This window comes from Eggerthella lenta DSM 2243 (assembly GCF_000024265.1).
GTDB lineage: Bacteria > Actinomycetota > Coriobacteriia > Coriobacteriales > Eggerthellaceae > Eggerthella > Eggerthella lenta.
The window spans coordinates 2,998,666-3,053,090 of the sequence record NC_013204.1; the positions used below are offsets into that span (position 1 = coordinate 2,998,666).

Annotated in this window: 62 protein-coding genes and 1 pseudogene (1 of these 63 running past the window's edge); 36 read left to right on the forward strand and 27 right to left on the reverse strand. The window is 62.2% G+C overall.

The genetic code is table 11. The features are described from left to right. Positions 1-26: 26 nt before the first annotated feature. The 10 genes from pstB to ELEN_RS12905 all read right to left on the reverse strand — a co-directional run bounded on the left by pstB (position 27) and on the right by ELEN_RS12905 (position 11,052). Positions 27-896 (reverse strand): phosphate ABC transporter ATP-binding protein PstB, encoded by an 870-nt coding sequence (gene pstB, locus ELEN_RS12860; RefSeq protein WP_009306685.1) that lies wholly within the window; start codon positions 894-896, stop codon positions 27-29. Continuing rightward, entirely contained in the window at positions 889-1,857 is a 969-nt protein-coding gene (gene pstA / locus ELEN_RS12865; protein ID WP_009306686.1) for a phosphate ABC transporter permease PstA, read from the reverse strand. Before pstA ends, pstB begins: the two co-directional genes overlap by 8 nt. Continuing rightward, complete coding sequence (gene pstC / locus ELEN_RS12870; protein ID WP_009306687.1) at positions 1,857-2,717, reverse strand: phosphate ABC transporter permease subunit PstC; 861 nt, start codon at positions 2,715-2,717, stop codon at positions 1,857-1,859. The genes pstA and pstC overlap by 1 nt, the downstream gene beginning before the upstream one ends. 87 nt (positions 2,718-2,804) lie before the next feature. Further along, positions 2,805-3,728 carry a substrate-binding domain-containing protein gene (locus tag ELEN_RS12875; RefSeq protein ID WP_009306688.1) on the reverse strand — a complete coding sequence of 308 codons (924 nt, stop codon included), beginning with the start codon at positions 3,726-3,728 and terminating at the stop codon, positions 2,805-2,807. Positions 3,729-4,524: 796 nt separating this feature from the next. After that, entirely contained in the window at positions 4,525-5,607 is a 1,083-nt protein-coding gene (locus ELEN_RS12880; RefSeq protein ID WP_009609412.1) for a DUF2804 domain-containing protein, read from the reverse strand. Next, positions 5,604-6,569: a mechanosensitive ion channel family protein gene (locus ELEN_RS12885; protein ID WP_009306690.1), complete on the reverse strand. Its 966-nt coding sequence runs from the start codon at positions 6,567-6,569 to the stop codon at positions 5,604-5,606. Before ELEN_RS12885 ends, ELEN_RS12880 begins: the two co-directional genes overlap by 4 nt. Before the next feature lie 53 nt (positions 6,570-6,622). Continuing rightward, the gene (nrdG, locus tag ELEN_RS12890) at positions 6,623-7,168 is read right to left on the reverse strand and encodes an anaerobic ribonucleoside-triphosphate reductase activating protein (protein WP_009609308.1); all 546 of its coding nucleotides are present in this window, start codon (positions 7,166-7,168) and stop codon (positions 6,623-6,625) included. A gap of 10 nt (positions 7,169-7,178) precedes the next feature. Next, positions 7,179-9,506 (reverse strand): anaerobic ribonucleoside triphosphate reductase, encoded by a 2,328-nt coding sequence (locus ELEN_RS12895; protein WP_015761255.1) that lies wholly within the window; start codon positions 9,504-9,506, stop codon positions 7,179-7,181. Between the two features lie 375 nt (positions 9,507-9,881). Continuing rightward, positions 9,882-10,148: a hypothetical protein gene (locus ELEN_RS12900; RefSeq protein WP_009306693.1), complete on the reverse strand. Its 267-nt coding sequence runs from the start codon at positions 10,146-10,148 to the stop codon at positions 9,882-9,884. A 1-nt stretch (position 10,149) separates the two neighbouring features. Then, positions 10,150-11,052 carry a homocysteine S-methyltransferase family protein gene (locus ELEN_RS12905; protein ID WP_009609446.1) on the reverse strand — a complete coding sequence of 301 codons (903 nt, stop codon included), beginning with the start codon at positions 11,050-11,052 and terminating at the stop codon, positions 10,150-10,152. 2,350 nt (positions 11,053-13,402) lie between these two features. Here ELEN_RS12905 and ELEN_RS12910 point away from each other — a divergent pair. After that, positions 13,403-14,365: a D-2-hydroxyacid dehydrogenase gene (locus ELEN_RS12910; protein WP_015761257.1), complete on the forward strand. Its 963-nt coding sequence runs from the start codon at positions 13,403-13,405 to the stop codon at positions 14,363-14,365. Between the two features lie 96 nt (positions 14,366-14,461). Here ELEN_RS12910 and ELEN_RS12915 read toward each other — a convergent pair whose 3' ends face one another. The 14 genes from ELEN_RS12915 to ELEN_RS12980 form a co-directional block, all read right to left on the reverse strand. Next, positions 14,462-16,306, reverse strand: coding sequence for an extracellular solute-binding protein (locus ELEN_RS12915; protein WP_009609468.1), 1,845 nt, complete (start codon positions 16,304-16,306; stop codon positions 14,462-14,464). Then, the gene (locus ELEN_RS12920; RefSeq protein ID WP_009306697.1) at positions 16,281-18,557 is read right to left on the reverse strand and encodes a bifunctional diguanylate cyclase/phosphodiesterase; all 2,277 of its coding nucleotides are present in this window, start codon (positions 18,555-18,557) and stop codon (positions 16,281-16,283) included. Before ELEN_RS12920 ends, ELEN_RS12915 begins: the two co-directional genes overlap by 26 nt. 110 nt (positions 18,558-18,667) lie before the next feature. Further along, entirely contained in the window at positions 18,668-19,480 is an 813-nt protein-coding gene (locus tag ELEN_RS12925; RefSeq protein WP_035585712.1) for a UTP--glucose-1-phosphate uridylyltransferase, read from the reverse strand. 103 nt (positions 19,481-19,583) lie between these two features. Then, positions 19,584-19,769, reverse strand: a complete 186-nt coding sequence (locus tag ELEN_RS12930) for a hypothetical protein (protein WP_009306699.1) — start codon at positions 19,767-19,769, stop codon at positions 19,584-19,586. A gap of 110 nt (positions 19,770-19,879) precedes the next feature. Further along, entirely contained in the window at positions 19,880-20,650 is a 771-nt protein-coding gene (locus tag ELEN_RS12935; protein WP_009306700.1) for a cytochrome c biogenesis protein, read from the reverse strand. Positions 20,651-20,831: 181 nt separating this feature from the next. Further along, complete coding sequence (locus ELEN_RS12940) at positions 20,832-21,548, reverse strand: heme exporter protein CcmB (RefSeq protein WP_015761259.1); 717 nt, start codon at positions 21,546-21,548, stop codon at positions 20,832-20,834. After that, entirely contained in the window at positions 21,549-22,274 is a 726-nt protein-coding gene (locus ELEN_RS12945; RefSeq protein WP_009609322.1) for an ABC transporter ATP-binding protein, read from the reverse strand. A 6-nt stretch (positions 22,275-22,280) separates the two neighbouring features. Then, the gene (locus tag ELEN_RS12950; protein ID WP_015761261.1) at positions 22,281-24,512 is read right to left on the reverse strand and encodes a heme lyase CcmF/NrfE family subunit; all 2,232 of its coding nucleotides are present in this window, start codon (positions 24,510-24,512) and stop codon (positions 22,281-22,283) included. 53 nt (positions 24,513-24,565) lie between these two features. After that, positions 24,566-25,231 (reverse strand): cytochrome c maturation protein CcmE domain-containing protein, encoded by a 666-nt coding sequence (locus tag ELEN_RS12955; protein WP_009609369.1) that lies wholly within the window; start codon positions 25,229-25,231, stop codon positions 24,566-24,568. A 267-nt stretch (positions 25,232-25,498) separates the two neighbouring features. After that, positions 25,499-26,197 carry a cytochrome c-type protein Cgr1 gene (cgr1, locus tag ELEN_RS12960; RefSeq protein ID WP_009609359.1) on the reverse strand — a complete coding sequence of 233 codons (699 nt, stop codon included), beginning with the start codon at positions 26,195-26,197 and terminating at the stop codon, positions 25,499-25,501. 307 nt (positions 26,198-26,504) lie between these two features. Beyond that, positions 26,505-27,842 carry an ammonia-forming cytochrome c nitrite reductase subunit c552 gene (locus ELEN_RS12965; RefSeq protein ID WP_009306706.1) on the reverse strand — a complete coding sequence of 446 codons (1,338 nt, stop codon included), beginning with the start codon at positions 27,840-27,842 and terminating at the stop codon, positions 26,505-26,507. 485 nt (positions 27,843-28,327) lie between these two features. Next, complete coding sequence (locus ELEN_RS12970; protein WP_015761262.1) at positions 28,328-29,665, reverse strand: FtsX-like permease family protein; 1,338 nt, start codon at positions 29,663-29,665, stop codon at positions 28,328-28,330. Continuing rightward, complete coding sequence (locus ELEN_RS12975) at positions 29,662-30,405, reverse strand: ABC transporter ATP-binding protein (RefSeq protein WP_015761263.1); 744 nt, start codon at positions 30,403-30,405, stop codon at positions 29,662-29,664. Before ELEN_RS12975 ends, ELEN_RS12970 begins: the two co-directional genes overlap by 4 nt. Positions 30,406-30,613: 208 nt before the next feature. After that, positions 30,614-31,576 (reverse strand): helix-turn-helix transcriptional regulator, encoded by a 963-nt coding sequence (locus ELEN_RS12980; RefSeq protein WP_015761264.1) that lies wholly within the window; start codon positions 31,574-31,576, stop codon positions 30,614-30,616. A 649-nt stretch (positions 31,577-32,225) separates the two neighbouring features. Between ELEN_RS12980 and ELEN_RS12985 the strand changes: the two are divergent. Continuing rightward, positions 32,226-32,978, forward strand: a pseudogene (locus ELEN_RS12985) (ORF6N domain-containing protein); the annotation flags it as partial. A gap of 67 nt (positions 32,979-33,045) precedes the next feature. Here the strand turns inward: ELEN_RS12985 and ELEN_RS12990 are convergent. Genes ELEN_RS12990 through ELEN_RS13000 form a run of 3 tightly spaced genes read right to left on the reverse strand, consistent with a single transcriptional unit; the run spans position 33,046 to position 35,299 of the window. Next, the gene (locus ELEN_RS12990) at positions 33,046-34,518 is read right to left on the reverse strand and encodes a recombinase family protein (protein ID WP_015761265.1); all 1,473 of its coding nucleotides are present in this window, start codon (positions 34,516-34,518) and stop codon (positions 33,046-33,048) included. A 1-nt stretch (position 34,519) separates the two neighbouring features. Further along, complete coding sequence (locus tag ELEN_RS12995) at positions 34,520-34,912, reverse strand: hypothetical protein (protein ID WP_015761266.1); 393 nt, start codon at positions 34,910-34,912, stop codon at positions 34,520-34,522. Between the two features lie 12 nt (positions 34,913-34,924). Continuing rightward, positions 34,925-35,299, reverse strand: a complete 375-nt coding sequence (locus ELEN_RS13000; protein ID WP_015761267.1) for a helix-turn-helix domain-containing protein — start codon at positions 35,297-35,299, stop codon at positions 34,925-34,927. Between the two features lie 201 nt (positions 35,300-35,500). On the opposite strand from ELEN_RS13000, the gene ELEN_RS13005 reads away from it, so the two are divergent. From ELEN_RS13005 to ELEN_RS16340, 34 genes are all read left to right on the forward strand, one after another. After that, the gene (locus ELEN_RS13005) at positions 35,501-35,725 is read left to right on the forward strand and encodes a helix-turn-helix domain-containing protein (RefSeq protein WP_015761268.1); all 225 of its coding nucleotides are present in this window, start codon (positions 35,501-35,503) and stop codon (positions 35,723-35,725) included. Positions 35,726-35,737: 12 nt separating this feature from the next. After that, positions 35,738-35,986, forward strand: coding sequence for a hypothetical protein (locus tag ELEN_RS13010; RefSeq protein ID WP_015761269.1), 249 nt, complete (start codon positions 35,738-35,740; stop codon positions 35,984-35,986). Positions 35,987-36,080: 94 nt separating this feature from the next. Continuing rightward, the gene (locus ELEN_RS13015; protein ID WP_015761270.1) at positions 36,081-36,323 is read left to right on the forward strand and encodes a hypothetical protein; all 243 of its coding nucleotides are present in this window, start codon (positions 36,081-36,083) and stop codon (positions 36,321-36,323) included. After that, complete coding sequence (locus ELEN_RS13020; RefSeq protein ID WP_015761271.1) at positions 36,320-36,724, forward strand: hypothetical protein; 405 nt, start codon at positions 36,320-36,322, stop codon at positions 36,722-36,724. The genes ELEN_RS13015 and ELEN_RS13020 overlap by 4 nt, the downstream gene beginning before the upstream one ends. After that, positions 36,721-37,146: a RusA family crossover junction endodeoxyribonuclease gene (locus ELEN_RS13025; RefSeq protein ID WP_015761272.1), complete on the forward strand. Its 426-nt coding sequence runs from the start codon at positions 36,721-36,723 to the stop codon at positions 37,144-37,146. Before ELEN_RS13020 ends, ELEN_RS13025 begins: the two co-directional genes overlap by 4 nt. Continuing rightward, a complete protein-coding gene (locus tag ELEN_RS13030) occupies positions 37,139-37,654 on the forward strand; it encodes an Atg14 domain-containing protein (RefSeq protein ID WP_015761273.1) in 516 nt (171 codons plus the stop codon). Before ELEN_RS13025 ends, ELEN_RS13030 begins: the two co-directional genes overlap by 8 nt. 47 nt (positions 37,655-37,701) lie before the next feature. Beyond that, positions 37,702-38,022, forward strand: a complete 321-nt coding sequence (locus ELEN_RS13035) for a hypothetical protein (protein ID WP_015761274.1) — start codon at positions 37,702-37,704, stop codon at positions 38,020-38,022. Next, positions 38,015-39,070, forward strand: coding sequence for a DUF1351 domain-containing protein (locus tag ELEN_RS13040; protein ID WP_015761275.1), 1,056 nt, complete (start codon positions 38,015-38,017; stop codon positions 39,068-39,070). The genes ELEN_RS13035 and ELEN_RS13040 overlap by 8 nt, the downstream gene beginning before the upstream one ends. Further along, complete coding sequence (locus tag ELEN_RS13045) at positions 39,060-39,593, forward strand: ERF family protein (RefSeq protein ID WP_015761276.1); 534 nt, start codon at positions 39,060-39,062, stop codon at positions 39,591-39,593. Before ELEN_RS13040 ends, ELEN_RS13045 begins: the two co-directional genes overlap by 11 nt. Next, entirely contained in the window at positions 39,593-39,940 is a 348-nt protein-coding gene (locus ELEN_RS13050; RefSeq protein WP_015761277.1) for a hypothetical protein, read from the forward strand. The genes ELEN_RS13045 and ELEN_RS13050 overlap by 1 nt, the downstream gene beginning before the upstream one ends. Then, a complete protein-coding gene (ssb, locus tag ELEN_RS13055) occupies positions 39,937-40,443 on the forward strand; it encodes a single-stranded DNA-binding protein (protein ID WP_015761278.1) in 507 nt (168 codons plus the stop codon). Before ELEN_RS13050 ends, ssb begins: the two co-directional genes overlap by 4 nt. A 10-nt stretch (positions 40,444-40,453) precedes the next feature. Beyond that, positions 40,454-41,149: a conserved phage C-terminal domain-containing protein gene (locus ELEN_RS15980; RefSeq protein ID WP_015761279.1), complete on the forward strand. Its 696-nt coding sequence runs from the start codon at positions 40,454-40,456 to the stop codon at positions 41,147-41,149. A gap of 28 nt (positions 41,150-41,177) precedes the next feature. Further along, positions 41,178-41,813, forward strand: a complete 636-nt coding sequence (locus ELEN_RS15795; protein WP_015761280.1) for an ATP-binding protein — start codon at positions 41,178-41,180, stop codon at positions 41,811-41,813. Further along, complete coding sequence (locus ELEN_RS15800) at positions 41,806-42,519, forward strand: DNA-methyltransferase (RefSeq protein ID WP_015761281.1); 714 nt, start codon at positions 41,806-41,808, stop codon at positions 42,517-42,519. The genes ELEN_RS15795 and ELEN_RS15800 overlap by 8 nt, the downstream gene beginning before the upstream one ends. Continuing rightward, positions 42,500-43,297, forward strand: a complete 798-nt coding sequence (locus tag ELEN_RS13075) for a DNA-methyltransferase (RefSeq protein ID WP_015761282.1) — start codon at positions 42,500-42,502, stop codon at positions 43,295-43,297. The genes ELEN_RS15800 and ELEN_RS13075 overlap by 20 nt, the downstream gene beginning before the upstream one ends. Continuing rightward, positions 43,258-43,692, forward strand: coding sequence for a hypothetical protein (locus ELEN_RS13080; RefSeq protein WP_143924748.1), 435 nt, complete (start codon positions 43,258-43,260; stop codon positions 43,690-43,692). Before ELEN_RS13075 ends, ELEN_RS13080 begins: the two co-directional genes overlap by 40 nt. After that, positions 43,680-43,901, forward strand: coding sequence for a hypothetical protein (locus tag ELEN_RS13085; protein ID WP_041691666.1), 222 nt, complete (start codon positions 43,680-43,682; stop codon positions 43,899-43,901). The genes ELEN_RS13080 and ELEN_RS13085 overlap by 13 nt, the downstream gene beginning before the upstream one ends. Beyond that, a complete protein-coding gene (locus ELEN_RS13090) occupies positions 43,898-44,359 on the forward strand; it encodes a DNA N-6-adenine-methyltransferase (RefSeq protein WP_015761285.1) in 462 nt (153 codons plus the stop codon). Before ELEN_RS13085 ends, ELEN_RS13090 begins: the two co-directional genes overlap by 4 nt. Beyond that, positions 44,356-44,700: a DUF4406 domain-containing protein gene (locus tag ELEN_RS13095; RefSeq protein ID WP_015761286.1), complete on the forward strand. Its 345-nt coding sequence runs from the start codon at positions 44,356-44,358 to the stop codon at positions 44,698-44,700. Before ELEN_RS13090 ends, ELEN_RS13095 begins: the two co-directional genes overlap by 4 nt. Continuing rightward, complete coding sequence (locus ELEN_RS13100) at positions 44,691-44,966, forward strand: hypothetical protein (RefSeq protein ID WP_015761287.1); 276 nt, start codon at positions 44,691-44,693, stop codon at positions 44,964-44,966. The genes ELEN_RS13095 and ELEN_RS13100 overlap by 10 nt, the downstream gene beginning before the upstream one ends. A 196-nt stretch (positions 44,967-45,162) precedes the next feature. Further along, the gene (locus ELEN_RS13110; RefSeq protein ID WP_015761289.1) at positions 45,163-46,272 is read left to right on the forward strand and encodes an RtcB family protein; all 1,110 of its coding nucleotides are present in this window, start codon (positions 45,163-45,165) and stop codon (positions 46,270-46,272) included. Next, complete coding sequence (locus ELEN_RS13115; protein ID WP_015761290.1) at positions 46,262-46,456, forward strand: hypothetical protein; 195 nt, start codon at positions 46,262-46,264, stop codon at positions 46,454-46,456. The genes ELEN_RS13110 and ELEN_RS13115 overlap by 11 nt, the downstream gene beginning before the upstream one ends. Then, positions 46,453-46,698 (forward strand): hypothetical protein, encoded by a 246-nt coding sequence (locus tag ELEN_RS13120; RefSeq protein ID WP_041691668.1) that lies wholly within the window; start codon positions 46,453-46,455, stop codon positions 46,696-46,698. The genes ELEN_RS13115 and ELEN_RS13120 overlap by 4 nt, the downstream gene beginning before the upstream one ends. Then, entirely contained in the window at positions 46,695-46,901 is a 207-nt protein-coding gene (locus tag ELEN_RS13125; RefSeq protein ID WP_015761291.1) for a hypothetical protein, read from the forward strand. Before ELEN_RS13120 ends, ELEN_RS13125 begins: the two co-directional genes overlap by 4 nt. Before the next feature lie 198 nt (positions 46,902-47,099). Next, on the forward strand, positions 47,100-47,288 hold the full coding sequence (locus ELEN_RS13130) for a hypothetical protein (protein ID WP_015761293.1): 189 nt from the start codon (positions 47,100-47,102) through the stop codon (positions 47,286-47,288). Further along, the gene (locus tag ELEN_RS13135; protein WP_015761294.1) at positions 47,261-47,542 is read left to right on the forward strand and encodes a hypothetical protein; all 282 of its coding nucleotides are present in this window, start codon (positions 47,261-47,263) and stop codon (positions 47,540-47,542) included. The genes ELEN_RS13130 and ELEN_RS13135 overlap by 28 nt, the downstream gene beginning before the upstream one ends. Before the next feature lie 138 nt (positions 47,543-47,680). Beyond that, on the forward strand, positions 47,681-49,360 hold the full coding sequence (locus ELEN_RS13140) for a PBSX family phage terminase large subunit (RefSeq protein ID WP_015761295.1): 1,680 nt from the start codon (positions 47,681-47,683) through the stop codon (positions 49,358-49,360). A 30-nt stretch (positions 49,361-49,390) separates the two neighbouring features. Continuing rightward, a complete protein-coding gene (locus tag ELEN_RS13145; protein ID WP_015761296.1) occupies positions 49,391-50,794 on the forward strand; it encodes a phage portal protein in 1,404 nt (467 codons plus the stop codon). After that, complete coding sequence (locus ELEN_RS13150) at positions 50,794-52,215, forward strand: phage minor capsid protein (protein ID WP_015761297.1); 1,422 nt, start codon at positions 50,794-50,796, stop codon at positions 52,213-52,215. Before ELEN_RS13145 ends, ELEN_RS13150 begins: the two co-directional genes overlap by 1 nt. Continuing rightward, positions 52,205-52,405: a hypothetical protein gene (locus tag ELEN_RS13155; RefSeq protein ID WP_015761298.1), complete on the forward strand. Its 201-nt coding sequence runs from the start codon at positions 52,205-52,207 to the stop codon at positions 52,403-52,405. Before ELEN_RS13150 ends, ELEN_RS13155 begins: the two co-directional genes overlap by 11 nt. 183 nt (positions 52,406-52,588) lie before the next feature. Then, entirely contained in the window at positions 52,589-53,131 is a 543-nt protein-coding gene (locus ELEN_RS13160; RefSeq protein WP_015761299.1) for a hypothetical protein, read from the forward strand. A 26-nt stretch (positions 53,132-53,157) separates the two neighbouring features. Next, positions 53,158-54,051 (forward strand): hypothetical protein, encoded by an 894-nt coding sequence (locus tag ELEN_RS13165; protein WP_015761300.1) that lies wholly within the window; start codon positions 53,158-53,160, stop codon positions 54,049-54,051. A 12-nt stretch (positions 54,052-54,063) separates the two neighbouring features. Then, the gene (locus ELEN_RS16335; RefSeq protein ID WP_015761301.1) at positions 54,064-54,210 is read left to right on the forward strand and encodes a hypothetical protein; all 147 of its coding nucleotides are present in this window, start codon (positions 54,064-54,066) and stop codon (positions 54,208-54,210) included. Continuing rightward, positions 54,200-54,425: the 5' portion of a head-tail connector protein gene (locus tag ELEN_RS16340; protein ID WP_015761302.1), read on the forward strand. Its footprint extends 134 nt past the window's final position; 226 of the gene's 360 nt are visible here — the first part of the coding sequence; its start codon is at positions 54,200-54,202; its stop codon lies beyond the right edge, outside the window. The genes ELEN_RS16335 and ELEN_RS16340 overlap by 11 nt, the downstream gene beginning before the upstream one ends.

The following is a 54,425-nucleotide window of genomic DNA, read 5'->3' on the forward strand; positions in this document are numbered from 1 at the left end:
TGCGCTCAGGATGACAACGCTCCGACCTAGCCGAACCTTCCCGCCACGTAGTCGGCGGTGCGGGGGTCGGCCGGGTTCGTGAAGATGTCGTCGGTGGAGCCGGCCTCCACCATCTCGCCCAGCAGGAAGAACGCGGTCTTGTCGGACACGCGCAGCGCCTGCAGCATGTTGTGCGTCACCATGATCACCGTGTACTTGCTCTTGAGCTCGCCCACAAGGTCTTCGATCTTAGCGGTGGAGATGGGGTCGAGCGCGCTGGTGGCCTCGTCCATCAGCAGCACTTCGGGGCGCACCGCCAACGCGCGCGCGATGCACAGGCGCTGCTGCTGGCCGCCGGAGAACCCGAGCGCGTTCTTCTTCAGGCGGTCCTTCATCTCGTCCCAGATGGCGGCGTCGCGCAGGCTCTGCTCCACGATGGCGTCCAGATCCTCGCGCTTCTTGATGCCGTGGGTGCGCGGGCCGAAGGCCACGTTGTCGTACACGCTCATGGGGAACGGATTGGGCTGCTGGAACACCATGCCCACCCGACGGCGCAGATTGTTCACGTCGATGGAGCGGTAGGCGTCCTCGCCGTCCAACGTGATCTCGCCTTCGATACGGCAGCCTTCCACCAGGTCGTTCATGCGGTTGAGGCTTTTCAGCAGCGTGGACTTGCCGCAGCCCGACGGGCCGATGAGCGCCGTCACCTGGTTCTTGGGGAACTGCAGGTCGATGCCCTTCAGCGCGTGGAAATCCTTGTAGTACAGATCGAGGTTGCGCACGCCCATCTTGGCGGGCGCGTCGACGGGCGCCTTCTCCTTGATGCGGCGGTCGGCCGCCTGACCCTGCGCCTGGGGCATGTAGGTAGCCGGGGCGTTCTGGGTCGGAGCGGTTCTCTCAAGCGTGACGTTAGTCATAGGTGCCTCCCTTGTTCATCTTCTTGGCGGCGAACGTGGCCAGGAGGTTCAGAAGCACCACCATGACCAGCAGCACCACCGCCGTGGCATAGGTCTCGTTCACGTGCAGGCCTTCGCTGGCCAGCGCGTACATGTGCACGGCCAGCGTGCGGGCGGAATCGAACACCGCCATGGCGCCCTCGCCGGCGAAGTTCGGGATCTGGGCGATGGAGCCGGCCGTGAAAATGAGCGCAGCCACCTCGCCCACGCACCGGCCGAGCGCCAGTATCACGCCGCCCAGGATACCGGGCACGGCCGAAGGCAGCACGCAGCGAAACACCGTGCGCAAACGGCCGGCGCCCAAACCGAACCCGCCTTCGCGGTACGCGTCGGGAACGGCCAGCAGCGCTTCCTCGGTGGTGCGCATGACCACGGGCAGCACCATGATGGCCAGCGTGCAGGCACCCGCCAAAAGCGACAGGTTCCAATGCAGCGCCGTCACGAAGAACAACATGCCGAACAGGCCGTAGATGATGGACGGGATGCCCTGCAGCGTCTCGGCGGTGGTACGCACGACAGCTACGAAACGACTGCCGCGCGGCGCGTATTCCACCAGGTAGATGGCCGATCCCACGCCCACCGGCACCGCCATGAGCAGCGAGAGGGCCGCCATCAGCAGCGTGTTCACCAGCGCCGGCATGAGTGAGACGTTCGTGGAGTTGTACTCCCACTCGAACAGGCTGGGCGTGAGGTACGGCACGCCGTTCACCAGGATGTAGCCCACCAGGAACAGCAGCACCGCCGTGGTCAGCAGCGCGCCCAGATACACCAGCGCTCGCAGCAGCATGGAAACCACGCGGCGTGCGGCGCGATGACGCTCTTCCGCCGCTTCGAACATCGCATCGATCCGATCGCCCGGGTTGGCGGCGGGCGCCGGGGAGGCGTCGACCGATTCGTAGGCGATCGTCAGCTTGGGACTCATTACCTCGTCTCACCCCGCTTCTTGATAACGTTGAACAACATAGTGATGAGCAGGATGAACACGAACAGCACCACGCCCGTGGCCACGAGCGCGCCGCGGTGCAGGTCGGCCGCGTAGCCCATCTCCAGCACGATGTTGGCGGTCATGGTGCGCACGCCCTCGAAGATGCTCTCGGGAACGATGGGCTGGTTGCCGGCCACCATGATGACGGCCATGGTCTCGCCGATGGCGCGGCCCACGCCCAGCACGATGCCGGCCATGATGCCGGAGACGGCGGCGGGAACGATAACGCGGAACACCGAGCGCTCGTGATCGGCACCCAGCGCCAGCGCACCCTCGTAGTACTTCTTGGGCACAGCATCGAGCGCGCTCTGCGCAACGGTGATGATGGTGGGCAGGATCATGATGCCCAGCAGTACGGCAGCGGCCAGAAGCGACAGGCCGCGGCCCGGCATATTGTCGCGAATAAACGGCACGATCATCACCAGGCCGAAGAAGCCGTAGACAACCGACGGGATGCCCGCCAAGAGCTCTACGCCCGGCTTGAGGAACGCCGCGATCTTGCCGCTGGCGAACCGCGACAGGAAGATGGCGCACAAAAGCCCCGTAGGAACGCCGACCAGGATGGCGCCGGCGGTCACGTAGATGCTGCCCACGATCATCGGGAAGATGCCGTAGATATCGTTGGCGGGACGCCACGTAGTGCCGAAAAGAAACTCGGGAAGGCCGATCTGCGCGATGGCCGGCACGCCGTTCGCGAAGAGAAAGACGCAGATGAGAGCCACCGCGAGGACCGATATCCCCGCGGCGGCCACGAACAGCGCCTTCGCTATGCCCTCTTTGATGTGCAGGTGGAACATGTACACTCCTTGGTCTGGCTATGTCAGCGAGAGGCGCCGAGGCGGGGTGCATCGGCGCCTCGCAGCGTCGAGCGCTTCCGGCGGCTGTTAAGCCGACGGAACAACATCTTCCCACGTGGTCAGCTCGCCGGTGTAGATGCCCTTCACCTGGTCGGACGTAAGCTCGTCGATGGAGGCATCCGGGTTCACGATAACCGCGATGCCGTCCTGGGCGATGACCGTGGCCTTCACGCCGCTCTCGGAGTCCTTGAGCTCGCGGGAGACCATGCCGATGTCGCAGGTTCCCTCGGTGGCCATGTTCACGCCGGTGGTGGAGTCGGACTGGTTGACCTCGATGGCGACGTCGGGATTGAGAGCCTTGTACGCCTCGGCCAGCTTCTCCATGACCGGGGTTACGGACGAGGAACCGGCGATGACGATCTTGCCGGACTTGCCGGAAGCCTTATAGGAGCCCGCGTTGTCGGCAACGGAGATGCAACCGTTCTCCTCGACCACCTTCTGACCGTCGGAACTCATGATGTAGTCGATGAAGTCCTGGGCCACATCGGACACGCCGTCCTTCGTCACGATATTGAACGGACGGGCCACCTTGTACGTGCCGCTCTTCACGTTCTCGGCCGTAGCTTCGGCGCCGTCGATGCTGAGCGCCTTCACCGTGTTGTTCAGCGAACCGAGCGATATGTAGCCGATGGCGTTCGCGTCGCCCGCCACGGACGTCATCATGACGGACGTGGAGTTCGTGATGGCGGCCGTGGGAGTGGTCAGATCAACCTTGTCTCCGTTGGCATCCTTTTCCTCGATGCCGAACAGCTCGATGAACGCACCCCGCGTGCCGGAGCCGTCCTCGCGCGAATAGACCGAGACCTCGCCGGACGGGCTGGTCGAAGCCGACGCTCCTCCGTCGGTTGCGCCGCTCGCACCATCGCCGTTGCCCGACGCACAGCCGAACAGCCCGAACAGTCCCAGCGCCAGAACCGCCGCGCTCACCGCCATTGCCAAACGCTTCTTCATCTTCTTCCTTCCTTCGATGCGCTTTGCGAGCGCATTGCTTTCCGCTGAAGCGCGGGCATCGGAGGCCCGCTGCAAGGAACATGATGAAGACGGAGCATCAGAACCGTGTCGGATGCCGGTCAAAAGTCTGTAAAGTTTCGAGAGGCCGTCTTTTTCGTGCCGGCGCTAGATCGACGCAAGACCCACGCCAGGCGTACGCTCAAACCGTGTTGGAAACACTGGCAAGAAATATGGAATCCGCGTTGGAAGCGCGTTGAAAGCGCGCGAGATCGAGGAAGATCCGCGCTGGATGCGCGCCATCTGCGCATGATACGCGGTCGCTATACTAAGAGGTACGAAGCGCAGAGGCGGCGCGGCACCACACCCCTTTCCACCAGATGCTCCCGAGCGAGGGACCGACGGAGGGAAAAACAGCACTAAATGTGCTGTTTTACACTGATTCGTTGCGCGCGAGCGCGCGCCTGGTCGTATGGTGCGCTTTGCCGGAAGCCGCTACGATGGCCTGAAATGGACGCCATGACCGTTTTGGCCTTGATAGCGGCGATCCTTGAGTTCGCTTCCAGTTTGCTGGGGTTCTTGACAGCGATAATGGAGCGGCTCCCGATCCGCAAGGACAAGGAGCCGTAACAAGAAGCCAAACCGCCGAAGCGATTCGAGAGCCGTGGGGAGTTAGCAGCTCCCTGCGGCTCGCCTCTATTATACGACCGGGCAGCGCAAAAGCAAGCTCGAACGCAACCTTCCCGGCCTTCCGCGCGCCGATTCATTCCCGGCTCTCGCGCGCCCGTCCCGTGCTTGATCAGTACACGTTGTGGATGACCTCGGCAGAGCCGAGGAGATTCTCCACGAGCAGCGTGGAACCGTCGTCAAGCGTCACCGCACCGTCGAAGCGGCCGAATACCTGGTGCTGGTCGGATCGGATCAGCTTGAAGTCCATCCAGTCCACACGGTCGAGCAGCGGCGTGAACACGAGGTCGAGTCGTCCCTCGTCGTCGGTCATATGCCAGGGCTGCATGAGCTGGTAGCGATCGGCCGTCTTCTTCGCGTGCGCACCGCCCGTCTTCTCGGGGATGCCGAAGTCCACGCGGTGCAACTTGTGCGCAGCACCGTCGATGAACACCATGTTCTCGGAAGCCGCCGACGTGTCGCCGAACCCGTAGCCCAGGTTGAGGCCGAAGCGACGACCGTCCTGCCAACCCTGCGCCACGGCCCAGTACCACGTGTTGTCGCGCGTCCATACGCCTCGCCCCCAGTCCAGCAGGCCGAACGAGTTCTCGGGGCAGAACCCGTGCACCAAAAGCCCCTTCTTGAAACTGCCCCTCGCCTGCATGGCGACGATCTTCTGGTTGTAGTAGAACGCGAGCGGGTCTTCGGCCCATGGCGTGCTGATCACCATCGAATCGCGCGGCTCCTCGTCCAGCACGGCCTCGAACGTCAGGTCGTCGCCGCCGTCGAAGCCCGCGAACCACACGTTGAGGCGGCGCTGCCCGCCAGCAACCTCGAAGCGGAACGATACGCGGTTGTTCTCGAAGGAGGTCACGCCCTCGGCCGAGGTGGCGGGCAGCTTGAAGCGCCCCATCGGAAACGGCGAGATCACGCTGGCCGTATGCGACGTGGCCTGCGCGAAGTCCATCACCGATGCCGAGATGAGCCCCACGTAACCCATATCGGCGACGGTCAGCGCCACAGCGAACTCGTCGTCGTTCACCAGGTAGTAGTCCCATTCTTTGATGCGGCGCTTCGGCGCCTTGATACGGTCGCGATCGTACGCGCGCAGAAGCGACGTGGCCCATCCGCATTCGGCGAGCTTGCCGTCGAGGTGGTGCAGCGGGCCTTCGGTCAAACGCGTTTCGGACATGGTTTTCATCGCCTCCTCGCTCACGATTGCTCCTCTTTCCCAAGCCGCAGCGCCCGCGCCATGCGCTTGCGGAAGCTCGGCCTCTGCTTCTGCTTGGGAGTCGGCTTCGGTTTAGGCTTCGGCTTAGTCGGCGCATGGCCGGCGGCTTCCTGCGCAGCGGCCTCTTCGGCTTCCTGCTGCGCCTCCTCCAGCACCTGCTCCGCGCGATCGGGCGCCGCCGTTCGGGTCAGCGGCGCCACGGCGCGCAGCACCGCATCGATTGCACGGCCCGTGGTACGGCTGTCGGCCATGCTGAACGAGATGGAACCCGCATAGCCCTGCGCGGTGATCTCCGAGAACGTGAGCTTCGGCTGTTTAACCACCTTGCCGATGCCGGCCGCCGCCTCGCCGGCCTTGCGCTCGATAGCCTCGGCCACTTCGTCGAGATGCTGGCCTTCCGTGGTGACCACGATGGCCAAGCTCACTTGGTTCGTGGGCGGAAGGTGCGTGAGAGCGGTTTTGCTGATGATGGAGTTAGGGATGAGCACTTCCTCGCCCGCGCCGTTGCGTATGGTGGTGTGGCGCCAGGTGATGTCTTTCACCACGCCTGTGGACGAGCCCACCTCGATGTTGTCGCCGGGTTTGATGATGCGCAGCAGGCTGACCTGCAAACCTCCGATGAGGTTCGACAGCGTGTCCTGGAAGCCCAACGAGATGGCGATGCCGCCGATGCCGAGCGCGGTGATGGCGGCGCTCACGTCCACGCGGAAGCAGGTGGACAGCATGATGCACACGCCGGTGATCCACACGGCTCCGCGGGCGATGTTGATGAAGATGGAGCTTGAGGGCAGATCGCGCTCTTCGTTGATGGCAAGCACGCGGCCCAGGAAGCGCCTCGTCAGACGCGCGACGACTGCCGTGATCGCCAGAATGACCACCGCCGAGATGGCCGTGGTCACCCAGTCGGTGCGCACGATAGCGTCGATGTAGTTTTGAAGCTGTTCCATGCCGTTATCCTACCATGTCGACCATACCGTCGCCAAGGAAAGGAGACGGCGCCTCACCACGATGGGGGCTTTACAGGGAAGTCTTCGTGAGTTTCCCACAAAACGATGCGACCGCGGGCTCGGGTGGCGGGAACGTCAATCAACCGTTGGTTGCGGGAGCCGCGCCACGGAAGCTGGTAGGAATGTTGCGCCTGGAGGAAGGGGCCGTCCACCAGCACGTCGGTCTGGTCGAGCAGATCGCGCGCGGCCGGATCGGGGATGCCCTCCTCCAGCTGCTCGTAGCGGTAGCCCGAGTACGTCCACACGTCCAGTCCCAGCTCGCGCACTTGGCGCGCCAATGCGGCGCACGCGGCGGCCTGCTCGAACGGCTCGCCGCCCGACACGGTGACGCCCTGCACCAGCTTGTTGGCGGCGATCTCCGCCACCACGTCGGCGATGGCGCGCACCGTGCCGCCCGCGCAGGGCTGGCTGTCGGGGTTGTGGCACCCAGGACAGCCGTGCGAGCAGCCCTGCACGAACACGGCATAGCGCAGCCCCGGCCCATCGACGATGGAATCCGGAGCCGTGCCGTAAAGACGTATAGTGTCGGGAGGGGTCACGTTCAACCTGTTACATCTGATGCTTCACGCGGTCGCCTTCTTCGGCGCGCTTGGCATCGTTGAAGCGGTCGAGGGTGCCCACGAGGTAACCGGTGATGCGGCGGATGCGCTCGAACGACTGGCCGTGCTCCGCCTCGGTGCGGCCGCACTTGGGGCACACGTCTCCGATGATGCCGTTGTAACCGCACACGGGATCGCGATCCACCGGATGGTTCACCGAACCGTAGCCGATGCCGCTCTCCTTCATGTGCCGGATGACGGCCTCGAACGCCTCGAGGTTCTCGCTGGGGTCGCCGTCCAGCTCCACGTAGGAGATATGGCCCGCATTCGTCAGCGCATGGTACGGCGCCTCGATCTCTATCTTGTCGAAGGCGCTGATGTCGTAGTACACCGGCACGTGGAAGCCGTTCGTGTAGTAGTCGCGATCGGTGATGCCGGGGATGGACCCGTAGCGCTCACGGTCCATACGCACGAAGCGGCCGGACAGGCCTTCGGCCGGCGTGGCGATGAGGCCGTAGTTCAGCCCGCGCTCCTGCGACAGGCGGTCGAGGTAGCTGCGCATATGGCCGATGATCTCGAGGCCCAGGTTCTGCGAAGCCTTCGACTCGCCGTGGTGCTTGCCCGTCAGCGCCACCAGCGTCTCGGCCAAGCCGATAAAGCCCAGCGACAACGTGCCGTGCTTCAGCACCTCGCGCTGCTCGTCGGTAGGCGCCAGCTTCTCGGAATCGATCCACACGCCCTGGCCCATGAGGAACGGCGCGTTGTACACGTGCTTGCGCGCCTGGATCTCGAAGCGCTCGTCAAGCTGCCCCACCGCCAGCGCAAGCTTCGCGTCCAAGAGGTCGAAGAACAGATCGAGGTCGCCCTTCGAGCGGATGGCCAGGCGCGGCAGGTTGATGGACGTAAAGCTGAGGTTGCCGCGGCCGGGAGCGATCTCGCGATCGGGATCGTACACGTTGCCCATGACGCGCGTACGGCAGCCCATGTAGGCGATCTCTGTCTCGGGCGTGCCCTTGTAGTACTGCGCGTTGAACGGCGCGTCGATGAAGCTGAAGTTCGGGAACAGGCGCTTCGCGGAGCAATGCATGGCCAGCTTGAACAGGTCGTAGTTCGGATCCTCGGGGTTGTAGTTCACGCCCTCCTTCACGCGGAAGATCTGCACGGGGAAGATGGGCGTCTCGCCGGAGCCGAGGCCTTCCTCGGTGGCCAGCAGCATGTTCTTCACCACCATGCGACCCTCGGGCGAGGTGTCCATGCCGTAGTTCACCGAGCTGAACGGCGTCTGCGCGCCGGCGCGGCTGTGCATGGTGTTCAGGTTGTGCACGAGCGCCTCCATGGCCTGGAACGTCGTGCGGTCGGTATCGCCCAGGGCGTTCTTAGCCGCATAGGCCACGGCCTTGTCGGCGGCCTCCTCGCTGGCGCCGACCTCCACGAGCGCCGCGCGCACGGCGGCCTCGAAGCCCTCGTCCATGGCGAGGCTGGCCCACACGCCCGTCTCCGCCTCGATGCGCGCGAGCGCGTCCTGCGCGAACGCGCGGGAGTCGTCCACGGAATCGCCCAGCAGCAGATCGACGGCTTCGGCCAGATGCTTCTTGTACAGGCGGCGGTACGTCTTGCGCACGCCCTCGGCCAGACCGTAGTCGAAGTCGCAGATAGCCTGGCCGCCGTGCTGGTCGTTCTGGTTGCTCTGGATGGCGATGCAGGCCAGCGCCGCGTAGCTGGCGATGTCGTTGGGCTCGCGCAGCACGCCGTGGCCCGTGGAGAAGCCGCCCTTGAACAGCTTCTTCAGCTCGATTTGGCAGCACGTGGTGGTGAGGGTGTAGAAGTCCATGTCGTGGATGTGGATGTCGCCCTCACGATGCGCTCGCGCGAACTTCGGATCGATGACGCACATCTCGTAGAACTGCTTGGCCGACTCCGAGCCGTACTTGAGCATGGTGCCCATGGCGGTGTCGGCGTCGATGTTGGCGTTCTCGCGCTTCATGTCAGAGTCCGACGCCTTCGAGAACGTGATGTCCTTGAGCGTTTGGATGAGGCGGCTGTTCACGTCGCGCGAGCGGCTGCGCTCGGCGCGGTACAGGATGTAGGACTTGGCCGTCTGGACGAAGCCGGACTCGATGAGCGTCTCCTCCACGAGGTCCTGCACGCCCTCAACCGTGGGCGCGCCCTCGATGGCGCCACTCTCCAGCTTGTCCACCACGCGCTGCGCGATATCCTCGGCCGCCGCGCGATCCTGCATGGCCCCGCATGCCTGGAAAGCGCGCTCCACCGCCTCGGCGATCTTCTCCTGCTTGAATTCCACCGTTCGGCCGTCGCGCTTCATGATGGTCTCGACCATGCTGCCAATCCTCTCTTCGAGCTTCTTCTTGCTTCGTCGTTTTCCTGCTGCGAGCTGTGGCTTCGCTTGGTTTATGCGCAGTGTTTCCACACGATCTACGCCATGTTTTCCACAATATGTAGTAGTAGGTGATGTTAGGAAAGTGAACATATAGTACTCGCGCGGCGCCCACCATGCAAGAGGTAAAACCGTGGAGATTCAACACCCACACGGGATGCGGCGGGCGATTCACAGTATATCCACGGGCATGAAGGCGAACGTTGAAAGCTCGTCCGAGGCGACGCGCGCACGCGGAGAGCAGCTTCGCCAGAAGAGCACCGCGAACGACGGCTCGCACCGATGCCCCCGCCGGCCGCAGCGGCCTCGCCCCACGCGCTATTGGACGGTGCCGTACACCTGCCCCCACGCATGCCCGCCGATAGCCGAGTTCAGCTGGTCGCATAGGCGCTGGCGCGTGTAGCTGCCGGGCGGCAGCAGGTTGACGATCTCGGCCAGGTCGTCGGGAAGGTCGGCGGCCTCGGCAGCCACGACGATGTCGAGGCGGCGGAGCTTCTCCTTCGGCCCCAGTCCGAGGTACAGCGAATCCACCACATCCTGCAGCGCTCCGTAATGCGGGCTGCGCACCGTGTTAGAGCCTGCCATGCTACTCCTCCACATCCGAGCGCACAACGTCGAACCCTTCGCTGGCCGCCGCGAGCGCGCCTGCATAGGCCGGCGTGGCGGCACCGGCCGCACGCAGGAACTGGGCTCCGGCCGCACGCAGCTGCACGGCCGCCCCTACCAGCACATCGGGGCAGTAATACGGGTTCTCGTGCGTAACGTCGCCTTGCTTCGGATTATGCTCGCGCACGATCAGCTGAGCCAGCACCGGCAGCCGCCCCGCCCCGCTGGCGCGGCGAGCGAACGTCACGGCCGCATCGAGCGGAGCCGCCGTGGCGAAGCCGACCACGCTGGCCTCGTAGTCCACCATGACGGCGAGCGCATCCTCGAGCGTATGGCGACCGTCGGCCAGCATGCCGTCGGCATCCACGTCCACCGACGCGAACACCGGCGCGCCGCTCACCTGGCGCACGCCCATGAGCGCGCACTTGAGGTCGGCTGGGTTGGCGAACCCGTTGAGGAAGAACGCGTCGAACTCCTGGCCATCGCAGGCGTGGGCGGCACGGGCGTACTGGTCGCGGTTCTCGTTGAGCGAGCTTTTGCTGGCGGCATCGAGGGGGAGGCCGCACGGGCCGATCTCCACCAGCACGTGCTGGGACTTCAGCTCGCGCGCCAGGGACAAGCCCGTGCGCACGATCTCCGCCGCGCGGTCTTCCATGCCGCGATGCGCCAGACGAGCAGGCGCGATGCCTTCCGTGTTCGCCACGAGGCACTGGGCGCCTGCCATCTTGTTGAGGCGCAGCGCATCGCGCACCGCCTCCGGCTCCACAAGGTTGGCAAATTCGAGATCGTGTTCCACGTCGAACCCTTGCCGGGCCAGTACAACGGCAACCGGCGAGGACAGCACGAGCATGTCCTTGTGAAAACGAAGCGCGATATCGGGCATGGGGAGTTCCTTTCGTCAGGTGATCCATGATACCGAAAAGAGCCCCGACATGCGACCGTCGAAATGAGCCGATGCGCTCGCGCACACCGAGACGGAAGCACCTCGCGCGAACGGCGCAGTTCGAGCGGCGGAAGGAAGGAAGATGGACGCTCGCCGACGCTTCGCGGCATTTCACAGGACGAACATGAGTCGATCACGTGTTCTTCAAGGCTTACTTTTATACTTGATCTCGCAAACGAAAGAATCCCCTCCTTTCAGTTTGTACTGCTTTTCCCCTTACAAAGCAGTGGCGGCACCTCGGTGCCGCACATCCCCCTCCTTGTGGCCCGGTGGAGCTCCCCTCTCCCCGGGCCGATCTGTTTCTCGTACCCGCACACGCCCGCTTCCGCATCATCGACCAACGCATATCATCGTAGAACATGTTACTTCAGGTCGATGCCGCTTTGAGGCAATGCCGTTCGCCAACCTTTCGCTCGCCAGATTTCTGCGGCGCGGCGCCCATCGGAAAACTTCTTTTCCTGACTCTTTTGATCCTTGTTAACGAACCGTTACTCTGCGACCCATCGTTTCACAAAACGCGCACGCCCGCATCATACGATGTGCGCGAACGACCCGTATACTAGCAGCTGTAAACGAAAGACTCCCCTCCTTTCAGTTTGCCTCTGCTTTACCCCCTTAGAAGCAGAGCGATGCGCAAGCGTCGCATCATCCCCCTCCTTGTGGCCCGGTGGAGCTCCCCTCTCCCCGGGCCGATCTGTTTTCATGCCCCTCGCTTCGTCGAACCCGCCGAGACAATGCATGGAGCCCGCGCCCACGCAGCGGCAGAGCGGCAGAGCGGCAGAACCTCCGCCTGAGCCGTCACCCAGTCACGTCCCTCGCTGCGAACGCGCGATTTCGCCAACCTACGCTGCTAAACCAGGATTGACATGCACCGCCGCATGCCGCTTCCTCTGTCGGACAGCTAGCGATCAGGCGAGACGAGCGTCCGGCCGATGGCCGAAGGGGGCTTCCGAGCCGCCGGCGAGTTTTCGCGGGGCGGGTCGACCTGAGCTATGTCAATCCCGGTTTAACAGCGAACGCCAACCTATGTGCTGCAAAAACGCCGGTTTGGCAGTCCCGGCCCGATCTGGCGGTGCGTTCCGAGGCGGCGACAAAGCGCGAACTGGGATTACGCCTCGCCGATCCTCGGGAAGGAGCGTCGGGCGCGATCGAAGGCCGCCGAAGACTGCCAAACCGACGTTTTTGCAGCACATCGTATGGCGAAGCCGTGCGGCAGAGCATTGCCGAGCCGTCGGAAGGGCGGCTTGGACGCGAATCGACTCCCATGACAATCTCAAAGCGGCTCCAGCGCGCCGCGCGGCCTCGCCAACCAGCATAATCGCAGGTGGCGAAAACCGCCTACCGCCGCCGACGCCCAACCGAGCCGCCGATTTTGTCATGGGAGCCATTTTGCGGCCAACCCGGCCTCGGCCCGCAGAACCCGCGGGCCGCGAAACCACCGCCGAGGGCCGCGCTGCAGCAAGCTTGTCAGCGAACGGCATTCCCACGGCCTCGCTCGACGCGCACAAGCATTTCACGTGAAACGCTTGAGGCAGACTGCGCGAACCAAACGGAATGCCAGCGCGAGCCCGCGCCATAGGCGCGAACGAGCGCAGATGGCGGGCGGAGCATGGGGCGAACCCCGGCGGCCGAACAAGCATGCGCGTACAAACGTTTCACATGAAACACTAAGAGGGACTCCACGGTTTGGGGCGGGATCCCGGCTGCAGCTCCACGTGGAACCGCACGGCTTCGGACGATCCCCGACCACGGACCAGACAGGCCCGCGACGTCCTCGGTTCGACGGCAAGACCCCCGCTTCTTGGCAGCAATCGACCGGTTTGGTAATCCCGCCGAGTGATTCACTTGACGTTTCGAGAACCCGAGCTGGGGAAACGCCTTTGATCGCGCTCGGCAAGCCCGAAGCACCGCAGCCGGGCCCTCGCCAGAATTGCCAAACCGGTTGATTCCTACCGCTTGACGTCGTTTTCGCCGTCAAACCCCCGGCGCTCCGTTGGACAATCAGCTCGAGCTTCCGCGTCAGGGTTTTCCCTAGGGTTTTGCGTCATGTTTACCTATCTGTTACTTTCAAGGCCTCCAATTCACAAAACATGCACTCGTGCATCATATGATATTCAATGTCAACTTTTATAATAGCTTCAGCAAACGAAAGGCTCCCCTCCTTTTCAGTTTGCATCTGCTTACCCCTTAAAGCAGAGCGGCACCCAATAGGTGCCGCATCATCCCCTCCTTGTGGCCCGGTGGAGCTCCCCTCTCCCCGGGCCGATCCTTTTCTCGGGAAGGAACGCCTATGAACATCGTGGTCCTCGAAGGACAGGTGAACAACCCCGGCGACTTGAGCTGGGACGCGCTCGACCGGTTCGGCACCGTCACCGTGTACGACCGCACGTCGCGCGATCAGCTGAAAACTCGGGTAGCCGAAGCCGACATCGTCGTGTCGAGCAAGACGGAATGGAACGTCGAGGCGCTCGGCTGGGCTCCTCGCCTCAAGATGATCGCGCTCACCTCCACCGGCTACAACGTGGTGGATCTCGACGCGGCGCGCGATGCGGGCGTGATCGTATCGAACGTGCCCGCCTACTCCACGCCCGACGTGGCGCAGATGACGTTCGCGTTGCTGCTGGAGCTGTGCTTGCATGTAGGAGAGCATTCCAATCTGGTCATGGAAGGCGACTGGACGCGCGCCAAGGACTTCTCGTTCTGGAACACGCCGCTTGTGGAGCTGGCAGGCAAGACGATGGGCATCGTCGGCATGGGAAGCATCGGGCAGGCAGTATGCCGCATCGCGCGTGCTTTCGGCATGCCCGTGGTGTTCGAGAATCGATCGGCAAAACCCCAATTGGAAAGCGATGGCGTGCGTCAAGTGAGCCTCAACGAGCTGCTGGCCGTTTCGGATGTGGTGACCCTGCACGCACCGGCCACGCCCGAAACCGACCGCATGATGAACGCCCAGACCATCGGCCGCATGAAGGACGGCGCATACCTCCTGAACACCGCGCGCGGCACGCTGGTGGACGAGCAGGCCGTGGTGGACGCACTGCGATCCGGCAAGCTGGCGGGTTTCGCAGCCGATGTCGTGTCGGTGGAGCCCATGCAACCCGACAACCCCTTGCTGCAAGCGAAAGGCCAGAACATCATCGTAACGCCCCATATCGCCTGGGCTACCCACGAAGCCCGCGAACGCTTGCTGGCTACCGTGACCGCTAACGTCGGCGCGTTCGTGGAGGGTGCACCGCAAAACGTAGTGAATTAGACGGCTGCGTACGACTGCGTCCCGGAACCCGGCCGCTTCCGCGGCATCCCGGCCTCACCTCACTCTGCCGCCCGTCGCACGACGGGCGGCAGTACGTCAACGCGCGGCCTTGCAAGCAGTGAACGCGGGGACGGGCTTCACGTCCGACACCGCCGCATCGGTCAAGCGGGACGTTTCGACCGCCCCGTCGAAATACGTCACCGTGAATACGTCTTCGTCGGCGACTTCAACGCCGTTCACTTTGAGCGATCGCACTTTGCGGTCTGCATCATAGTCCACCTCGGCTCCCGACACCTCGTAGCGGAACGGAGCAAGGGCCTCCTTCGACGCGTCCTTCCGCTCGAACGTGCGCCCGCTCTCTAGCACCGCGCGCAGGTCTTCGCCCGAAATGCGCGCAGTGGCCAGCGTAGGCACCGGCTTCCCCGCATTGGGCAAGAGCACGGTCAGCTCATTGGCGTGCAGCTCCCCTTCGTACAGCTTGCCGGAAATCCCATAAGGATGCATTTGGCCGTCTGCCATGCCGCCAGGCAGCATAAGGCACAGGTCGGTGCCCCCGTACTCCCTGAACGCGTCGGCGAAGTATCGGACGGTCTCCTCCCGGCTCAGGTCGCGTTCGATATGTGCCACTACGTCGCCGATCTGGGTTTCCGACTTGTTGGACTTCATAGCCTCGTCGCAGGCCTGCAACGCTTCCTCGGCGCTGACGGTGCCAGCGATGTACCCGCCCAGCGCCTCTCCTCCCAGCAAGAGCGGCGCAGTGTAAGCCGCCAACTCCACAAGGTTATTGCGGTCGACCACGTTGCGGTAATCGCTCAAAAGCGGCGCGTGGAGCTCGCCGTCCGCCTTTCTCGTGGCCGGATATCGCCCTTCCGCGCCATCCGTGAACATGCTCTGGCCCTCGGGGGTGCTCATCAGGTCGAACATCTCCAGCGCTATGGCCAGCTTCTCCTCGTTGCCCGGCTCTTCCAGCTTCTTGTTAATACCGTAGTACGAGCTGACCGCATACAGGTACCAGCCGTTATCTTCGCCCTCGCCTCTCGCAAGGAACGGAGCTTGGCCCAAATCGAAGTCGAAATCAGTGGTCTTCACGTTGTTGGCAACGCCGTAGATCATGGCCACGTCACCGTTCGCGAACATCTCCGCGGCGTCCGAATTCGACAGGGAAAGGTCGTCAGCCGAAATCAATCCGCTGTCGAGCCAAAGCCGATACTCGTCCATGAAAGGCCCGAACGTGCCCACCATGCTCGCTTCGCCCGCAAGATAATCCTGTTCCCAAGACGACCCCTGCGGCGTGTGCAGAAACTGCGCCGAAGCGATATTGGTCAGCTGCAGGAAGCGTTGACCCGTCAGCTCCATCGAGTACGCCATAAGCCGGATGCCCTCCGCCTTCGCCTGCTCGTTGAGGGCAATGAGTTCCTCGAGCGACTGAGGCGCCTCCCAGCCGTGCTCGGCGAAAAGGTCCTTGTTGTAGAAGAACCCTGCAAGCGTCAGGTAACCCGGCAGATAGTAGAGGCTGCCGTCGATGGTCATGCGATCGAGAACGCTGGGAAGGTACTCGCTGGAAAAATCGTACGCCGCGAGATCCACCAGATTATGCTCCAAATCCTCGGTCAGATCCTGATTGCGCGTGTTGATCAGGATATCGGGGATATCGCGCTGCTCGAGCTCGGTGACGATCTGCGCGGAATAGTTGCTGTTCGAATACGTATCGAACTCGAAGCGCAGGTTGGGGTGGCGATTGGTCATCTCGTCCAACAGCTCCTGCGGCAGCTCCTTGGTCTGGCATTTCGATACCGTCAGCACTATCTCATCGTCGCGTCCGGACGCATTGCCCATAGCCTCGCCGGAACAGCCGACCAGTCCGATGCCGACCAGCGACCCCGCTAGCACGATCGACGCGAACGTCTTCGCCGCCTTACCGGCTCTCTTCAACGCTTTCACCGCGATCTCCGTTTCGCCTCATCGTATCGTCTAGTTTGAAATCCTGGAACTCATCGGCAGGCATTGGTTTTCCGAACACGTACCCCTGCACCACATTGCAGCCGACGCTCTCGAGGAAATCCACCTGTCCCATATCCTCGATCCCTTCGGCAACCGTTTCGATACGCATGTCGCGCGCTATGCCCACGATGCCGTTGACGATGCTCCTTGCCTTGTCCATGTCGGTATCTCCGCGGAAGAACCCCTGGTCAAGTTTGATGATATCCACTTCGAGACTACGCAACATGTTGAGGCTGGAGTAACTGCTCCCGAAATCGTCCATGGAGCAACGTGCGCCTAACGCGTGGATGCGCCGAATAACTTGGTTGATCTCGCCGGTGCGATCGAACACGACGGACTCGGTGAACTCGAATTCCAGGTAGCGAGCCGGAACCTGGTTCTCGGCGATATGGCGCTCGTAGCGCGCGAAGAAATCCGAAACGTCGAAGTTCGAGCGCGAGACGTTGACGGAAACGCAGAAAAGCGGCCTCCCCTCCCGCTCCCATCGCTTCAACAAAGCGCACACCTGGCAAAACATGTAGAAATCCAGCTCGGCGATAACGCCGTCGCGCTCGAAGAGCGGAACGAACTCGTTCGGGCAGAGCATACCTTCCGGAGAGATCCAGCGCACGAGCGCCTCGGCACCGACGATGCGGCGCTCGGGCAGCGCAACCTTCGGCTGCAAATACATATGAAACTCGCCGTTCGCAAGCGCATGGGGAAAGCGATCCTCGAGCTCCTTCTCTCGAAGGAAGCGCCGACGGAGGCGATCATCATAGAAGCCAACGCGTGCGCCGCTTGGAAGCATCCGCTTCTCCGCGCTCGCACGCGCCAAGTTAGCCGCATCGGTCACAAGCGTGAACTCTTGCTCGAGCGCATCGTCGTCCAATATGTAAGCGCCGAAGTCCATCGACACGAGCACTTGCTCGCCGACGCTCTCGGATGTGAGCCTGAACTCGTTTAGACGCTCCTTTGTCGACGCCTCGTCAGGCTCGCGCAACAGAATGACGAAATGGTCTGCGGAGACGCGTGCCGCGAACTCGCCTTCGCGCAGCTGCCGCTCTATCATGTCGTACGCCGACCTGAGCAGACGGTCTCCGCCCTCCTTGCCCTCGCGATCGTTGTACGACTTGAATTTGGCTATGTTGGCGTACACGAGCACCAAGTTGCGCGGATCCGTTCGGACGACGTCGTAATAGCGCTCGCGAAACCGGCCGGCCGTGTCTCCGCCGGTAACAGGATCCACGTAGGCGATGGCCTCCAACCGTCGACGATTGCGATGCTGCACGATCACGATGAACAGCATGATCACGCCGAACACCAACGCCACCGTAACGCCCACCGCCACGGTCAGCAGATACAGGCTGTTCGTCCTCTGATCGACGTAATCGCTGGGAACGATGGACAGCAGATGCCAATCGCTCACGCCCACAGGCGTATAGCAGAAATACGAACTGACGCCGTTGTACTTCGCAAGAACGACGCCTTGCTCCCCCTTTTTGAGCCCCGCCCGCAGAACGTGGACCGGCTCTTCGTCATCGGCGTTCTGGCTCTCCAAAGCCGACACGATATTATACTCGCCGCTGATGGCCGTTTGATCCTCGGGACGCACCGCCACCGAACCGTCGTCCTTGACGATGCAGGCGTATCCTCTCCCTTCGAACGAATCGATGGACAGGAGCTGCAGCATCTCGTCCACCCCGTACACGCCCGCAAGCGCCTTCATGTGATGCCCATCGATGACCGCGTTCACGGGAATTGAAAACACGAGCACATCCTGGCCGTCCATGGTCTCGATACCCGAGATGGAACGTTTGCCTTCAAGCAACGTCTTGTTGAGATAGTCCTGCGACCTGGTGTAGCGCTGCGTGGTGTCGGCGAAGTACCACACGCCGTCCTCGTCCACATAAGCAAGACGGGACAGATTCCACCGATCCCTATCCTCGGCCATTTCTCCGTTCAGCTCGTCGAGCGTGGCGCCGTTCTCCACCAACGTCATCTGACCGCGTTCGATGGTTTCCATCGCCGAGAATATCTGAGAGGTGACCGTGCGCACGTTCTCGGTGATCTGGCTGGATATATCAGCCAAGTATCCGATGCTGTCCTTGCGGGTAAGATTGCGAACCGTGTCCGAGTACGCGTGGACCAGCAGCGCTCCTCCTATAACGGCGACGATGACCACGGAGGCAACGGCAGCCGCAAGCCCGATCATGCCTCTTTCGCCGCGCGCGTGCCTCATAGGACATTATACTATTCGAAGGCCTGCCAGATGACGGCAGGCTTTCGCAATCGCTCCGTTACGCTCGGCGACGGTTGTTCTCGCTATTCGGCTGCGCGCCCGAACAGCACGTTGTTGGTTTCCAGCCAGCTTTCCACCGTGCCGGTGTCGAAGCCGTCGGCGGGGTCGATAATCAGCGCATACATCTCCTCCTCGCGCAGCACGGCGTCCAGCGCGTCGGTCAGCTGGATCTCGCCGCCCACGCCGGGCTCGACGTCGGCCAGAAGCTCCATCACGCGAGCGCTGAGGAGGTAGCGGCCGAACACGGCCAGGTTCGACGGCGCGTCCTCCAACGCCGGCTTCTCCACCAGCGCGTCGATCTTCCACACGTCGTCGGCCACGGCCGCGCCCGCGATGACGCCGAAGCGGCTGACCTGGTCGTCCGGAACCGGCATGACCGCGATGACGCTGGCGCCGCCGTGTGCGTCGGACACCTCCTGCATGCGCGGCAGCATCTTGTTGTCGGGCACCAGCACGTCGCCCAACAGCACGTAGAACGGCTCGTCGCCCGTCTTCTCGTGCGCGCACCGCACCGCATGCCCCAAGCCCAGCGCCTCGTCCTGGTACACGTAGCTCACGTTGTAGTTGCCCACGCGCTCCACTGCGTCGGCATACGCATCCTTCCCGCGGGCGCGCAACAGCTCCACAAGCTCCGGGTTCGGCGAGAAGTGCTCCTCGATGGCCTTCTTCTCGCGGCTGTTGATGATGACCACCTCGTCGGCGTCCGACGCGAGGCCCTCCTCCACCACGTACTGGATGGCCGGTCGGTCGACTACCAGCAGCATTTCCTTCGGCTGCGCCTTCGTGGCGGGCAGGAAGCGCGTGCCGAGGCCGGCAGCGGGAATGAGAGCCTTCATGGGCATACCTTTCTCTGTAACGTGCGCGAAGCGCCGCAGAAGCGGCGCTTCGTCCATGGTGTTCGGTTATTGTAGCACGACGGGAAAACCCGTCGCCATCCTGCTACTTTGCCTGCAATTCCGCGACGGCCTCTTCCAGAACCGCCATCTGCTTCTCGGCCTTCTTGTAGCTCAGCGTGATGACCAGCATGTACACCAGAATAGCCAACCACATGAGCACGTACGCTCCGATGATGAACGGCATCGACGGAACGATGGTGCTGTATATCTCTACGAGAACCGGATTCATAAGTTTCTCCTTTTATCAACAACGAACATCCCACAGGTCCAGCAAGGTCAGCGAGGGCTTCCGCAGTGCCCGAGATCGCCCCGCTCCGCCGTTCGCAGAACGGCGGACCCTCAGTCTTCCAACTGCTCCTTCAGCGCTTCGACGCGCTCGGTCAGGCGAACCTGGCGGAAGCGGAAGCGGTACAGGGCGAACCCGATCAGCATGATGCCGACGAGGCAGAACATGAGCGTGATGCCCATATCGGCCGACATGCCGCCCTCGCGCACGACCACCGGGTGGATGCTGGAGGGAATCAGGCGCGTTACCATAAAGCAGATCGGCACGTCGATGAGGGCGATGATGCTGAGCACCGCCCCGTACGTCGCGCGACGCTCGGGCTCGTCGATGGCGTTGCGCAGGATGAAGTACGCGATGATGATGAGCATGAGGATGAGGTACGTCGTCAGGCGCGGATCCCACGTCCACCACACGCCCCATTCGAACCTCGTCCACAAGTCGCCCGTGATCATCGTGCACGCCACGAACAGCAGCGCGATCTCCATCGCGATCTTCGAGCAGGTGTCGAAGCGGCGGTTCTTCGTCATGAGGAAGCGAACCGCGTAATAGCCCGCGAACGCCAGCGCGATGAACGACGTGATAGCCACCGGCATATGGAAGTAGAAGATCTTCTGCGACAACAGCAGCACGCTGGTCACCATCTGGCCGCCGATCATCTCGACGCCGTTCACCGCGGCACCGTTCACCGGCGAAGCCCACAGGAACGCCAGCAAAAAGCCGATCGTCGACAGCACGGCGCCCGCAACGAGCACCGTCGGCGCTATCCGGTCGGGCCATTGCCCCGCTTCCGGCAGCTTGAGCGCCTTTTTCGTTTTCTCAGTCATTACTCTCCTTCTGTCACGGGTCCAACCAAAGTCAGCGAGAAGGGTCCTGGTGCTGAAAATCGCCGTGTTGCGCGGCCGCGCGTGCTTTCGCACGCAAGGGCAAGCGCAAAAGCGGCGAGTTTCGGCGCCAGGGCGCCTCGCAGCATCGAGCAGTTCCGTCGGCCGGCAGGCCGACGGAACATCAAGCGCTAATCACGAAATCGTACAGAACCCACGATGCGAGGATCATGATCACATCGTAGCCGCCCGCAAGCGCCAACGACGTCAGCATGATGTCCGCGTATCCTTCCGCGCCTACGATGACCGCCGTCGTCGCGGACACGCATGCGTACAGAAGCGGGAAGATCAGCGGGATGAACAGCACGGCCAGCATCACGTCCTTGCCGCGCGTGTTGATGGTGATGGTGGACAGCAGCGTGCCGATGCCCGCCACGCCGACGGTGCCCACGAGCAGCGGCACCACGAGCAGCCAGAAGCTCTCGGAGGGCGTGGTGGTGGTCAGGAAGAAGAAGTAGAACAACGGCACGGCGATCACTTCCACCACCAGCAAGAACAGCAGGTTCGACGTCGATTTCGCCAGGAACACCACCGAACGATCCATCGGCACCAGCAGGATGCCCTCCATGCAACCCTGCTCCTTCTCGTGCGCGAACGAGCGGTTCAGGCCCAAAAGCGACGTGAACACGATGAGCGCCCACAGAAGGCCGCCGCTCATCTGCAGCACGTCGGTGGTCTGCGAGGTCTGCGCCAGCGCCGCCCCGTACACGATGATCACCAAAAGCGCGTAGATGCCCATGGACGTGAGCATCTCCTTCGTGCGGAACTCCTGCTCCAAGTCCTTGCGCAGCAGCGTCTTGTACTGCTGGAAGGTCGAGGGCTTCTTCAGCTCGACCGCCATCTACGCCACCCCCATGCCAACCGTCGAGCGATACAGCGTCGAGAACTCGTCGAAATCGAACGCGTCCTTCTCGTCGAACGCCACCACCTTGCCCTTCGCCAGCACCAGCGCATGCGTGCACATGGCGAAGCCCTTCTGCAAGTCATGGCTGACCATGACGAACGTGCGTCCTTCGCGCTGCTGGTCGATCAGGTCGTCGAATATCTCCACCGCGTGCGGGTCGAGCCCCGAGTACGGCTCGTCCAGAAACACCACGTCGGGATCGTGGATGAGCGCGCGGGCGATGGACAGGCGCTGCGTCATGCCGCGCGAGAACGTGCGCACCACGTCGAGACGGCGGTGTTTCAGCTCCACCGCCTCCAGCAGCTCGAGGACGCGCGCCTCGGGGTCGACCACCCCGTAGAGGCGCGCGTAGATCATCAGATTCTGCTCGGCCGTCAAATCGGGGTAGAGCATCGAGTTGTGCGAGATGAGGCCTATGTGGTCGCGCGCCTTGTCCGGATCCTCCTTCAAGTCCACGCCCATGAGCGTGGCCGAGCCCGACGTGGCCCTCGACAGCGTGGACAACACGCGCAGCAGCGTGGTCTTGCCCGCGCCGTTCGGACCGAAAATGGACAGGAACGCGCCCTGCGGCACCTCGATCGACACGTTGTCGACGGCCCGGCGGTTGCCGAACACCTTCGAGAGCTTCTTGGTCTTGATCGCAGGTTCCACAACGGCCTCCATGGCGCTTTACGCCTCGACTTTCTCAGGTTCGGGCTTCTCGGCGGCCTCGACCTCGGCATCCCCGTCGGCGCCGGCGGGCGCCGCGGTGCCGTCGGCCAGCTTGCGCTTCGCGCCGCGACGGCCGACGGTGGCTATCAGCACGCCAGCCATCAGCAGGCCGAAGCCGATCCACACTTCCAGGATCAGCGGATTCACGCGCACGTCCATCGAGAAGTCACCGTCGGAGTTCACGCCGCGGTACACGACGAACAGATCCTCGGTCGGGAACGTGATGACGCTGGCCACCAGCTTCTGCTGCTGCGTGGACTGGACGAACTGCACCGTCGGATCAACGGCCCCGACGAACTCGCCGTTCTTGTACACGTCGAAGTACACGGTGTAGAGGATGTCATCGTCGTTCGGCTGCGGAGCGATATTATTGCCGGTGTAACGCAGCTCGAAGTCTTGGATGACGAAAGGCTCGGAAGCCGAGTCGGTTTCCTCATCGTACTTCACATAGCCGGTCTTCTCGGTCACGTACATCGAGGAGCCGATGAGGCCCACGAGGATCACGGCCATGCCCAGGTGGGCGACGAAGCCGCCGAACGTGGACGCGCGGTTCACCAGCATGCCCCAAGCGGACGCCAGCACGTTGCCTTGGTGCCCCTTCTGGTAGCCGCGGATGGCGCGACCCAGCATGAACAGCGAATTGAAGAACAGCAGGCTGGCCACCAGCAAGCCCACCACGGCCACGCCGTTGTAGTACCACGACGGGCCCTGCTCCAAGAGGCCGTCGGCCTCGGTGCCGCCCGCCGCCAGGATGGCGTCGTAGCTGGGCAGCAGGTAGGTGACGAAGTAGAACATGAGCACGGCGAACAGCACGACGGCGCAGATACCCGGGATGCGGGCGCGCTTCCAGAACTGCTTGCCTTCAGTGCGGCCCCACGAAAGCAGCGGGCACACGGCCAGGATGGCCAGGTAGATCACGCCGAGCGGACGGGCGATGGCGTTGTACGTGCCGGCCGACACCGTCTGGCCGCCGAACGGCAGGAAAGCAGGAAGCGCCGACGAGACGGTCAGGTACGTCAGCAGCACCGCGAACACGACCATGATGACGTTGTTGAAATAGTAGGCGGCATCCTTCGACAGCATGTTCTCCACGTCGTCGGCGCCCGAGGAGGCCGGGCCGAAGCTCTTCCACCGCACGATAAGGCCCACGATGCCGGCCAGGATGGACGCACCGATGAGCGCGCCGAACAGCGCGAGCGACACGGGATCGCCCTCGAAGGCGTGCACCGACTGCACGAGACCCGAACGGGAGATGAACGTGCCCACGATAACGAACGCGAAGGTCAGGCACGCGCACATGACCGACCAGCGCTTGAACGCGCCGCGCTGGCGGTACACGGTGAAGCTGTGGATGAGCGCGACGCCCACGATCCACGACAGCAAGCTGGCGTTCTCGACGGGGTCCCAACCCCAGTAGCCGCCCCAACCGAGCACGACGTACGCCCAGATGGCGCCCAGGCCGATGCCCACGCCCAGGAAGAACCAGGAGAACAGCGTGTAGCGCTGCGAGCGCACGACCCATTCCTTAGAAGAATCGTTCACGATGATAGCCGCGATGGCGTACGCGAACGGGATGGTGAGACCCGCGTAGCCCACGAACAAAGTGGGCGGATGGATGGCCATGGCCCAGTGCTCCAGCAGCGTGTTCATGCCCAGCACCGAAGCTGCAGCCGTCAGATTGCCCGAGCCGTCGAAGTACTTGGCGGGCGTGGCCGCAAACGGCATGTTGCTTTCGGAGAACAGGATCACGCCCACGAACGCCGCCAGCACCAGCTGCGACACGAGCAGCGCCATAGAATCCAGCTTCCTGCCCTGCCTCATATTGCGAACGGCCACCACCGAGTTGAAGATGGCGATGAGCCAACCCCAGAACAACAGCGAGCCTTCGCGGCCTGCCCACAGACCCGACAGCTTGTAGAGCCAGGCGATGTCGCTGGACGAGTCGCTGCGATAGCGCAGCACGTACTCGATGCTGGTATCGCCGGTCATGAAGCAGTACACCAGCACGCCGCAGCACACGGTCAGAGCCGCCAGCGTCACCAGCACGGCCACATGCCCGCCCCACGTCAGCGTCTCGCCTGCACCGCCCGACTTCTTGCGGGACAACAGGGCTCCCGCGACCAGGCACACGATGGACACCGCTACGCCGGCGAATGCGACGAGCACTCCTATCAAACCTATAGTTGGCATGTACTATCCTTTCGGGGCGGCTATGCGACCGCCCTTCGTTTGTAGAAACCGGTCTAGCCTTCGAGGGCCACTTCGGTTGCGGAGAACTTGCCCTGCGCGTTCATGGATCCGGTCAGGACGAGCGAAGAGCCATCCTTCACTTCCTCCGAGATCGCGTCGTTGAACTCGACGGCAAGCTCTTCGCCGTTCTCGGGATCGACGAGCACGAACCGGTCGCCCTCGCCCGCCGCCTTCAGCGTGCCGTCCTTCACCGCGCCGGCCACCTTCACCGGCTTGTCGACGACCTCGTCGCCGTATCCCGTCAACTGGGAAACCGTCAACGCGTTCGTGGCGTTCTCGTATTTTGACGGGCACTTCGTGACCAGCTCGCTGGCGTTGAGCACGCCGTCTTCGCCGACCTTGCCCGTGCAGATGGCCGTCACGTCGTTGCCGAACGTGGCGGAAACGCCGCCCTCGAAGCGCACGCGGAGCTGCTGGGTGATGTCCCCGTTCGGATCGTAGATGTCGAACGTCAGCACGTTGCCTTCGGTTGCGAATGAATTCTCGACGACGTTGCCGCTCACCTGGATCTTCTGATCCGCATAGCTCCCCGTCGCAGCCTCTGCCACCGACACGGTCTTCGCCGAGCTCGTACCGCCGACTACAGCTAGGATAACCACCAGCACAATGACGATGATGCCGGTCACCACAACCATGCGACGCTTCGTTTTCGCGTTCACGCTCGCCTCCTCAATTGCCTCTCTCCAACCGTCATTTTCACGTACCTCAAAGTTCCGAGGAGCGCAATGGCGCCGAATTCAAAGATTCACCATGCGCGGCGCCTCGGCGTGGAAGCCTCCTGCATATCTCGCATTCGCAGGGCCACCATTTCGTTCCTCGGACCTTTGACAAAAGGAGCCCGTCCAAGCGTACCATGGCGCTTCGGCGGGCTCCCTCTTGCTTATTCGGTTCTTTGCTCGCGAACGAGCGGTGGTGCTGTCAGTGGCTTACGCCGCAGTCGAAAGCTTGTTGGCCTCGGCAACCGTCAGCCAGCCCTCGGGCACTTCGGCCTCGCTGTGGCACTGCGTGCAGTACATCACAGAAGCGCGGTGCGCCTTGTGGCACTCGCTGCACTCGATCTCGCCGTGCTGCGCCTTGTGCGGGTTGAACTCCATACCGCTCGTAGCCTTCACGAGGTCGTCGCGCGTCAGGTTGTGGCAGCTCTCGTTCAGGCAGAACTCGTCGCCGTCAAGGCCGCGCGCCTCGGTCAGCATGTCCGTGTCGCGCTCCTCAAGCGGGTACACGTAGTTGCCGGTGACCCAGTTGATGCCCTCGGACATCTGCTCGCTCAGCGTGGGCACGTGGCAAGACATGCAGTCCTTGCCCTGGGCCTTGTGCGAGACGGCCAGCATCGCGTTCGTGTTGCTCACTTCGTTGCCCCACTTGTCGACGCCCGTGGTACCAGGCTCCTGCTCGTACGTCTCAAGGTACTCGTCCATCGGCGTGTGGCAGATGGCGGCGCAGAAGCTCGGCTGCTCGTGCCAAACCCAGAAGCCGGCACCGGCTGCAATCAAGACAACCACGACGACGCCCACGACGATCGGCCACTTCTTTCCCTTTTTCTTGGGAGCGGCTTCCTCGGTCGTAGAGCCCTCGGTCGCAGGTGCCTCAGTGGCGGCTTCCACTTTGGTTTCCTCTTCGCTCATGCTCTCTAACCCCCTTTCTCATGATCTCGTCTTGCATTTCCGTCGTCTCCGTTACAAAGTGGCATCGATTTCGCTGCCAAACGGAAACACAAGCACTTTACCACATGCATACTAGCGGTCAACCGACAAAAAACCTATCACCCATTTGGGGGGAATTAGCCCGGATTCACCCCGTTTTTCGTGTGATTCGGCCCTTTTTCGGCAAAAACAATGCATCAAGCCGGTCGAGGGGTCCTAAGACGGGGAAAGGAAGCCAGGCTTCCTTTCCCCACCCCTCTAAAGACGTTGGAGAGAACGTCGTTGTCGGCTAAGCGAGCATCGCCAGGGCTTCGTCGGCAGCAGCCTCGGCCTTGTCGAGCGTCTCGTTGGTCAGCTTGGAATTGTGCGCTCCCTCGCTGTTTTCAACCATCACGAAATCCCAGTAGAACTGCGCGTTGCGCTGAAGCTTCTGCAGCTTGGCAAGCTCCTCGGACGCAGCCGGGATATCGGTCTTTGCCTCGTTCGCAGCCTTCATGGCGGCGATCTCGTCAGCGTACTTCGCAGCGATCTTGTTGGTCATGTCCTCGATCTTCTCGCTGATCGCGGTCACGCGCTCTTCCTCGCTGGCCTGGATGTCCTTGACCTTCTTCTCCAGGTCGTCGTGGCACTTGCTGCAGTCGTTCTCGATGAGCTGCTTGTTCTCGAGCGGGCTCACCCAGTTATGCGACGTGTACTCGCCGTTCGCGCCCTCAGCGGGAGCCATGTGGCAGTCGGAGCAGCCGTAGCCGGCCTTGGCCATCGGGGACTGCTCGCCGCCGTGCATGGTCTCGAACTCGGGATGCTGAACCTTGATCATCGGAGCGAACGTGTCAGCGTGGTTCCAATCCTTGAAGTTGCGCTCGTCGTAGTAAGCCAGGATGGCGTCCGGGGTCATCTGATCGAGGCCCGTGTAGGGGTTCGTCGTGGCCTTGGTCTCGCCATCGAAGTAGTACTCGTTGTGGCACTGGCCGCACACCTGGGAGTTCATCGGAGCCTTGCTGCCCTCGCCCGCGTCGTTGCCTAGCGCCTTCACGAAGTACGAACCGGTCACCTTGAGCGACTGAGGATCGTTCTCGTGGCAGTTGTAGCAGCTGACCGGCTCGGTGAACTCGCCGATCAAGTCGTTGAACTTCTCCTTGTACACGCCTTCTCCCTCATCGTTCACCATGGCGGTGAACTGCGGGGTCTTGCAGGTGATGCAGCCGGCGAGCTGCTCTTTCTGCGTGGTGCGCGGAGTTTCCTTCACGCTCTGCAGCGTGTACAGATGGCTGGCCGCCTCGTCATAGCCGAGCGCGAACGCGTAACCCTTGTACATGGTGTTCAGAGCCGGGTACAGCTCCAGATAATTGTGCTTGTCGCCGCCATCCTGAAGAGGCGCGTTGGACTTGTTCTCCATGTACGAAGCGTATTGGTCCGGATACGCGTCCTTCCACGACTCGGCGGTGACGACGCCGTACTTATCGGGCTCAGGCGTTTCCACCTGCTGCACCGTTTTGTTCTCATCTGCCTTCTGCTCCGTAGCGTCTTCGGTAGCCTGGGGCGCACATGCAACCAGCCCCATGACCATACCGAATGCGCAGACGGAGGCGGTCCAGACAGCGAGTTTGTTCCTCTTGGTCTTAACCATACAATCTCCTCCCTTCGACTGACGATCTCTCCTTCACAAAATATACAACTTTTATTGACGGAATGCACGAGAAACGAGGGTATTCGGGGATTCCCACCACCCCATTAGGGAAAAACCCTAGTTAACTATTCGCAGGTCAGAATGGTAAAGAAGCACCTGCGGCCACATTGGCGCGGCTTGCCAACTTCCCGCAGCAGCCGCCGACCCAAGCAGGCCGCAAGCCAGGAGGGGCTCGAACGGCCCGCTGCCGAAGCCGGATCAGCAGCGGGTCGTCTCCCGCATGGAAGAGATTTAACGCTATGCACGATTTTCTTTATCGCCTTTTTTGACGACCTGGGGTTTCTTTCATCGATCACAGCGGAAAGCGCCCGCAAATCATGCATAGCGTGCATTCTCTGCCACCCTGCCCCTTCCGCTGTTGCGCCGATTCCGTCGCGAGCCTGCCGAAGCGGCCGCCGAAGGCCAATCCTGAAACGTCCCGCGACTCACTCCCCCATCGCGAGGACGGTTGCAGGCTCTTTGCGAAGAGCGGCGAGCGTGGGCACGAGCGTCGCGGCGAGGACGAGGACGAAGCCCGCGAGCGAGACGGCCAAGCCCTCGCCGAAAGCCAACCCGTCGAACAGCGGCATGCCCACGGCGCACGCGGTGACGGCGTTGGAGACGACCACGGCCGCCATGCCCGCCAGCGTTGCCGTGACGGCATGGATGAAGGCTTCGCACACGGCCGCGGCCAGCAGCGTTCGAGGCCGAGCGCCGCCGGCAATGAGCAGGGCCACGTCGCGGGTGCGCGATTTCGACGTCATGACCACGCTGACCGCCGCCCCGATGGCGCACAGGAGGACGGGGCCTCCGAGCAGGAGGATGGTCGAGGTGAAATCGAGCGAGGTCTTGTAGTCTAGCAAGCCCTGCTGCTGCGCGTAGAACGCCAGCATGTTGCTGAGCGAGGCGACACCCGCCAACAGGTCGAACCCGACCATGACTGGCGTTTCCACCGAGGTGCTGAGGGACAGGCCGTAGCGCGCGGTATGCCGCGCCAGATACCAGGCGTTCCAACGCAATTGCGGCATGATGGACGTCCATGCCCTCATCAGCGCCGAAAGCACCACCGGGGCGACAGTCGCGAGCGTTGCGACCGCAAGAAGGGGCACGAACAGCGCATTGCTCAGTGCGGCGTACGACTGCGCTTCGACCATGAAGACGGAGAGCGCGCAGGTGCCCGTCGCCAAGCTCGCGAACAGGATCGCCCTCAACCACGTCATACCCCTGCGCTTCGGTTCAGAATCGCGCAGGGCTTCCAAAGGAGGCGTTTCGCCTGCGCTGCGGGCGCCCTTCAATCCTCCGACGAGGGACACGGCCGCCACCGCAAGCCACACCGTGGGCATCCGCGAAGCCCCCACTTCGAGAACCACCTGATCGATCGGCTGGTAGAACGGTGAGCTGAACACCCAAGGAAACAAAGGGGCGTACGTGACCGATTCGACGAGCGTTCCGCATGCGGCACCCAGCGTCGCCACGACGGCGAGCTGGGCGAGCACCACCGCGCTCACGCTTCGCGGGCTGACGTTCGCGATCTGCCACAAAGCGTACGATCGCCGCTGCGCAGACACCGTGAGGTTCGCCGCCGACACGAGAACCACCGCTGCCGCGAACGAGGAGAACGCGACCATCGTCCAAACCAGGGTTTCCAAGTTCCGATACGTTTCCGTAGTCGTCAGTATCGACACCGCCCAGCCGCCGATGTAGCCGCAGCCCACGGCCACGAGGAACGCCCCTATCCAGGTGGCTGCGTGATCGCGCAGATCCGAGAACACCAAGCGCATCATGCCGGCACCTCCCCGTCTTCCAGCGCTGCAAGGATCTGAGCGGGCGTCGAGCGCCCCATCTCTCGTGCAACCTGCCCGTCCCGCAGCACCAGGATGCGATCCGCCATGGACGCTGCTTCCAAATCGTGCGTCACCATCACCACCGAACGTTTCGGGTCGTCGGCGATGCGCCGCAGCATGCTCAGCACCGCGCGACCGTTCCGGGAATCCAATGCGCCCGTGGGCTCGTCCGCGAAGATCACGTCCGCGCCACCCGCAAGCGCACGAGCGATGGCCACGCGCTGCTGCTCGCCGCCGGACAGGTCGCCGGGGCGGCTCTTTCCCTTGCCGTCGAGGCCTACGCTTTTCAGCACCGCGCTCGTCTGCGCCTTCGCGATGGGACGACCCGCCAGGCGCGCGGGCAGCGACACGTTCTCCCCCACGCTCAGCGACGGGATGAGGTTGTACGATTGGAAGATGAAGCCCACGTGGTCGCGGCGCGTTCTGGACAGCGCGTTGCGGCCCGCATGCACCATCTGCGTGCCCATCATCTGGATGGAGCCCAAGTCTGCCGCCTCCAATCCGGACAGGCAGTACAAAAGCGTCGACTTCCCCGAGCCGCTGGGGCCCACGATGCCCACCATCTCGCCGGACTCGACGCGCAAACTTACGCCGCGCAGCACGTCGGCGACCCGACGCTTGCTTCCGCGCCCGATGCTGAACGATTTCTTCACCTCTCGCGCGATGATCGTCGTGCTCATATGCTCTCCTTAGAACCGATTTTGGGAATGGCGTGCCAGAGGCGAGCTTCGCCCTGGTCGAACATGCTTGTTGTTTGGAATGCGGGCGGCGAAACCGCCGGAACGGCAACATGGAGCCGATCCTTCGTGCGTCAGAGGCGTCGAGGAGTCGGGGATTCGGCACGCCTCAGTACGCAACCGCCGCCTTGAGAAGAACCTCGCGTAACGCCTAACCGTCGCTTCGCGCGGAACGGAACGCCTTGATCGCAAGGCACGCAAGGCCGCCGACCGGCCATGCCAGCAGGAACAGCCTGCTCGCCGGCGTGAACATCAACACCAGGCCGACCGCCGTCGCCGCAAGCATAACGGCTGCATAGGTGCCGCGTTCGCGCTTGGCACGGCGGGCGCGCTCGGCAAGGCCGTCGTCGCCCATAGCCTCGATCTGCTCCTCGCTCATGCCCCCGAGCGATGCGCGGTTGTAACGCTCCAGATTGCAACGCGTCCCCAACAAAACGCTTCGTACGATAACGAACACGCCGATCGCGGCGAACGCCAAGAACGTCGCGCTTGCGAGCCACACGTCCGCTTGCAGCACGATAGTCGCGGCCAGCCCCGCCATGAGCAGGCCGACACCCGCGACGAGCCCCGTCGACAGAGCGGTGCGCGCCTGGTTTTTCTGTTCGGCCGTGTAGAAGTCGTCGACGAAGGGGTGCGCCTTGCGGAATGCGCCGCGCGCGAACGATGCAGGGAGGATGAGCGCGAGACCGACGGCCACGCCGACGAACACGAGCGCGGATGCGAAGCTCCTCACTTCGGCTATCGGCATGAGTCCGGGATCCGACAGGATGAGGGCCAATGCCGAGCTCGCGAAGATGACGGCGATGCCCAGCGGGAGCTTCCACGCGAAAACGCGCATGGCTTGATCGTACCCGGTCACGTCCTGCTGGGACTTTCCCGGCGGAATGCTGGCGGCCCCGTTGGCCGGACGGCCGGTCAAGTCGCCCGTCACCAACTCGTCGAGCGTGCATTCGAACAGACCACACATCTTCAGCAGCTTGTCCATCTCAGGATACGCGCGCTCGGCCTCCCATTTCGACACCGATTGCCGGCTGACGCCCAGCAGCATGGCAAGCTGCTCCTGCGTCATGTTGCGCGTGGCGCGCAAGTGCTGCATGTTGTCGCGAAAGCTCATAGGTCCATCCTTCGTTCGTGCGGTCGATGCCCCTATCTTGCGGGCGACCCGGCCCACACTCAACCAACTTCCGGCTTCTTTTTCGCGGACAGCATGACAACTTCCGGTATCGAATCGCAGGTCAGAGAGAAGTATAGCGCAACACGAAAATCGGGGACTATCAGCCTTCTCGATCAAGGTTCGGAGGTGGAGATGAGAAGATTAGAACCCACGACCCTCCCATTGCAAGTCCAACGCCCTACCCAACCGTGCCAAGCGGTTCATATCAGCTGTGATCGTATACGTACCACTTGGGCTCCCAGCTCATCCGTAAACGATTACAATTGATTTAGAAGCTAAAATGGTGATACGTCCTTCGCTTTCGGGCCCGCACGCCTTCCCGGACAAGGAGAGTTTCCGCCCTTGATTGCAGCATTGGTTTTGGGCATACTCCCTTTATCGGCTTTCGAAAGGGACGACCCAGAAAAACGATAGCGTCGGAATCGACGATGGAGCCAAAGCGATAGGTGATATTGCATTAGTTTCTGCTCGCTCCATCGACGTCAAGAGCCTTATCCATGTCGTGAGAAACCAGCAAGTTATGCTTGATAGCGATCTGGCTTTTCTCTACGACGTAGAAACAAAGGTTTTCAATTAAGCAGTAAAGCGCAACGAAAGCCATTTTCCCGATAGATTCAGATTCCGACTTCCCTCTGAAGAGTACGAGCGTTTGAGGTCACAAACTGTGACCTCAAACGGGAGAGGCGGAAGGCGATACCTCCCTTACGCATTTACGGAGCAGGGCATCGCGATGCTTTCGGCGGTTCTCCGCAGCGATGTCGCGATCGAGACGAGCATTCGCATCATAGACGCTTTCGTAGAGACGCGTCGCTTCCTCGCAAGCAATGCAGCGCTTTTCGAGCGCATCGGACAAGTCGAGCTAAAGCAGCTTGAATACCAGAAGACCACCGACAAGAAGCTCGATCGGATTTTCGCCTACCTAGAAGATACGCCTGAAACTACTCAGAAGATTTTCTTTGACGGCCAGTTATTTGACGCATTCAGTCTCATGGTCGAGCTCGTCCAGAAAGCTCAATGCGAGATCGAGCTAGTAGATGGCTACGTCGATGTCTCGACTCAAAATATTTTGGCAAAGAAAGCGGTAGGCGCTTCCGTATCCGTGCACACGCTTCCCGATGCACGGCTAACAAGGGCCGACATCAACACGTTCAACTCTCAATACCCGACACTGAAGGTGCAACGCACCTCTGCCTTTCATGATCGCTTCTTGATCATAGACCGTTCGATCGGGTATCACATCGGCGCATCCCTCAAAGACGCCGGCAAAAAGTGTTTTGCCATAACGAAAATCCAAGATGCCCAGATGATGGAAGGCCTTCTCGAACGACTGAAGAAGATTTGAAAAGCAGGGAGCAATTTCATGGTCGCACCTTGAAAAATCGGGGCGAAGCCAATGGCCTCGCCCCGATCTAGTTTCCGTGGTGGAGTTCAGGACCATTTACCCGAACACCTCCGCTGTCATCAACGATCTGTCCGATATCGTCGTCACCGCCCTCGAAGGTGAACGCGATATGCAAATCGTCATCGCCTACGAGAACAACTTTCGAGACGAACACCTCGATCAGAGTTTCCGGGTCCTCCTCCTGTGCGATATCTTCAAGCCAGAACAAAATGCGGTTGCGATCAACCGTCACGCTTTCAATCGACACTGCCACGCGCAACTCGTCTTCGAGAAGTTCTTTGCGCTTCGTAAGCTCTTCCACGCGCTCTTTACCACCGGGAGGCGCGTACCCTCCTTCAATCGCCTGCCAGATTCGATCAAAGGACAATTCTATATCGTGCAGTTCCGACCTGATGATCTCCGATTGAGGCTTCGCGCCGGTATCTTGCTCGATTTCCGCAACCAGATCCGCGATCTTCTCGCGCGTTGCCTCGTCGGACAACGCGGCGATCACGGCATCCGCCACGTTCGCCTCTATAATGTCCTTCCGAACGTTTCGCCGGCATTTCTTGCACCTGTAGTAATAGTAGCGAGTGCCGGCCTTCGACGTGCCGCTCGTGCCGATCATCGGGGTTTTGCATTTTCCGCAGAACAGCTTACCGGTCAAGGCGTAGTTCTCCGTGTTCTCGCGCTTGCGCGGGCGCGCGTTCTTCTCAAGAATCTTCCAGATCATTTGCTGCTCCTCCAATGACCACAGAGCCGGCATGCCTCCCGGAATCTCGTACCCAGCATACACGTATATGCCTGCGTTCTGCTTGCGCTTGAGCATCTTGGTAATTGCAGACTGGGTAAACTTGTTGCCGAACTGCGTTCGGTAAGGTTCGCACGCTCTTCTGATATCCGCGATCATCGAGCCGGAAAGCAGCATGTCCTTCATCATGCGCATTACGGTTGCCTGCTGCTCGTTCAGTGCATAGAACCCATCAACGATATCCCAGCCGTACAACCGTTGACCATTCGCCATGCATCGCTCGGCGTTCTTCGCGATCCCTTCGGTGATGCGCTCTGAATCGACGGCGCTCTCCCACTCCGCGAGGACTTCGAGCATTCCGAGCTGCAACACGCCGGACGACCCCTCGGCGATCTGCTCGCCTGCGTAGAGGATTTCAACGCCGCATTTGCGCAGCATTATGCGAGCGAGCGCCATTTCGTCGCGGTTGCGCATGATGCGCGGGACCTTGTAGATAACCACGTAGTCCATCAAATGCCGCTTGGCGTCCTCAAGCATCTGCTGAAAATCTGCGCGATTGGTATCGCGGCCCGTCTTCGCTTCGTCGATATAGACTTTCACGACTTCAAGCTCGTGCTCGTGGCAATAGGCGTAGTCGTTATCAAGCTGTATTTCGATGGATTCGCCGCGCTGGTTGTGCGACGAGTAGCGCGCGTATATCGCGGCGCGAGCGCCCTTCTTTGGAGCAGAACGTTTCGCCCGCTTCGCCATGCTACGCCATCGTCACGACGGGATCGCCGCCGGCGCTTTCCTCCTCGACCATGGCAACGTCGTATTGGTCGCCACCTTGAGCCTTATCGACGCTGCTGTAGAACCAAACGGTGTGCATCGGGTATCCGTCGCCCGCGACTACTTCCTCGAACACGCTCAAGAGCTGTTCTTCGGTTGCTGTGGCCGAAACGGCAACGCGGTACCCCATGCACTCTTCGCCATCACGAACGTAGCTTTGCGAAGCGTCGGTTTTGGTGTATTCGTCCGCCACGGTTTGCTGCGCATCGGTGGCGGAGGATGCAGGTGGCGCGATCTGGTACGTTATAGCGGATACCGCGATTACAACGACGAAAACGGCGGCAACGGCTATGCCGATCTTCTTACCCTTGCTCATGAACAACCCCTCCTATGCTACACCGGAAACGTGATCATCCTGCACGTTGTTTTCCCCACCATTTTTTGCTTCGTCCGTCGGGTAAACCTCGCGGACGGTTTTTGCATTCGCACTCATAAATCGTTTTCCTTCCGGCGTTGTCTGCCGATACGTCGCCGTAATCTCTGACAACGCAGGATCGATTTCGTATGTGCCGAAGTAAAGCTCTTCGACGGTCATGCCCAACGCCTTGGCGATTTTGATGAACGTACCGATGCCTATTTTGTCGAACTTCGTAGTCCCGTTGACAATGGCGTAAACAGTAGAGGCAGGAATCATCGCCATTTCAGCAAATGAAGCAGGCTTTATGTTTCGCTCCTTGAGTAGTGCTGCGATTCTGTTGTCCATTTTTACTCCTTCGCGATAGCTGGATTATACAGAGAAACTACCAATTCGCATAGTCAAATCACAGAAGTCTGTAACTAAATTCGGATTAATGTTGCCTTTTCTCCCGACGTCTGTAATAATCTGGATTGCGATTACAGTTGTCTGTAGATTCTTTCCAAGAAGATCGCAGACGACGGGCAATCTTGAGAGGAGGTGAGCCTATTGCTGTACCCCAACCTCGAAGCGGAAATGAAACGCTTCGGCGTCGATCAGAGGGATATCGCGCAGACGACCGGAAAGCACGTAACCACGATTTCCGACTGGATGAACGGAAAGGTCGATAGCGCATTCCCCGTAAAGCAGGCGATCAAGGTCCAACGCGAGTTGTTCCCAACGCTGCCTATCGAATACCTGTTCGACGAGCAACCCATCCAACGAGCAAGCTAGAAAGGAGGAAAGATGTTCAAACGTGCAGAAGTGGAAGCGTGGTTTACAGGCTGCAACATCAAGGCCGGCAAAACGACCATGCAGTTCGAGCTTGACCAAGAGTATAAATCGACGCTTCCCGACCTCGCGCTGCTGACCGGAACGAAGGTCAGGCTCGAAATCATCGACGACCAGCAGGTTCTTTTCGTCAGCAAAGAAACTGGCGAATTCTTCGACGAAGAAGAGATCGACGAAGCCGAAGAGCCGGACGACGCGGCGTAGCCATGACACCGGAACAGCGTTCGATGGCCACGAGGCTGTCGAGGATCATTTCGCAGTTTTACAAGGACCCCGAAAACGAAAGGAGATACCAAGCATGGCTCGAAGCCAACGCGCGGAAACGCGCGGAAAACGAGAAGCGCGGCCCCGCTACCAACGACAGCCGCGCCCTATCCGAAACCGGACGAACCGCAGCATACCACATCGCAGCCACGAGCTGCTAGGCGCATCGCTTGCCTTAGCCCTTTGCATCACCATCATCTGGGGGTTCGGTTGGGCCTACCAGATCGGCTATGAGAAGGGCTACGGCTACGCCGTCATGACGGCGGTGGAGCTATGAGCGCCGCCAAATCGCCGGAGCTGCGCGCCCGCGAGGCGTGCCGGTGGATCGCCGGCAACCTCGACGCGTTCGACTGGCTCGTGGGCGTCATCCTCGCGGAGGTTGACAAGGGTAACCCGTGCTTCATGCGCGGTGACGCTTTCAAGCTGGCGCGCGAAAAGAAGGTGAGGCTGTCCAACGTCGAGCGGCTTTGCCGCGACAACAACCTGTGGGCCATATTCACACGCTACGCGGCCATGAAGTACCCGAGAGCGGCCCATACGGTGCATTTCAAGGGCGCGCCCATCGATGAAGCCCCCCTCGCCCGCATCTGGCGCGAGGAAGTGGACGCCGATACCGTCTTCCGCGCGTCGTCGTGGCGCGAGGCGTTGGAAATGTGCAATCGAGGTGAGGCCGCATGAACCGCCAGACGTTAATCAACTTCGTGCCGGTCAAGCGCCGCGTGAAGCTCGAATTCCGGGGCAAGTGCACGAGCTGCCCTTGGAAGCTCAAGGGGTGCCACGTGTACACCCCGCAGGCGACCATCGACGAGGAACGGGCGCTCGGGCAAGCCTACAAGGGGCCGAGACACGAAGGGCCGGTTTCCGTGCGCATCGACGTGTTCCGCGTCCTGCCCGGAAGCAGGCCGAAGCGCGTGCTCGGCGAGCCTGACACCATGACGCCCGATATCGACAACATCGCGAAGGCGGTGCTCGACGGGCTGAACGGGATCGCCTACGACGACGACAAGCAGGTGGTGGAGCTGCACGTCTACAAGCACGACCGCGAGCGCCGCGTGGGCGACAGCGTGCGGATCTCGGTGGAAGGCGTGACCGGTGCCTAGGGGACGCGCGTGGACCGTCGGCGAGCTTGCCTACATCAGGCGATGGGCCGGACGCAAGCCGGCGCACGAGATCGCACGCCACCTCAAGCGCACGAAACAGGCCGTGGAGCGCCAAGCGCAGCGCATGGGGGTTTCCCTCAAGCACTACGAAAGCACGCTCGTATGGTGTCCGAACTGTTGCGCATGGCGGACGAGGCTCACGCTCGGCTTCTGCCCCGTGTGCTCGCGCAAGCAGACGCGTGCGGAGCAGATGGAGCGGGAGAAGGCGCTGCTCGACAGGCTCGCGCCGGAGGAACGGGCGCTCAAGCGCCCGGAACTGCACGAATCGCGGATCGACCCGAAGCCGAGGCTGGAAGCGGTTACCGACGGCATGAGGCCGTGGGCTGCGGCGAGGATCGAAGAGCAGAACGCCGTGCTCGTGCAGAGGTGGGAAACGCTCAACCTCGACCGCGAGAACGCCGCGAGGCGACGGCGGATCGAGCGCATGGAAGACCAGTTGAAAAACTGAATTTTTTGGATATTTCGATACCTGAACAGGCATTCTAAGGAGAAAAAATGTTTGACAAGCAGAAAAGCGACGAGAAGCAAATCCTGTGTGGCTGCGGATCGATCACCGAGGCGCAGGCCGATGCGCTCATGAAGAAGGTTTCGAGCATGGAAGGCATCCCCGACTACTTCGTGAACGGGGTTGCCGTCGGCCTGTACTTCGCCTGCCTCGAAAGCGGCGACATGCGCGGGACGACCATCGAGGACTTCGTGAGGAACGCACACGACGCCTATATCGCCGAAGCCGCGACGCAGATGGTCGATAAACTTGTCGCGCGGAAGGTTTGCGGCATGGGCGGCGTCATGAAGGTCGAGGTGCGCCATGCCTAGGGCGAAAGCGGCCGATACGGTCGAGGTCGTCGAGGTGGAAGCCGAGATCATCGACGGCGCAGAAGATCAGCAGAAGGCGGAGCTGTCCGTCACCAACAAGCCCGGGAGCATCGAGGCGAACTTCGACGCGTTGGAGGAATACGTCGATGGCATCCTCGAAGATTACGCGGACTGGGAGCCGTCGGCGGACAACGCCGAGGACGTGAAGCAGTGCGACCGCGAGAAGAAGTACCTCAACGGCCTCGCCTCCCAGCTCGACACGCGGCGCAAGGCCGTCAAGTCGGAATACCTCAAGCCCCTCGACGCCTTCGAGGCGCGCGCCAACTCGATCCGCGACAAGATCAAGGCGACGGCCAAGCGCCTCGACGACGTGAAGAAGCAGGCGGATCAGGCGGAGAAGGACGCCAAGTATTCCGCGCTCGAAGCCCATTACTGCGAGTTCGCCGAACTGCTCGCGCCCGTGGTGCCTTACGCGAGGCTCCATGATCCCAAGTGGCTCAACAAGCGCCCCACCCTGCCGCAGGCCATCAAGGAGCTTGACGCGAAGGTGGAAAAGGTCGCGAACGACTGGGACAGCCTCAAGAAGCGCAACCTCGAATTCCACGATGCTGCAGAGGCGTTCTTCTTCGAGCACTTGGACCTCGGCGCAGCCTGCACGTATAACGACAAGCTCGTGGAGGACCACAGGCGCATCGAAGAGCTTAAGCGCGAGATGGCGCAGGAGGAAGAGGCACAGGAGGCCGCGCCAGCGCAAGAGCGACCGGAGCCGGCACCTGCGCCGATGCCCGCGCCGGTGCCCGTGAGCGCGCCGCAGCCCGCCCCCGCGCCCGTCGTCGCGTGCGCGCCGCAGCCCATGCCCGCGCCTATGCCGGAGCCGGTCCCGCCCGACGCAGGCCCTTACGTCATGGTCATCAACTTGGCGACGCTCGACCAGATTCAGCAGATCGGCCGGTTCTCCGGGAGCATCGGGGTTACCGGCGTTTTCAAACGCGGCACGCTGCAAGAGGCGTATATGCGCGAGGCGGGGGGTGTCGGATATGACCGGTAGCGTCATCCAATCCAAGCTGCTCGAGATTCAAAACGCCCTCAAGGTCGAGAAGGGGCATTACAGCGACTACGGCGAGTATTACTACCGGAACAAGGAAGACATACTCGAAGCCGCCAAGCCGCTGTGCCACGAGAAGGGATGCATCATCACATGCGACGACGACGTTCGACTGCTTGAAAACGGATGGGTGTACGTCGTCACGACCGCACGCCTCACTGACGTGGAGAGCGGCGAGAGCGAGGAGCGCCACGGATGGGCGCGCGAGGTCGCGGAGAAGACGAAGATGGACCCGTCGCAGATAACCGGAGCTGCATCGTCCTACGCAGGGAAGCGCGCCCTCGGGAACCTGTTCGCGCTCGACGATTCGACCGACGCGGACGGCCAGGGGGCGAAGCAGGAGCCTCCGGCGAGCGGCCCGTTCCTCGCCCGCTGCCGGAGCTGCGGCACCCGCATGCAGTTCTTCAACCCGGAGCAGATGCGCACGTACCGCTGCTGCCCTAACCCCGACTACGAGGTGGAGTGATGCAGGAGCTTTACGCGCAGCTCGACGAGCTGACCGACGCCCTCATGCGCGAGCTTGATACGTGCAAGACGAGCGGTTGCCAGTACGCCGAGAACGAGGCCGAATACCGCAAGGCCCTGCGCATCGAGATCCTTGCGGAACGCGACAAGCGAACGCCCGTGACCATCATCAGCGACGTTTGCCGAGGCAAGCCCGAGATAGCCGCGCTCAAGCAGCGGCGCGACTGCTCGGAGGCGATCTACAAGGCGTCGCAAGAGGCGATCAACGTATACAAGCTGCGCATGAGGATGCTCGACGCGCAGATCAGCCGCATATGGAGCAGCGGCGGACAAGGAGGAGCGGCATGAAGGACTTCGTGATGGACGGCTACGTGTGCAAGGGCGTCGAGGTGCGCAGCACGCAGGCCGGGAAGCTGGTGACCAAGTTCACCCTCAACTCGCCGGACTACAACCGCAGCACGCAGCAGAGCGAGCCGGCCTTCTTCCGGTGCGAATACTGGCACAACGGCCAGAACGACCCAAAGGCGGCGAACATCGTCGAGGGTGCCGTGCTGCTCGTCTGGGGTTCCATGCGCTTCGACCAGTACACCGACAAAGCAGGAAACAAGCGCAGCGAGACGGCATTCAAGGTGCGCGAGATCGGGCTTATCAAGCCTCCTGCGAGGCCGCAGCAGCCGCAGTACGCGCCGCAGCCGACACAACAGGCGTACGCGCCGCAATACGCGCCGCAGCCGGCCCCTGCGCCCGTCCAGCAGCCCGCAGCGGCCTACCAGCAGCCCGCGCCCGTCGCCGTCCCGCCGCAGGCCGTCCAAGTTCCCATGTCGGTGTACGACGAAGATATCCCCTTCTAGGCGTCAGACCATGGGTTTCTATTTTCAAGATGACTTTTGGGAGGCGTGCAGCGAGCTGCCGAAAAAGGACAGGGACGCCGCAGCGGCGGCAATCGTCGCCTACTACTTCGACCCCGACGAGAAGCCGAGCATCAAAGGAGCATCAAAGGCCGTGTTCATCGCGTTTCGCGAGCGCATCGACCTATCGCGCAAACGCTCGAACGCGGGCAAATCAAAGCCCGATCAAAACGACGATCAAACGAAGGATCAAAGCAGAATCAAACCGAAAGCAACAGGCGATCAAAGCGGCAATCAAAACCGCGATGGCTCCAATGTCAAACCGGACGGTCACCTATTAAAGGGGGAGAGTGAGAGGGAGAAAGACCTTAAGGAACCCCCCTTACCCCCCTTGGACGAGTGCGACAACGAGGCGGCGGCATTCGCCGTCGAAGCCCTCGCTGCCTTCAACGCCATCACCGGGCAGGACGTGCGCGACATGCCCGGTGACGCGTGGTGCGGCCTTCGCCGCGTGTTCGACGCAGGCCGCACCATCGACGACGTGAAAGCCGTCATCGAGAAGAAGAACGCCGAATGGAAGGACGACAAGAGGATGGCGCGTTTCGTGAGGCCGTCCACCCTGTTCGGCGACAAGTTCGACGAATACCTCAACCAGAAGGACGAAGGAGGTTCGAGTGCAGAAACTAGCGAATATGCTGCGACGTTCTGATCGCCGCAGCCTTGAGAAGGTAATGAAAATGCCCGCGCTCACCGACGAGCAGAGGGCGGAGATCGACCGCGAGGCGAAGGAGGCGGCAAGGCGTGAGCACGTGCGCGTCGCCAGGCAGAGGATCGCGAGCGCGCACATCCCTCCGCTGTACGCATCCGCATCGCTCGAAGACTGCCACCCTGCGGTCGCGGAGTACGCCAGCGAGGTCGCGGAAGGCGGCACGGGCTGGCTCCTGCTCACAGGCCGCAACGGGCGCGGAAAGACGCACCAGGCTTGCGCTGCGCTGCTCCACCTCGCCAAGACGCACCGCGTGGAGTTCGCGACGATGCAGGGAATTCTCGACGAGTGCAAGCAGACGTTCGGACGGCCGGAGAGCGAGGAGGACGTGAAGGCGCATTACCGCAACGTGCCGGTGCTCGTGCTCGACGACCTCGGCAAGGAGAACCCCACGGACTACTCGCTGCCCATCATCTTCGACATTGTGGACAGGCGGTATACGCGCCTCAAGCCGACGATCATAACCACGAACATGAACGCCGCCCAGCTCTTGGCGCACATGTCAACGAAGGGCGACCGCACCATGGCCGAATCGGTCGTTTCGAGGCTCGTGACCGCCCGCGTTGTCGAGATCACCGGGCCGGATCGGAGGCTTCGCAATGCCTGAATTCGAGGTGATAGCGGGCGACATGTTCGACGTGATCGGGCGCGTCGAGCCGGCTTCTTGCCGGTGCGTGCTCATTGATCCGCCCTACATGATCGGCACGCAGAGCGTCCACCGCGACAACATGATCGACCCGTGGGCCGACCTCATGAACGGCGCGAGGTTCTACCGCGAGGTCATCGACGCGGTGCGGCCGAAGCTCACCAAGGACGGGGCCATGTGGCTGTTCATGAACTGGCGAGGCCTGCCGGGAATCTACAAAGCGTCATGTGATGCGAAGTGGCTCCCCGCCTCGTGCATGGTGTGGTCGAAGGACTGGCCCGGAACCGGCGACCCGCTGCGGGCGTCGCATGAGCTATGCCTTCTCTACACCTGCGATGGCTTCAAACGGCCGAACGCCAAGACGCTCGACGTGCAGACGTTCAAGCTGGTTCCCACCGCCCACCGCGTGCACAGCGCGCAGAAGCCCGTCCCCCTGCTGCGCATGATGCTCGACTTCACGACCGCGCGAGGCGACAAGGTGCTTGATTGCTTCTGCGGCTCCGGCTCCACGGGCGTCGCCGCCGTCTCTATGGGCCGTAGGTTCGTCGGCATCGAGGCGAACGCGGCCATCGCGGAGGTCGCGAGGAGGCGCATCGAGGGCGAGGCTTCGCAAGGTCAGTTGTTCGTTACGTCAGAGGAAGGCAAACGTGGAAACATCGAGCGATAACACGATCAGGAACGTGGACGCATTAGCGGGGCTTCGGGAGCTTGAGAGCGATTCATGCGACGCGCTTCTCACAGACCCGCCCTATTCGTCCGGCGGCATGTTCCGAGGGGACCGCGCCGGCAAAACATCGAAGAAGTACCAGAGTACGGGCGTCATCGACGTCAAGCCGGAGTTCTACGGCGACAACCGCGACCAGTTGAGCTTCATGCACTGGTGCGCCATGTGGCTTTCCGAATGCCACCGCGTTTTGAAGCAGGGATCGGTGGCGATGGTTTTCACCGACTGGCGGCAGATCGCGGCGACGGTGAACGCCTTGCAGATGGGCGGGTTCATCTACCGAGGCGTCTTCTCATGGATAAAGCCTGCCGCGAGGCCGCAGAAGGGCCGTTTCACCTCGAACGCCGAATACTGCGTTTGGGGAAGCAAGGGGCCTATGCCGTCAGATGGCTGCTGCATCAAAGGCTACTTCGAGAAAAGCCCGGAACCTACGGCGAAGCGCATCCATTCCACGCAGAAGCCGGTCGAGCTTCTCGAGCACCTTCTCAAGATCACACCCGAAGGATGCACGGTGCTCGATCCGTTCATGGGTTCAGGCTCCACCGCTATTGCAGCGATAAGAACGGGCAGGTCATTCATCGGGTTTGAAATGAGCGAGGAGTATTGCCATCTGGCGAACGGCCGGGTATCGGCGGAGCTTTCCCAAGAAACGCTCTTCAATGAAGGGGGGGGGGCAGATAGATGGCTAAGACGACTTTGCCGCCGATTTGGTGGCCGTTGATGGACGCGCCGACCATCCGCCTCGAACGTTGCCCGATCTGCGGGCGAACGCAACCGCTCAACTCGCACCACATCGTCAAGCGTTCGGCCGGCGAGCTGTTCGACGCCCACGGTCGCAAGCGCAAGAAGCCCGAGATCACGCTGTGCGGCTTCGGCAACAACCTGCGCGACGCGGACGGCCGGTATTACTGCCACGGCCTCGCGCACCACGAAATGCTGCATTTCCGCTGGGTGCCGACCTACGAGGCAATTGGATCGACGTACCCGAAACTCGACGGCGGGCACCTCGAATACCTGCTGACCGACGAACCGACGAAGTACGACGCCGCCCTCAAAATGGACGGGTGGCAGAGGGTGAAGACCGACTGGCAGAACGCGGAACTATGGGTGTGCTAGACCGCTTCGGAGGGCCGCAGGCGTGGGATATCAACTGCGCCACGCAGGACGCCGCGCTCGCGGCCCTCAAGCACGCGAACCCCGGATGCGGGACGTGCGAGTACGGAATCGTCTGCCCGGATTGCGGGCTGGCGTACTGCAAGGAAACCGACGAGTGGGGCGACAACTTCGCCCCGCCATGCGAATACGAGGGATGGCAGGAGAAATGACCAAGGAGAAAGAGGCGTTCTGCGGAAAAGGCGGCGTTGCCTTTTCGAGCGAGAGGCACTATTGGGAAACGCCGCAAGATCTGTTCGACACGCTCGACAACGAGTTTCACTTCACGCTCGACCCGGCAAGCACGGACGAAAACGCGAAGTGCGAGAAGCATTACACGATAGAAGACGACGGGCTATGCCAGTCATGGGCAGGCGAGCGCGTTTTCTGCAATCCTCCATACGGGAGAGAGCTATCGAAATGGGTGAAAAAAGCCCATGCCGAAGTCGCCCTTAACCCCGGAACCGTCGTCGTCATGCTGATACCAGCCCGCACAGACACAACGTATTTTCACGACTACATCTATCACAAGGCGGAGGTCCGTTTCATCCGCGGTCGCTTGCGGTTCTGTATTCAAGGCAAAGCCAAGGATGCGGCCCCGTTCCCCTCGATGGTGGTGGTGTTCCGATGACGCGACCCGTGCTGTACGTCTCCGGCCCCGTCACCGGCATGCCCGACGACAACCGCGAGGCGTTCGAGGCCGCAGCCGACGAGCTGGCGGCGTGCGGCTACATCGTCCGCATACCGCACTGGGACGTGCGGCCCGGAGAGAAGTGGCCGGCGGCGATGCGGATCACCCTCATGGCGATCATCGCGCAGGCCGACGGCCTCGCGATGCTCGACGGATGGGAGCGCAGCGAGGGCGCGCAGCTTGAGGCCCACGTGGCCCGCAGCCTCATGATGCCCGTTAAGACCGTCAGCCAGTGGGCCGCTAGGATGCCAGCGAAGAGAGGACGGAAAACATGCAAGTAGCAACGCCTTGGCAATGGCAGTTCCCGCCGTGCTCGAAATGGATACCGAAGAACGGACGTATGCGGCGCGACCAAGCATTGAAAATCATCGAGGAAGCAGAAGAGGTGATGAAGGCTCAAAGGGTCGGTGATCCCCTCTACGCAATGGAGCTTATGGACGTCATCAACGCCTGCGAAACCGCGTTGCGAGAAGTGCCGGAAGACACACTCGACAGCATCAAGCGCGCAACCATACGCAAGAACGAAGAGCGAGGGTACTACGAATGAGCGCGACGTGGCATGACATAGCGAAGGAGGAACCGCCGGCGGGGATCCTCGTGCTTTGCCAAGGCGCGCACGGCGAGCTGTTCCTCGGCGTCCACGTCGGCCTCGGATACTTCGCCGTTCCGAACAGCCGAGGCGGACGCATAGCCGTCGCATGGCACGAACTACCCGAACCATACTTACCTAAGGAGAAAACGCTATGAACGATTTGAAGATATACGCGCAAAACCTCGAATCAGCCGCGATGGAGCAGATCGAGACGCTCGCGAACGCGCCGGCGTTCGAGGGCGCGAAGATTCGCATCATGCCCGATGCTCACGCTGGCGCGGGCTGCGTCATCGGCTTCACGGCAAACCTCGGGGATAAGGTGGTGCCCAACCTCGTGGGCGTCGATATCGGATGCGGGATGCTGACTTCGCGCATCGAATTCATCGAGGAATGCCACCTCGACGAGTTCGACGAGGTGGTGAAGAAGAGCGTGCCGTCAGGATTCGCCGTGCACAACGTCCAGACGTGCGACATTGACGCGATGGGGCTTCTATGCCGCAACGAGCTGCAGAACGTCGCACGCCTTGAGCGCAGCATGGGGACGCTTGGAGGCGGGAACCACTTCGTCGAGATCGACGCCGCCGGCAACGGCGACGCGTACCTCGTCGTGCACTCCGGCTCCCGAAACCTCGGACTGCAAGTCGCCAACATCTACCAGCGAATGGCCGTCGAGACGTGCAAGGAGCCGACGCCGAAGGGCCTCGAATACCTCACCGGTGAGCTTCGCGACGCCTACCTCCACGATATGCACCTGTGCGAGCGATGGGCGGGGCTGAACCGAGAGGCGATGATGCACGCAATATACCGCGAGGCTCGATTGGGCGTCTTGATGGGAGGGACGTTCCACACCGTCCACAACTACATCGGCAACGACGGTATCGTGCGCAAGGGAGCGATCAGCGCGCAGGAGGGCGAACGCGTGCTCATTCCGCTCAATATGCGCGACGGCTCGGTGCTCGGCATAGGACGCGGCAACGAGGATTGGAACAACTCGGCACCGCACGGGGCCGGCCGCGCCATGAGCCGCGCCAAGGCGAAGCGCGAGCTGTCCGTCGATGGCTTCCGGGAGCAGATGGCGAACGTCTACTCGTCCACTGTGTGCGAAGGCACGCTCGACGAGGCACCCGACGCGTACAAGCCGGCGGAGCAGATCGTCGATGCGCTCTACCCAACCGTCAAGGTGGAGAAGCGCCTGTACCCCGTCTACAACTTCAAGGCCGTGGAGCAGAAGCGCGAAAGGCGGGCACGTCATGAAGGCTAACGTTTACAGCATGCTCGAAGAATGCCAGGAAGGATGCAGTCTCGTCGTTCCTTCCGCCGAGGCGGTGGTGGCGGGGAAACGCAGTGGCGACACGAAGCTGAACGTGATCATCGACTGCGAGCACCGCCCAGTGTGCGAAATGTGGAAGAAGAGGGAAAGCGAAGAGGAAGGCGCAGGCGAATGATCGGAACAGAGCCGATTCCCGGGGTGCCGATGGTCCGCGTGCTGGACGAGGACGGCAACGAGGTATTGCGCGGCTGGTACATGCGACACGAGAACAGGCAACCGTGCGTAATTAACGACTGGCTCAAACCGGATGACGTAGACCACATAGTGCTGCACGATTCCATGGCCGATTGGAACATGCCGCGCAGAATCATCCCCACGAAGATAACGCCGCCGCATCGAATCGAGGTCATCGAATGACCAACTGGAAGAAATACTTCGGCTCGCCGGAGCGGGCGGCTGAAATGATCGCCGATAGCGAGGTGCGGCAGAAGATAAACGATTCAGTGTTCGCCCGCTTCCCCGGCATAGATGCCGAATGGAAGCACCTCGGCAGCGACTACAGGAAGTCTTACGCGCTCGAATGGCTGGAAAGCGAGGCCGACGGTGTGCAACTCGGGTGAATGCTTATTCGAGGCAGGAGGCGCAAACGCCGGCGATTGCATGGTGGGCGACCTCGTTGGGTTCCGCGAGAAGTACGGCGAATACGCCTGCTACGTGGGCGGACTGCCTGACGACGAGGAAAGCGAACAATATATCGCAGAGAACGAAGAACGCTTCGACGCGATCTATCGGCGATGGGAGCGGGAAAGGATCAGGCCATGAGTACGCATTACAAGAACCGCCAGCCGTCAGGCTGCGCCGGTTTCATGGAGGACGCGGCGCTGGTGCCGCTGCTCCTACTCGTGCTGGCCGCGTTCGTGTTCCTCATTGTGCCGTTCTGTGTAATTGGAAGCCTCGCTCTATGGGTGAAGGAGGGCATATGTCGGATAGCCTCGAAGATACGGTAAGGCGCGTCTCCCAAGCCTCGAAATGCAGCAGCGTCGATATAGCGGCCTTCGCCGGAGAGCTTGCGCGCATCGGGGAAACGGCGAAGGAGGCGTTCGAGCGCATGGCCGAATCGTTGGCCGAGATTCGCAGGATCGCCGACGAGCAGACGAAGCCCGAGGTGTTCGTAGTCGATGGAACGCCAGTGCAGCACGCGCCGAGGGTCCCGCCGAAGCACGTATGCGGAGAGCACACGGATCCCGAAGTGCTCGCGTGACGCGACACCGCCTAGACAATGCCAATTGCGCGGGTTCCTCCAATTCTCCTTACCGCGCACCCACCCCCTCCGAGAGCGCCGTCCACACCGGGCGGCGCTCGTCGTTTATGGCGCGACGCCTCCGGGAACATGCTAGGCATGGCCCAGAAGTTGACACAGAACCAAGAGCTGTATTGCCAAGCCCGCGCGAGGGGCCTGTCGCAGCGCCGCGCCTACAGGTCCGCGTACCCGAAGTGCAATTCGACCGACGCGGCGGTAGACGCGAAGGCGTGCAACCTCGAAAAACAAGCTAAGGTTTCGGCAAGGTTGCACGAGCTGAACGAGGCCGGGGCGCGCGACGCGAAGCTCACGCGTGGGCGGCTCCTGCGCCGCCTCGACAGCCTAGCTGATACCGCATGGGCGCGAGTAGCCGAGGACGCCGAAACGGGCCGCAGAATCGACCCTGCGGCCTCGCACGCGCTCGTCGCCGCGTCCCGCGAGCTGTTGCCGTACGCCGAGGACGACGCCACGGTGCGCCCGCTGTTCGTCGCGGACTTCGGCCTGCTCATATCGCCCGACTTCTGCAAGCCGCACCGCATGATCGCGCGACGCGAGATAACCGACGTGTGGCTCGGCGGCGGGCGCGGCTCCATGAAGTCGTCCTATGCCTCGCTCGAAGTGGTCAACTACATAGAGCAGAACCCCGAGCAGCACGCGCTCGTCTTGATGAAGTACAAGACGGCGATACGCGATGCCGCCTATGCGCAGGTCGTGTGGGCGATCAAGATGCTCGGCCTTGAAGACGAGTACGAAATGCCCGATTCCACGCTGCGCATCAAGAAGCGCAGCACGGGCCAGTTGATCATCTTCCGTGGCTGCGACAACGCGCAGAAGATCAAATCCATCAAGGTGCCGTTCGGCCATATCGGCGTCGCCTGGTACGAGGAAGCCGACATGTTCAAGGGCATGGCGGAAATCCGCAAGGTGAACCAATCGCTCACGCGCGGCGGCAACGACTGCATACGCCTCTACACGTACAACCCGCCCCGCTCGGTGCACTCGTGGATCAACGTCGAAATGCAGCGCCGGCGCGATGCGGGCGAACCGGTGTTCACGTCGAACTACCTCAACGCCCCGCGCGAATGGCTCGGCGACCAGTTCCACGCAGACGCCGAGGAATTGAAGCGTATCGACCTCAAGGCATATTTGCACGAGTACATGGGCGAGGCCGTCGGCATGGGCCTCGAGGTGTTCGACCCCGAGAAGGTTGTATTCCGCGAGATAACGGACGAGGAGATCGCCGCCTTCGACAACCTCAAGGCAGGCCAGGACTTCGGATGGTACCCGGACCCGTGGGCGTTCACGCTGTCCGAGTGGCGGCAGAACACGCGTACACTGCTCACATTCCGGGAGGACGGCGCGAACAAGCTGCACCCCGGCGAGCAGGCGAAGCGCATACGTGCGCTGCTCACGTGGCGCGACACGCCCGACGGCGATCCCGTCTACCACCATATCCCCGTGCGGTCGGACGATGCCGCGCCGGAGGCCATAGCGGCGCAGAGGGACGCGGGGATCAACGCACGCGAGGCCGGCAAGGGCAACATGCGCGACGCGTCGTATCGCTTCGTGCAATCGAGCACGTGGGTCATCGACCCCGTGCGGTGCCCGAAGCTCGCGGCGGAGGTTCGGGCGATGCAGTACGCGGTCAACAAGGACGGCGAAGTGCTCAACGAGATACCCGACGGGAACGACCACTGGGTAGACGCCGTGCGCTATTCGCTCATGCCGATAGTGCGCCGCGCGAGGGGCGCATACCGCGCGACGCCGGCCGAAGAATAGGGCGAGCGAACACGGAAGGAAAGGGCGGCAATGGCGCTAGACGAATTCAGTATACCGAGCTGCGTAAAGGATGCCATCAGGGAGGCGGGATACACCGCAAACACCTCGATGGAGGGCTTCGTATCGACATGGTGGCAGTGGTACACCGGCACCACGCAGTGGTACGACGAGGGCTATACGACCGTGGAGGGCCGCAAGAAGACGCGTCGCCGCATGAGCATCAGGCCGGCACGGCGCGTATGCCGGGAATGGGCATCGCTGATCCTCAACGAGGGAACCACGATCACCTGCGAGGGGGCGAAGGCCGCTAAATGGCTCGATGGGTTCCTCGACGCCTCGAACTTCTGGGTCAACGGCCAATCGCTCGTAGAGAAGAGCATGGCGCTCGGCACCGGCGCGTGGGCGCTGTGGTTCGACGTGAGGGGCGACACGGAAACCGCCATGAAGATCCGTCGCTACGACGCGCGAATGGTGGTGCCGCTGTCGTGGGACGAAGAGGGCATCACCGAGTGCGCGTTCTGCACGAGCGTTTCGCTCAAGGGCAAGCGTGCCTATCAGTTGCAGCTCTACGTGCTGGACGAAGGCACGTACCACATCAAAACGAAGCTGTTCATGGACGGCCGCGAGGTTGACGCCGAGCGGCACGGCGTGCTCCCCGACTTCGACACGCTGATCGACCTCCCGCCATTCGGCATCATCAAGCCGGCTATCGAGAACACGTGCGTCGATCTGTCGCCCTACGGCATGAGCGTTTTCGCCGACGGTGTGGACGCGATCAAGGCGGTCGATCTGACGTTCGACGCGCTGTGCAACGAAATCGACCTCACCGAGGCCATGGTGTTCATGTCCGACGAGATGATCGACGTGCGCGACGACAAGGGGCGGATGGTTCCCGTCGCGCCGCGCGGGCCGAAGGGGCGGTTCTTCCGCAAGATCGCGGGGCAGACGGGCAAAGACTTCTTCGAGGTGTTCAGCCCGGATATCCGCGTCACCCCGCTCAAGGAGGCGTTCGGCGTTGCCCTCGCAGAGCTGGGCGACATTTGCGGCTTCGGTCAGAACTACTTCGTCCTCGACAAGGGTGGCGGGCTGAAAACGGCCACCGAGGTATCGAGCGACAATTCGGCGCTTATGCGCAACATCAGGAAGCACGAGAACGTCGTGCGCGCGGCCATCGACGACGTTATGCGCGCCGCGCTGCTGTGCGCGCAGCTCCATTGCGGCGCGAAGCTCGGAAAGGTCGGGCTGGTGAGCATCGGCTTCGACGATTCGATCATCACAGACACGCAGGCGGAGAAGAGCATGGCCCTCGCGGAGATCGCCGCGCTGGGGGTCCCCCGCCTCAAAGTCGAATACCTCATGAAGTACTACGGCATGAGCGAAGAGGACGCCGTTGCGGCCGTGCCGGCGGAGCAGATAGTCGATATCGGGTTCTAATGCTCGATCCCGATTACATCGACAAGGCCGGCGACATGGTGGCCGCTGCCTACACGCAGATCGAGGCGGAAATGCTCGACTACCTCGTGGCGCAGATGCTGCTAGACGAAAAGCTCACCTCGCGCGGTTACACGTCGCTGGCCATGCTCGCGCAGACGCACGACGGCGCGCTACGCGAGATATTGCGGCGCAATTCCGGCGGAATCGCTGCGGCCGTGATGGCGTCAGTCGAAGACGCGCTCAAGCGGTCGGACGAGGACGACGTGCGCAGGCTCGGCGGCGGGAGGACCGCCTACCCCCACCAGGTCGCCGCAACCGTCGATGGGATAGCGCGCATCCTCGAACGCGACAACCTCGACATGATCGACGGCGCGAAGCGGGCTTTTTTGGAGGCATCAACGCGAGCCATCACCAGCGTGAACATAAGCGCGACCACGCCAGACAAGGCAATACACGAAGCCGTGCGCCAGCTTGAGCGCGAAGGGATAAGCATCATCAGCTATCGCAACGCAGCCACCGGCCGGCAGACGGTGAAAAACAAGGTGGACGTTGCCGTGCGCCGCCACGTGCGCACGCAGATCGCGCAGGACGGCGCGCGCATGACGCTCGAGCGCATGAACGAGCTTGACGTGGCGCTCGTGGAGGTTTCGAGCCATCCGGGAGCGCGCCCCGAACATGCCGAGTGGCAGGGGCGGTGCTACAGCCTCAAAGGCGACGTGACCATAGGCGGCGTGAGGTATCGCGACTTCTACAGCGCGACTGGCTACGGAACCGTCGAAGGGCTGCTCGGGGCGAACTGCCGCCATTCGTTCGCACCATACATCCACGGCACGCGCCATGCCTACGCCCACGACCCGAAGCACGCATCGGGCGTGAGGGGCGATGAAGTATACCGGCTCACGCAGAAGCAGCGTTACATTGAGCGCCGCATACGCGAGGCGAAGCGCGAGCTGCGAGGCGCGCAGGCAGAATACGACGCCGACCGCAGCGCCGAAAAGCTCGCGGAGGTTATGAAGGCGAAGCAAGCGATCAAAAGCCGACAGGAAGCCATGCGCAAGTTGCTCGAAGAAGCAAACGCGAAGGCGAAGCCGGGAACATCGGTGCTCCACCGCAACCAGCATCGCGAGTGGGCTGGCGACATGCCGAAGACCACGGGACCGGCGAGGACAAAGCACGGGACCGAGCGGATGCGGGAGCGCGGCATAACGGAGAAGGCGGCGGCGAGCGCCATAACGTCGCCGCTCAAGAGGTTCGAGGCGGTGGCCGACGACAACGGGAGGCGAGCCCAGAAACTTGTCGGCAAAGATGCTACAGTGATAGTCAACCCCGACACCGGGGAGATCGTCACCGCGTACAAGACGAAGGCGCGGATAGCACGCAAGTACGAGCGGGAGGCGAAGGAGGCCGAGAATGCTGGATGACGGACAGAATGGCATGCTGGCGTCGCTCGGCCTGCCGCAGAGCTTCGACGGCCTCGACGATGACGCGCTCGTGCGCATCGAGGAAACCCTATCGACCGAGCTGCAGCGCCACGGCATCAACGCCAAGGGCGACGGCCTCAACGAACACGGCAAGGCATGCCTGCGCCTCATAGAGGCGATACCAGACTAGCCTCCCCGCGCAATCCCATATCCACCGACAGCAGCCGCCCCACGGGGCGGCTTTTTCGTTCCGTCCAGCGCCCGGAGCGGCGCGACACCCCGCCGACCATATAGCCAACGCCAAGCGCCGCGTAAAAAGCGCACCTAAAGCGCGGAGGGAACCGCGTAAACAACCGCTAGGGAAAGGACAGGCATGGACCCCGAGAACGAGGACAAGGCCGGCGAGGAAGCCGCAGCAGAGCCGCAGAAAGGAGCGACCGAGGCAACGGAGGCGACCGACCCGAAGCCGGCCGCAGAAGGGGCCGAGGGCGCTGCGGAGGACGGCGAAGAGCTGACCGACGAGCACGGCCACCCGGCAATCAGCAAAGGCAAGTACGAGCGCGATATCGCGACGAAGGACGCGAAGATTGCGGAGCTTGAGAAGCAGATCGGCGAAGCCGCGAAGACCGAGGCGGGCCGCGCCGCGCTTGAGAAGAAGATCGCCGAGCTTAAGGACGACCAGGCGGAAATCCGCACCGACTACGAATTGAAGCTCGCCGGGTGCACCGACGAGAAGAAGTTCAAGGCCGCGAAGAAGCTCGTAGGCGACTACGAGGGCGACGTGGACAAGCTCAAGGCCGATTACCCCTACCTGTTCGCAGAAGACAAGAAGAAAGGCTCTACGGGTAAGAAGCCGGAGGGCGCGGGCGGAAGCGATATCGACGACAAGCTCGACCGCGCGTTCGGCCTCAAGTAGGGCGACACTAGGAAAGGAACCACAGCATGGCAAACAACCTCGGTAACGCGGTGACGAAGTTCACCACCCGCCTCGACAAGGTGCTCGAGACGGAACCGAAAACGAGCTTCCTGAACATGAATGGCGACCTCGTGGGCGAGCTTAAGGGCAACGGCGAGGTGAAGATCGCCAAGATCGCGATGGACGGCCTCGGCGACTACGACCGAGCCGTGGGCTTCCCCGTCGGAAGCGTCACGCTCGACTGGGAAACCGTGAGCCTCAACTACGAGCGCGCCCGCGAGTTCGAGATCGACGTGATGGAGGACGAGGAGCACGAGCTTCTCGTCTCCGCGAACCTCATGGCGGAGTTCGCGCGCGCCATGGTCGCGCCGGAGGTCGATGCGATCCGCTTCGCGAAGCTCACGGAGAAGGCAGGGACCAAGAAGGCCGAGACGTTCACCGACGAGAAGGCGGCGCTCGACGCCGTGCTGCTCGCGGAAGAGGCGTTGCAGGACGCCGGCGCGCAGCTTTCCTCCTGCAAGCTGTGCCTCACGTCCCACATGAAGACGCTGCTTCGCAAGGCGCAGCCGTGGCGCATCGGCCAGAGCGAGGCCCCGAACGGCAACTTCGACACGTTCGACGAAATGCAGCTCATCGTGGTGCCCGGTAACCGTTTCTTGACGGCCATCGACCTGCTCGACGGCAAGACGACCGGCGAAGAGGCCGGCGGATACAAGCAGGCGGCCGCAGGCGTGCCGATCAACTTCATGGCGATCCACCCGTCAGCCGCCGCAGTGCTGAACAAGCACGAGAAGCTGCGCTACTTCTCCCCCGACGTGAACCAGGACAAGGAAGCCCACAAGTGGCAGTACCGCCTGTTCCACGACGTTTTCGTTTACGAGAACAAGGCCGGCCTGATCTATTCGAGCTACAAGGCTTAAGGAGGGCACCCGATGAAGACCGTAGGTTTCGAGGTCAAGAAGAAGCGCACGCCTCCGAAGAAGGACGCCGGCCAGAAGGGCGACGCCCAGAACGCTGGCGCTGACGGCGCGGCGGGCGGCAAGGACGCCGGCCAGAAGGGCGAGGACGATGACGCCTAGCGTCTCATACGACGAGTACACGGCGCGCGGCGGCAAACTGGCGAAGGAGGCGTTCGACGCGTCCCTCGCCTCCGCCGTCGCGTCCGTGCGCGAGGTAATGGGCCTCAACGAACCGGACGGCGAGCAGCAGGCGGCGGCGTACGTCGGCGCGGTGTGCGCCGCCGTCGATGTTGATGCGGCCTACGGCGCATCCGGCGGGATCGGCGAGAACGTCG

Excerpts from the sequence above, each read along its gene's own strand:
- pstC (WP_009306687.1), bottom strand. The coding sequence starts at position 2,717 with ATGTTCCACCTGCACATCAAAGAGGGCATAGCGAAGGCGCTGTTCGTG.
- ELEN_RS12990 (WP_015761265.1), bottom strand. The coding sequence starts at position 34,518 with ATGGCGAAGCGGGCGAAACGTTCTGCTCCAAAGAAGGGCGCTCGCGCC.
- ELEN_RS12875 (WP_009306688.1), bottom strand. The coding sequence starts at position 3,728 with ATGAAGAAGCGTTTGGCAATGGCGGTGAGCGCGGCGGTTCTGGCGCTG.
- ssb (WP_015761278.1), top strand. The coding sequence starts at position 39,937 with ATGAAGGACTTCGTGATGGACGGCTACGTGTGCAAGGGCGTCGAGGTG.
- ELEN_RS12895 (WP_015761255.1), bottom strand. The coding sequence starts at position 9,506 with ATGGTCGAGACCATCATGAAGCGCGACGGCCGAACGGTGGAATTCAAG.
- ELEN_RS12970 (WP_015761262.1), bottom strand. The coding sequence starts at position 29,665 with ATGATGCGCTTGGTGTTCTCGGATCTGCGCGATCACGCAGCCACCTGG.
- ELEN_RS16335 (WP_015761301.1), top strand. The coding sequence starts at position 54,064 with ATGAAGACCGTAGGTTTCGAGGTCAAGAAGAAGCGCACGCCTCCGAAG.
- ELEN_RS12935 (WP_009306700.1), bottom strand. The coding sequence starts at position 20,650 with ATGACTGAGAAAACGAAAAAGGCGCTCAAGCTGCCGGAAGCGGGGCAA.
- ELEN_RS13090 (WP_015761285.1), top strand. The coding sequence starts at position 43,898 with ATGACCAAGGAGAAAGAGGCGTTCTGCGGAAAAGGCGGCGTTGCCTTT.
- pstA (WP_009306686.1), bottom strand. The coding sequence starts at position 1,857 with ATGAGTCCCAAGCTGACGATCGCCTACGAATCGGTCGACGCCTCCCCG.
- ELEN_RS12995 (WP_015761266.1), bottom strand. The coding sequence starts at position 34,912 with ATGAGCAAGGGTAAGAAGATCGGCATAGCCGTTGCCGCCGTTTTCGTC.
- ELEN_RS13130 (WP_015761293.1), top strand. The coding sequence starts at position 47,100 with ATGAGTACGCATTACAAGAACCGCCAGCCGTCAGGCTGCGCCGGTTTC.
- ELEN_RS13080 (WP_143924748.1), top strand. The coding sequence starts at position 43,258 with ATGGCTAAGACGACTTTGCCGCCGATTTGGTGGCCGTTGATGGACGCG.
- ELEN_RS12905 (WP_009609446.1), bottom strand. The coding sequence starts at position 11,052 with ATGCCCGATATCGCGCTTCGTTTTCACAAGGACATGCTCGTGCTGTCC.
- ELEN_RS12965 (WP_009306706.1), bottom strand. The coding sequence starts at position 27,842 with ATGGTTAAGACCAAGAGGAACAAACTCGCTGTCTGGACCGCCTCCGTC.
- ELEN_RS13125 (WP_015761291.1), top strand. The coding sequence starts at position 46,695 with ATGACCAACTGGAAGAAATACTTCGGCTCGCCGGAGCGGGCGGCTGAA.
- ELEN_RS15795 (WP_015761280.1), top strand. The coding sequence starts at position 41,178 with ATGCCCGCGCTCACCGACGAGCAGAGGGCGGAGATCGACCGCGAGGCG.
- ELEN_RS12930 (WP_009306699.1), bottom strand. The coding sequence starts at position 19,769 with ATGAATCCGGTTCTCGTAGAGATATACAGCACCATCGTTCCGTCGATG.
- ELEN_RS12925 (WP_035585712.1), bottom strand. The coding sequence starts at position 19,480 with ATGAAGGCTCTCATTCCCGCTGCCGGCCTCGGCACGCGCTTCCTGCCC.
- ELEN_RS13045 (WP_015761276.1), top strand. The coding sequence starts at position 39,060 with ATGACCGGTAGCGTCATCCAATCCAAGCTGCTCGAGATTCAAAACGCC.
- ELEN_RS13160 (WP_015761299.1), top strand. The coding sequence starts at position 52,589 with ATGGACCCCGAGAACGAGGACAAGGCCGGCGAGGAAGCCGCAGCAGAG.
- ELEN_RS12975 (WP_015761263.1), bottom strand. The coding sequence starts at position 30,405 with ATGAGCACGACGATCATCGCGCGAGAGGTGAAGAAATCGTTCAGCATC.
- ELEN_RS13120 (WP_041691668.1), top strand. The coding sequence starts at position 46,453 with ATGATCGGAACAGAGCCGATTCCCGGGGTGCCGATGGTCCGCGTGCTG.
- ELEN_RS13010 (WP_015761269.1), top strand. The coding sequence starts at position 35,738 with ATGTTCAAACGTGCAGAAGTGGAAGCGTGGTTTACAGGCTGCAACATC.
- ELEN_RS15980 (WP_015761279.1), top strand. The coding sequence starts at position 40,454 with ATGGGTTTCTATTTTCAAGATGACTTTTGGGAGGCGTGCAGCGAGCTG.
- ELEN_RS12940 (WP_015761259.1), bottom strand. The coding sequence starts at position 21,548 with ATGGCGGTCGAGCTGAAGAAGCCCTCGACCTTCCAGCAGTACAAGACG.
- ELEN_RS12910 (WP_015761257.1), top strand. The coding sequence starts at position 13,403 with ATGAACATCGTGGTCCTCGAAGGACAGGTGAACAACCCCGGCGACTTG.
- ELEN_RS12900 (WP_009306693.1), bottom strand. The coding sequence starts at position 10,148 with ATGGCAGGCTCTAACACGGTGCGCAGCCCGCATTACGGAGCGCTGCAG.
- ELEN_RS13115 (WP_015761290.1), top strand. The coding sequence starts at position 46,262 with ATGAAGGCTAACGTTTACAGCATGCTCGAAGAATGCCAGGAAGGATGC.
- cgr1 (WP_009609359.1), bottom strand. The coding sequence starts at position 26,197 with ATGAGCGAAGAGGAAACCAAAGTGGAAGCCGCCACTGAGGCACCTGCG.
- ELEN_RS15800 (WP_015761281.1), top strand. The coding sequence starts at position 41,806 with ATGCCTGAATTCGAGGTGATAGCGGGCGACATGTTCGACGTGATCGGG.
- ELEN_RS13000 (WP_015761267.1), bottom strand. The coding sequence starts at position 35,299 with ATGGACAACAGAATCGCAGCACTACTCAAGGAGCGAAACATAAAGCCT.
- ELEN_RS13035 (WP_015761274.1), top strand. The coding sequence starts at position 37,702 with ATGTTTGACAAGCAGAAAAGCGACGAGAAGCAAATCCTGTGTGGCTGC.
- ELEN_RS12920 (WP_009306697.1), bottom strand. The coding sequence starts at position 18,557 with ATGATCGGGCTTGCGGCTGCCGTTGCCTCCGTGGTCATCGTCGCCGTT.
- ELEN_RS13155 (WP_015761298.1), top strand. The coding sequence starts at position 52,205 with ATGCTGGATGACGGACAGAATGGCATGCTGGCGTCGCTCGGCCTGCCG.
- ELEN_RS13140 (WP_015761295.1), top strand. The coding sequence starts at position 47,681 with ATGGCCCAGAAGTTGACACAGAACCAAGAGCTGTATTGCCAAGCCCGC.
- ELEN_RS13110 (WP_015761289.1), top strand. The coding sequence starts at position 45,163 with ATGAACGATTTGAAGATATACGCGCAAAACCTCGAATCAGCCGCGATG.
- ELEN_RS13025 (WP_015761272.1), top strand. The coding sequence starts at position 36,721 with ATGAACCGCCAGACGTTAATCAACTTCGTGCCGGTCAAGCGCCGCGTG.
- ELEN_RS13135 (WP_015761294.1), top strand. The coding sequence starts at position 47,261 with ATGTCGGATAGCCTCGAAGATACGGTAAGGCGCGTCTCCCAAGCCTCG.
- ELEN_RS13150 (WP_015761297.1), top strand. The coding sequence starts at position 50,794 with ATGCTCGATCCCGATTACATCGACAAGGCCGGCGACATGGTGGCCGCT.
- ELEN_RS12950 (WP_015761261.1), bottom strand. The coding sequence starts at position 24,512 with ATGCCAACTATAGGTTTGATAGGAGTGCTCGTCGCATTCGCCGGCGTA.
- ELEN_RS12945 (WP_009609322.1), bottom strand. The coding sequence starts at position 22,274 with ATGGAGGCCGTTGTGGAACCTGCGATCAAGACCAAGAAGCTCTCGAAG.
- ELEN_RS13145 (WP_015761296.1), top strand. The coding sequence starts at position 49,391 with ATGGCGCTAGACGAATTCAGTATACCGAGCTGCGTAAAGGATGCCATC.
- ELEN_RS13050 (WP_015761277.1), top strand. The coding sequence starts at position 39,593 with ATGCAGGAGCTTTACGCGCAGCTCGACGAGCTGACCGACGCCCTCATG.
- ELEN_RS13040 (WP_015761275.1), top strand. The coding sequence starts at position 38,015 with ATGCCTAGGGCGAAAGCGGCCGATACGGTCGAGGTCGTCGAGGTGGAA.
- ELEN_RS12885 (WP_009306690.1), bottom strand. The coding sequence starts at position 6,569 with ATGGAACAGCTTCAAAACTACATCGACGCTATCGTGCGCACCGACTGG.
- ELEN_RS13085 (WP_041691666.1), top strand. The coding sequence starts at position 43,680 with ATGGGTGTGCTAGACCGCTTCGGAGGGCCGCAGGCGTGGGATATCAAC.
- ELEN_RS13020 (WP_015761271.1), top strand. The coding sequence starts at position 36,320 with ATGAGCGCCGCCAAATCGCCGGAGCTGCGCGCCCGCGAGGCGTGCCGG.
- ELEN_RS12980 (WP_015761264.1), bottom strand. The coding sequence starts at position 31,576 with ATGAGCTTTCGCGACAACATGCAGCACTTGCGCGCCACGCGCAACATG.
- pstB (WP_009306685.1), bottom strand. The coding sequence starts at position 896 with ATGACTAACGTCACGCTTGAGAGAACCGCTCCGACCCAGAACGCCCCG.
- ELEN_RS13165 (WP_015761300.1), top strand. The coding sequence starts at position 53,158 with ATGGCAAACAACCTCGGTAACGCGGTGACGAAGTTCACCACCCGCCTC.
- ELEN_RS13095 (WP_015761286.1), top strand. The coding sequence starts at position 44,356 with ATGACGCGACCCGTGCTGTACGTCTCCGGCCCCGTCACCGGCATGCCC.
- ELEN_RS13015 (WP_015761270.1), top strand. The coding sequence starts at position 36,081 with ATGGCTCGAAGCCAACGCGCGGAAACGCGCGGAAAACGAGAAGCGCGG.
- ELEN_RS13100 (WP_015761287.1), top strand. The coding sequence starts at position 44,691 with ATGCAAGTAGCAACGCCTTGGCAATGGCAGTTCCCGCCGTGCTCGAAA.